This is a genomic window from Paraburkholderia sp. C35 (genome assembly GCF_003121405.1).
GTDB lineage: Bacteria > Pseudomonadota > Gammaproteobacteria > Burkholderiales > Burkholderiaceae > Paraburkholderia.
Window position 1 is genome coordinate 1 of the sequence record NZ_QBUY01000019.1, and the last position, 56,636, is coordinate 56,636.

57 protein-coding genes (1 of these 57 running past the window's edge) are annotated in these 56,636 nt (G+C 61.3%); 26 read left to right on the forward strand and 31 right to left on the reverse strand.

Features of this window, described 5'->3' with window-relative positions:
- Positions 1-189 precede the first annotated feature (189 nt).
- From DK391_RS14470 to DK391_RS14490, 5 genes are all read right to left on the reverse strand, one after another.
- Positions 190-1,605: a cytosine permease gene (locus DK391_RS14470; protein WP_204117364.1), complete on the reverse strand. Its 1,416-nt coding sequence runs from the start codon at positions 1,603-1,605 to the stop codon at positions 190-192.
- Between the two features lie 94 nt (positions 1,606-1,699).
- Complete coding sequence (gene argE, locus DK391_RS14475; protein ID WP_109478657.1) at positions 1,700-2,869, reverse strand: acetylornithine deacetylase; 1,170 nt, start codon at positions 2,867-2,869, stop codon at positions 1,700-1,702.
- On the reverse strand, positions 2,862-3,539 hold the full coding sequence (locus DK391_RS14480; RefSeq protein WP_109478658.1) for a DUF1028 domain-containing protein: 678 nt from the start codon (positions 3,537-3,539) through the stop codon (positions 2,862-2,864). Before DK391_RS14480 ends, argE begins: the two co-directional genes overlap by 8 nt.
- Positions 3,540-3,552: 13 nt before the next feature.
- The gene (locus tag DK391_RS14485) at positions 3,553-3,990 is read right to left on the reverse strand and encodes a RidA family protein (RefSeq protein WP_109478659.1); all 438 of its coding nucleotides are present in this window, start codon (positions 3,988-3,990) and stop codon (positions 3,553-3,555) included.
- A 61-nt stretch (positions 3,991-4,051) separates the two neighbouring features.
- Entirely contained in the window at positions 4,052-5,383 is a 1,332-nt protein-coding gene (locus tag DK391_RS14490) for an NAD(P)/FAD-dependent oxidoreductase (protein ID WP_109478660.1), read from the reverse strand.
- 243 nt (positions 5,384-5,626) lie between these two features.
- Between DK391_RS14490 and DK391_RS14495 the strand changes: the two genes are divergently transcribed.
- The 6 genes from DK391_RS14495 (at position 5,627) to DK391_RS14520 (ending at position 12,330) form a co-directional block, all read left to right on the forward strand.
- Positions 5,627-6,553: a LysR family transcriptional regulator gene (locus tag DK391_RS14495; protein ID WP_109478661.1), complete on the forward strand. Its 927-nt coding sequence runs from the start codon at positions 5,627-5,629 to the stop codon at positions 6,551-6,553.
- Between the two features lie 190 nt (positions 6,554-6,743).
- Positions 6,744-7,892, forward strand: a complete 1,149-nt coding sequence (locus tag DK391_RS14500; RefSeq protein ID WP_109478662.1) for an SRPBCC family protein — start codon at positions 6,744-6,746, stop codon at positions 7,890-7,892.
- A 32-nt stretch (positions 7,893-7,924) separates the two neighbouring features.
- Positions 7,925-9,112: an ABC transporter ATP-binding protein gene (locus tag DK391_RS14505; protein ID WP_109478740.1), complete on the forward strand. Its 1,188-nt coding sequence runs from the start codon at positions 7,925-7,927 to the stop codon at positions 9,110-9,112.
- Between the two features lies 1 nt (position 9,113).
- Positions 9,114-10,160 (forward strand): ABC transporter substrate-binding protein, encoded by a 1,047-nt coding sequence (locus tag DK391_RS14510; protein ID WP_109478663.1) that lies wholly within the window; start codon positions 9,114-9,116, stop codon positions 10,158-10,160.
- Positions 10,161-10,215: 55 nt separating this feature from the next.
- Entirely contained in the window at positions 10,216-11,472 is a 1,257-nt protein-coding gene (locus DK391_RS14515; protein WP_109478664.1) for an ABC transporter permease, read from the forward strand.
- A gap of 30 nt (positions 11,473-11,502) precedes the next feature.
- On the forward strand, positions 11,503-12,330 hold the full coding sequence (locus tag DK391_RS14520) for an ABC transporter permease (RefSeq protein ID WP_109478665.1): 828 nt from the start codon (positions 11,503-11,505) through the stop codon (positions 12,328-12,330).
- A gap of 24 nt (positions 12,331-12,354) precedes the next feature.
- On the opposite strand, the gene DK391_RS14525 is transcribed toward DK391_RS14520, so the two are convergent.
- The 3 genes from DK391_RS14525 to DK391_RS14535 are packed head-to-tail and all read right to left on the reverse strand — an operon-like array spanning position 12,355 to position 15,393.
- Complete coding sequence (locus tag DK391_RS14525; protein WP_109478666.1) at positions 12,355-13,476, reverse strand: DUF2817 domain-containing protein; 1,122 nt, start codon at positions 13,474-13,476, stop codon at positions 12,355-12,357.
- A gap of 23 nt (positions 13,477-13,499) precedes the next feature.
- Positions 13,500-14,354, reverse strand: coding sequence for a phytanoyl-CoA dioxygenase family protein (locus tag DK391_RS14530; protein WP_109478667.1), 855 nt, complete (start codon positions 14,352-14,354; stop codon positions 13,500-13,502).
- Positions 14,355-14,403: 49 nt separating this feature from the next.
- Positions 14,404-15,393, reverse strand: coding sequence for a LysR family transcriptional regulator (locus DK391_RS14535; protein WP_239482820.1), 990 nt, complete (start codon positions 15,391-15,393; stop codon positions 14,404-14,406).
- Positions 15,394-15,430: 37 nt separating this feature from the next.
- Between DK391_RS14535 and DK391_RS14540 the strand changes: the two genes are divergently transcribed.
- Complete coding sequence (locus DK391_RS14540) at positions 15,431-16,090, forward strand: peroxiredoxin-like family protein (protein WP_109478669.1); 660 nt, start codon at positions 15,431-15,433, stop codon at positions 16,088-16,090.
- 49 nt (positions 16,091-16,139) lie between these two features.
- Here DK391_RS14540 and DK391_RS14545 read toward each other — a convergent pair whose 3' ends face one another.
- Positions 16,140-16,493, reverse strand: coding sequence for a BON domain-containing protein (locus DK391_RS14545; RefSeq protein ID WP_109478670.1), 354 nt, complete (start codon positions 16,491-16,493; stop codon positions 16,140-16,142).
- 346 nt (positions 16,494-16,839) lie between these two features.
- On the opposite strand from DK391_RS14545, the gene DK391_RS14550 reads away from it, so the two are divergent.
- Positions 16,840-17,781, forward strand: coding sequence for a LysR substrate-binding domain-containing protein (locus DK391_RS14550; RefSeq protein ID WP_109478671.1), 942 nt, complete (start codon positions 16,840-16,842; stop codon positions 17,779-17,781).
- A gap of 192 nt (positions 17,782-17,973) precedes the next feature.
- Here the strand turns inward: DK391_RS14550 and DK391_RS14555 are convergent, their stop codons facing one another.
- The 3 genes from DK391_RS14555 to DK391_RS14565 are packed head-to-tail and all read right to left on the reverse strand — an operon-like array spanning position 17,974 to position 20,399.
- Positions 17,974-19,155, reverse strand: coding sequence for an FAD-dependent oxidoreductase (locus DK391_RS14555; RefSeq protein ID WP_109478672.1), 1,182 nt, complete (start codon positions 19,153-19,155; stop codon positions 17,974-17,976).
- Positions 19,152-19,322 (reverse strand): rubredoxin, encoded by a 171-nt coding sequence (locus tag DK391_RS14560; protein ID WP_109478673.1) that lies wholly within the window; start codon positions 19,320-19,322, stop codon positions 19,152-19,154. Before DK391_RS14560 ends, DK391_RS14555 begins: the two co-directional genes overlap by 4 nt.
- 21 nt (positions 19,323-19,343) lie before the next feature.
- On the reverse strand, positions 19,344-20,399 hold the full coding sequence (locus DK391_RS14565) for an aromatic ring-hydroxylating dioxygenase subunit alpha (RefSeq protein ID WP_109478674.1): 1,056 nt from the start codon (positions 20,397-20,399) through the stop codon (positions 19,344-19,346).
- Between the two features lie 465 nt (positions 20,400-20,864).
- On the opposite strand from DK391_RS14565, the gene gcvA reads away from it, so the two are divergent.
- Both gcvA and DK391_RS14575 read left to right on the forward strand, forming a co-directional pair.
- The gene (gene gcvA / locus DK391_RS14570) at positions 20,865-21,791 is read left to right on the forward strand and encodes a transcriptional regulator GcvA (RefSeq protein ID WP_109478675.1); all 927 of its coding nucleotides are present in this window, start codon (positions 20,865-20,867) and stop codon (positions 21,789-21,791) included.
- 117 nt (positions 21,792-21,908) lie between these two features.
- Positions 21,909-22,202, forward strand: a complete 294-nt coding sequence (locus DK391_RS14575; RefSeq protein ID WP_109478676.1) for a hypothetical protein — start codon at positions 21,909-21,911, stop codon at positions 22,200-22,202.
- Positions 22,203-22,250: 48 nt separating this feature from the next.
- Here the strand turns inward: DK391_RS14575 and DK391_RS14580 are convergent, their stop codons facing one another.
- On the reverse strand, positions 22,251-23,270 hold the full coding sequence (locus tag DK391_RS14580; protein WP_109478677.1) for a helix-turn-helix domain-containing protein: 1,020 nt from the start codon (positions 23,268-23,270) through the stop codon (positions 22,251-22,253).
- Between the two features lie 119 nt (positions 23,271-23,389).
- Between DK391_RS14580 and DK391_RS14585 the strand changes: the two genes are divergently transcribed.
- The 3 genes from DK391_RS14585 to DK391_RS14595 all read left to right on the forward strand — a co-directional run bounded on the left by DK391_RS14585 (position 23,390) and on the right by DK391_RS14595 (position 25,722).
- Complete coding sequence (locus DK391_RS14585) at positions 23,390-24,031, forward strand: HD domain-containing protein (RefSeq protein WP_109478678.1); 642 nt, start codon at positions 23,390-23,392, stop codon at positions 24,029-24,031.
- A gap of 87 nt (positions 24,032-24,118) precedes the next feature.
- A complete protein-coding gene (locus DK391_RS14590; RefSeq protein ID WP_109478679.1) occupies positions 24,119-24,688 on the forward strand; it encodes a TetR/AcrR family transcriptional regulator in 570 nt (189 codons plus the stop codon).
- Between the two features lie 152 nt (positions 24,689-24,840).
- Complete coding sequence (locus tag DK391_RS14595; protein ID WP_109478680.1) at positions 24,841-25,722, forward strand: NmrA family NAD(P)-binding protein; 882 nt, start codon at positions 24,841-24,843, stop codon at positions 25,720-25,722.
- Here the strand turns inward: DK391_RS14595 and DK391_RS14600 are convergent.
- The 3 genes from DK391_RS14600 to DK391_RS14610 form a co-directional block, all read right to left on the reverse strand.
- Entirely contained in the window at positions 25,691-26,560 is an 870-nt protein-coding gene (locus DK391_RS14600) for a helix-turn-helix transcriptional regulator (RefSeq protein WP_109478681.1), read from the reverse strand. The genes DK391_RS14595 and DK391_RS14600 overlap by 32 nt on opposite strands.
- 38 nt (positions 26,561-26,598) lie before the next feature.
- Complete coding sequence (locus DK391_RS14605) at positions 26,599-27,156, reverse strand: carboxymuconolactone decarboxylase family protein (RefSeq protein WP_109478682.1); 558 nt, start codon at positions 27,154-27,156, stop codon at positions 26,599-26,601.
- A gap of 120 nt (positions 27,157-27,276) precedes the next feature.
- The gene (locus DK391_RS14610; protein WP_109478683.1) at positions 27,277-27,510 is read right to left on the reverse strand and encodes a hypothetical protein; all 234 of its coding nucleotides are present in this window, start codon (positions 27,508-27,510) and stop codon (positions 27,277-27,279) included.
- A gap of 352 nt (positions 27,511-27,862) precedes the next feature.
- Between DK391_RS14610 and DK391_RS14615 the strand changes: the two genes are divergently transcribed.
- The gene (locus DK391_RS14615) at positions 27,863-28,072 is read left to right on the forward strand and encodes a hypothetical protein (RefSeq protein WP_239482821.1); all 210 of its coding nucleotides are present in this window, start codon (positions 27,863-27,865) and stop codon (positions 28,070-28,072) included.
- Between the two features lie 318 nt (positions 28,073-28,390).
- Positions 28,391-29,491: a hypothetical protein gene (locus tag DK391_RS14620; RefSeq protein ID WP_109478684.1), complete on the forward strand. Its 1,101-nt coding sequence runs from the start codon at positions 28,391-28,393 to the stop codon at positions 29,489-29,491.
- 81 nt (positions 29,492-29,572) lie between these two features.
- On the opposite strand, the gene DK391_RS14625 is transcribed toward DK391_RS14620, so the two are convergent.
- On the reverse strand, positions 29,573-30,457 hold the full coding sequence (locus DK391_RS14625) for a LysR family transcriptional regulator (RefSeq protein ID WP_109478685.1): 885 nt from the start codon (positions 30,455-30,457) through the stop codon (positions 29,573-29,575).
- 172 nt (positions 30,458-30,629) lie between these two features.
- Between DK391_RS14625 and DK391_RS14630 the strand changes: the two genes are divergently transcribed.
- From DK391_RS14630 to DK391_RS14640, 3 genes are read left to right on the forward strand one after another with little or no spacing between them, the layout of a single operon-like run.
- Positions 30,630-31,376, forward strand: coding sequence for an SDR family oxidoreductase (locus DK391_RS14630; RefSeq protein ID WP_109478686.1), 747 nt, complete (start codon positions 30,630-30,632; stop codon positions 31,374-31,376).
- A 56-nt stretch (positions 31,377-31,432) separates the two neighbouring features.
- Complete coding sequence (locus DK391_RS14635; protein ID WP_109478687.1) at positions 31,433-32,578, forward strand: alkene reductase; 1,146 nt, start codon at positions 31,433-31,435, stop codon at positions 32,576-32,578.
- 16 nt (positions 32,579-32,594) lie between these two features.
- The gene (locus DK391_RS14640) at positions 32,595-32,993 is read left to right on the forward strand and encodes a DUF427 domain-containing protein (RefSeq protein ID WP_109478688.1); all 399 of its coding nucleotides are present in this window, start codon (positions 32,595-32,597) and stop codon (positions 32,991-32,993) included.
- Between the two features lie 3 nt (positions 32,994-32,996).
- On the opposite strand, the gene DK391_RS14645 is transcribed toward DK391_RS14640, so the two are convergent.
- Positions 32,997-34,016 (reverse strand): SGNH/GDSL hydrolase family protein, encoded by a 1,020-nt coding sequence (locus DK391_RS14645; protein WP_109478689.1) that lies wholly within the window; start codon positions 34,014-34,016, stop codon positions 32,997-32,999.
- A 402-nt stretch (positions 34,017-34,418) separates the two neighbouring features.
- On the opposite strand from DK391_RS14645, the gene serC reads away from it, so the two are divergent.
- Together serC and DK391_RS14655 are read left to right on the forward strand one after the other, a co-directional pair.
- Positions 34,419-35,513, forward strand: coding sequence for a 3-phosphoserine/phosphohydroxythreonine transaminase (gene serC, locus DK391_RS14650; RefSeq protein ID WP_109478690.1), 1,095 nt, complete (start codon positions 34,419-34,421; stop codon positions 35,511-35,513).
- Between the two features lie 12 nt (positions 35,514-35,525).
- Positions 35,526-36,917, forward strand: a complete 1,392-nt coding sequence (locus DK391_RS14655; RefSeq protein ID WP_109478691.1) for a tetratricopeptide repeat protein — start codon at positions 35,526-35,528, stop codon at positions 36,915-36,917.
- Positions 36,918-36,930: 13 nt separating this feature from the next.
- On the opposite strand, the gene DK391_RS14660 is transcribed toward DK391_RS14655, so the two are convergent.
- Complete coding sequence (locus tag DK391_RS14660) at positions 36,931-38,043, reverse strand: hypothetical protein (protein WP_239482822.1); 1,113 nt, start codon at positions 38,041-38,043, stop codon at positions 36,931-36,933.
- A gap of 198 nt (positions 38,044-38,241) precedes the next feature.
- Between DK391_RS14660 and DK391_RS14665 the strand changes: the two genes are divergently transcribed.
- On the forward strand, positions 38,242-39,207 hold the full coding sequence (locus DK391_RS14665; RefSeq protein ID WP_239482823.1) for a helix-turn-helix domain-containing protein: 966 nt from the start codon (positions 38,242-38,244) through the stop codon (positions 39,205-39,207).
- Between the two features lie 82 nt (positions 39,208-39,289).
- Here DK391_RS14665 and DK391_RS14670 read toward each other — a convergent pair whose 3' ends face one another.
- The 7 genes from DK391_RS14670 to DK391_RS14700 all read right to left on the reverse strand — a co-directional run bounded on the left by DK391_RS14670 (position 39,290) and on the right by DK391_RS14700 (position 45,999).
- Entirely contained in the window at positions 39,290-40,087 is a 798-nt protein-coding gene (locus tag DK391_RS14670; protein ID WP_109478742.1) for an SDR family oxidoreductase, read from the reverse strand.
- A 96-nt stretch (positions 40,088-40,183) separates the two neighbouring features.
- Positions 40,184-40,537, reverse strand: coding sequence for a nuclear transport factor 2 family protein (locus DK391_RS14675; protein WP_109478694.1), 354 nt, complete (start codon positions 40,535-40,537; stop codon positions 40,184-40,186).
- A gap of 86 nt (positions 40,538-40,623) precedes the next feature.
- Positions 40,624-41,085 carry an acetylacetone-cleaving protein gene (locus DK391_RS14680; protein ID WP_239482824.1) on the reverse strand — a complete coding sequence of 154 codons (462 nt, stop codon included), beginning with the start codon at positions 41,083-41,085 and terminating at the stop codon, positions 40,624-40,626.
- Between the two features lie 239 nt (positions 41,086-41,324).
- Entirely contained in the window at positions 41,325-42,428 is a 1,104-nt protein-coding gene (locus DK391_RS14685) for an FUSC family protein (RefSeq protein ID WP_109478695.1), read from the reverse strand.
- Positions 42,429-42,597: 169 nt separating this feature from the next.
- Positions 42,598-44,043, reverse strand: a complete 1,446-nt coding sequence (locus tag DK391_RS14690; RefSeq protein ID WP_109478696.1) for a DEAD/DEAH box helicase — start codon at positions 44,041-44,043, stop codon at positions 42,598-42,600.
- 137 nt (positions 44,044-44,180) lie between these two features.
- Positions 44,181-45,155: a 2OG-Fe(II) oxygenase family protein gene (locus DK391_RS14695; protein ID WP_109478697.1), complete on the reverse strand. Its 975-nt coding sequence runs from the start codon at positions 45,153-45,155 to the stop codon at positions 44,181-44,183.
- Positions 45,156-45,303: 148 nt separating this feature from the next.
- On the reverse strand, positions 45,304-45,999 hold the full coding sequence (locus DK391_RS14700) for a CerR family C-terminal domain-containing protein (protein ID WP_239482825.1): 696 nt from the start codon (positions 45,997-45,999) through the stop codon (positions 45,304-45,306).
- A 179-nt stretch (positions 46,000-46,178) separates the two neighbouring features.
- On the opposite strand from DK391_RS14700, the gene DK391_RS14705 reads away from it, so the two are divergent.
- A complete protein-coding gene (locus tag DK391_RS14705) occupies positions 46,179-47,657 on the forward strand; it encodes an FAD-dependent monooxygenase (RefSeq protein ID WP_109478699.1) in 1,479 nt (492 codons plus the stop codon).
- 139 nt (positions 47,658-47,796) lie between these two features.
- On the opposite strand, the gene DK391_RS14710 is transcribed toward DK391_RS14705, so the two are convergent.
- The 5 genes from DK391_RS14710 to DK391_RS14730 form a co-directional block, all read right to left on the reverse strand.
- Positions 47,797-49,353, reverse strand: a complete 1,557-nt coding sequence (locus DK391_RS14710; RefSeq protein WP_239482826.1) for a DUF1254 domain-containing protein — start codon at positions 49,351-49,353, stop codon at positions 47,797-47,799.
- Positions 49,350-49,730: a DUF1214 domain-containing protein gene (locus DK391_RS14715; protein ID WP_239482827.1), complete on the reverse strand. Its 381-nt coding sequence runs from the start codon at positions 49,728-49,730 to the stop codon at positions 49,350-49,352. Before DK391_RS14715 ends, DK391_RS14710 begins: the two co-directional genes overlap by 4 nt.
- A gap of 265 nt (positions 49,731-49,995) precedes the next feature.
- The gene (locus DK391_RS14720; protein ID WP_109478700.1) at positions 49,996-51,618 is read right to left on the reverse strand and encodes a GMC family oxidoreductase N-terminal domain-containing protein; all 1,623 of its coding nucleotides are present in this window, start codon (positions 51,616-51,618) and stop codon (positions 49,996-49,998) included.
- An 11-nt stretch (positions 51,619-51,629) separates the two neighbouring features.
- On the reverse strand, positions 51,630-52,226 hold the full coding sequence (locus DK391_RS14725; protein ID WP_109478701.1) for a thiamine pyrophosphate-dependent enzyme: 597 nt from the start codon (positions 52,224-52,226) through the stop codon (positions 51,630-51,632).
- 8 nt (positions 52,227-52,234) lie between these two features.
- Complete coding sequence (locus DK391_RS14730; RefSeq protein ID WP_109478702.1) at positions 52,235-52,762, reverse strand: thiamine pyrophosphate-binding protein; 528 nt, start codon at positions 52,760-52,762, stop codon at positions 52,235-52,237.
- A gap of 70 nt (positions 52,763-52,832) precedes the next feature.
- Here DK391_RS14730 and DK391_RS14735 point away from each other — a divergent pair, with 70 nt between their 5' ends.
- The 4 genes from DK391_RS14735 to DK391_RS14750 form a co-directional block, all read left to right on the forward strand.
- Entirely contained in the window at positions 52,833-53,549 is a 717-nt protein-coding gene (locus DK391_RS14735; RefSeq protein ID WP_109478703.1) for a Crp/Fnr family transcriptional regulator, read from the forward strand.
- A gap of 229 nt (positions 53,550-53,778) precedes the next feature.
- Complete coding sequence (locus tag DK391_RS14740; RefSeq protein ID WP_109478704.1) at positions 53,779-55,095, forward strand: MFS transporter; 1,317 nt, start codon at positions 53,779-53,781, stop codon at positions 55,093-55,095.
- Positions 55,096-55,261: 166 nt separating this feature from the next.
- Positions 55,262-56,389, forward strand: a complete 1,128-nt coding sequence (locus DK391_RS14745) for a porin (RefSeq protein ID WP_109478705.1) — start codon at positions 55,262-55,264, stop codon at positions 56,387-56,389.
- Positions 56,390-56,508: 119 nt separating this feature from the next.
- A protein-coding gene (locus DK391_RS14750) for a long-chain-fatty-acid--CoA ligase (protein WP_204117365.1) crosses the window boundary here: on the forward strand, positions 56,509-56,636 show its start. Its footprint extends 1,519 nt past the window's final position; 128 of the gene's 1,647 nt are visible here — the first part of the coding sequence; it begins with the start codon at positions 56,509-56,511; its stop codon lies beyond the right edge, outside the window.

The following is a 56,636-nucleotide window of genomic DNA, read 5'->3' on the forward strand; positions in this document are numbered from 1 at the left end:
GGACCCGCAAACAAGTACAAGGGCTGGCGGTGTTCAGCGGCTTTCTTTTGCCTACTTTTCTTTGCCGCGGCAAAGAATAGTAGGTGCTGCCCCGCACAGGGGCGACGCATGAAGCCCAAACATCAAATCGCGGATGCCAGCAAAAGCAAAAACAACGGCAACAGCAACAGCAACAGCAACAGCAAAAACCTACCGAACGATCCCCCTCATCCCCGAACTAATCCTCCGCCGATACTCCGAATCCCGCGTAGCGAGCCAATAATAGAGTGGCGAGGTCAAAACGAGCCCAATAACCCATGAAAGATCAGCACCATCGAGATACCCCGGCACAGGCCCGGCATACATCGGCGTATTCATAAACGGAATCTGCACAGCAATCCCAATCGCATACGCAATCAAGGCCTGCGGATTAAAGCGCCCATAAATACCGCCATCGGCCTGAAAGATCGAATCGATATCGTACTTGCCCTTATGAATCACATAGAAGTCGATCAGATTGATCGCGGTCCACGGCACGAGCACGACCAGCAACGCGAGCACCAGATCCACCAGATTGCCAACGAAATTCGTCGAAGCACCAATCGCCGCATAACAGCACGCAGCAAGAATAACGACAGAGAACACCGCACGCGTCTTCGCAGTAGGAATCCACCGATAAGCAAACGTCTGCACAGACGTAATCGAAGCCAGCACCGCGCCATACAGATTCAACGCGTTATGGCTGATCACGCTAAGCAGAAACAGCACGAGCATGGGCAATCCAAGCGGTCCCGTCGCCTGCTTGACGGCGTCCATTGCATCGACGCCCGGCGGCACCGCCAGCACGGCCACCGCACCGAACACAAATGCCAGCGTCGAGCCAATCGTGCAGCCCAGATACGTCGCCCAGAACGTCGATGCAACGCTCACATTCGCGGGCAAATAGCGGGAATAGTCGGAAACATAAGGCGCAAACGCAATCTGCCACAGCGCAGACAACGAAACCGTCGCAAGCCATCCAGCGATATTGAAGCCGCCGCGCGTCAGAAAGTCCGCCGTCGATACATGCGTCAGGATGTACCCGAAGCCAACAGCAATCCCAATCCCAAGCACCCACGTACCGATGCGATTCAGAATGTGAATGAACCGGTAACCGATGATGCCGATCAGCCCCGACCCCAGCGCGCCCACCACGATGCCCGTGGGAATCGATACCGTCGATTCGATGCCGTGCAGCGATTTCCCCGCCAGCACGATGTTCGATGCGAAGAAGCCGACATACATCACGCCTGCAATCACCGTGACCAGCAACGCGCCCCACGAGCCGAACTGGGCGCGGCTCTGGATCATCTGCGGTATGCCCATCTGCGGGCCCTGCGCCGAATGCAACGCCATCAGCACGCCACCCACCGCCTGCCCGACGATGATCGCGACAATGCCCCACATCAGGTTCAGATGGAACAGCTGCACGCCCAGCGCGCCCGTCACGATCGGCAACGGCGCAATGTTGCCGCCAAACCAGAGCGTGAACAGATCGCGCACCTTGCCGTGCCGGTCTTCGGGTGGCACATAGCCAATGGTGTGTTTCTCGATCAATTGCGAAGCCTTGCTATCCGTGGTCGCCACGTTGCTGTCTCCTGTCTCGCGCAGCTGTGCTGCCGAATTGAGCGGCTCGGGTTTCATCCCGAACGCGCGCGTTGCTTGCGTCCACGCATTCGAATCACGCAGCGGACGTCGTTGAAAGGTAATCCGCCAGTCGCGCCAACATCGCATCGCAGCGTTCCAGCTGCTCGACGGTGACGAATTCGTCTGGCTTATGACCCTGATCCATGCTGCCGGGTCCGCAGACCACTGCAGGAATGCCAGCCTGATTGAACAGCCCGCCTTCCGTGCCGAATGCAACCGTGCCGAAGTCGCTCGATCCGCATAGCTGTGCGAGCAGACGCGCCGCATCGCTTTCGGGTGATGTCGCGAGACCCGGATACGCCGACAACGACTCGAAGCGGATATCGGTCTCCGCATTCACGGCATGCATTTTCGGCAGCAACTGGTGTTGCGCGAACGTGTGCAATTGGTCGGCGACCTGCGTTGCGTCGTAGCCCGGCAGCGCGCGCACTTCGAAATCGAACTCGCATTCGGCAGGCACAATGTTCAGCGCGCGGCCGCCTTTGATCACACCTGTCTGCACGGTCGAATAAGGTGGATCGAATCGATCGTCATGATGATCAGGCGCCGACAGCTGCTCGCCAATGTCTTCCAGATGACTGATCAGACGCGCCGCATATTGAATCGCGTTGACGCCATAAGGCGCATACGCCGAATGACACGGTGCGCCTTTCACCTGGCAGCGCATCGCCAGCTTGCCTTTGTGCCCGAGTACCGGCTTCAGTTCGGTCGGCTCGCCGATCAGGCACAGCGCGGGCTTGTGCGGCCGCTTATCGAGTTCGGCCAGCATCGGACGCACGCCCAGACAGCCCACTTCTTCGTCGTACGAGAACGCGAGATGGACAGGCACCTTAAGATCGCGCGCGACGAATAAAGGCACTGCTGCCAGCACCGAGGCGATAAAGCCCTTCATATCGGCCGCACCGCGCCCATACAGGCGCCCTTCGCTTTCGCTCAGGCGGAATGGTTCGACCGTCCACGGCTGGCCATCGACAGGCACCACATCGGTGTGGCCCGACAGCACGATGCCGCCGCTCGTGTCAGGCCCGATCGTCGCGAACAGATTTGCCTTGGTACGCGGCTCGTTGTAGAACAGTTCGCTGCGCACACCACAATCGCCGAGATAGTGCCGGATGAACTCGATCATCTCCAGATTGGAGTCGCGGCTCACGGTGGGAAACGCAATCAGCCGTTCGAGCAGCGCGCGGCTCGATCTGTCATTCATCGCCGGGCACTCCGTAGCTCGGCGCAGCCGTCGGGTTCAATGCGCGCGTCACGTAGTCCTGCATTTGCGGCTTGTACGCCTGCCACAGGCCGTCGAGCTTGCCGATAGGATCGTCATCGGCCCAATCCATGCGCAGATCGACGATCGGCCAGCTCAGGTCGCTGACCACCTTCAACGCCGCCGAATGCACCGGGCCCGCTTCGCCGCCCGCCGCCATCGCCGCATGCATCGCTGCAAGCAGGCGGTCGGCGAGCATGCCTTTGGTGTTCTCGAAGGCGGGCGTCATCGCTTCGATCACGTGCACGCCCGCGAGCATGTTGCCCGCTGCCACGCATTGATTGCCCGCCACCGCGTGATAGGTGCCCAGCGCTTCCTTGCCGCTGAAGAACGCGGTACGTCCGCGCGCATCGATCACCGTCACCTGCCGGTACTCGCTCCAGTCGTTTGCGCCGAGCGCACGATCGAGCGCCGCTGCAGGATCGAGCAAGGTGTTCTGCAGCAGATCGAGAATCTGCGGACCGAGCGCAGGCAGCGTCACGTTCTGCGTCGCCACCGCGCCCACACCTGCGCGCAGCCACGGGCAACGCGCGCCGACTGCAATGCTCGAAGAACTGATTGCGATGCCGAGCTGCCCCGTTTGCGCGCAGCGTCCGACGATAGAAAATGTCATGCTCTGCTCCTTTTCAAGCCTGAGCCGGCGTCCATCCTTCCGGAATCACGGCGATCACGTCGATCTCCATCAGCCACGTCGGCTGCCCCAATGCGACCACCGTGAGACCCGTCGAAATCGGGAACACACCCTTCAGCCATTTGCCGACTTCCTGATACACCGGCTCGCGATGACGCACGTCGGTCAGGAACGTGGTTGTCTTGACGATATGCGACAGATCGCTGCCCGCTTCTTCGAGCAACTGCTTGACGTTCTTCATCGCCTGCTCGGCTTGCGCACGCGGATCGCCGAGTCCGACCAGCTTGCCGTCGAAGTCGGTTCCGACCTGGCCGCGCACATAGACGGTATTACCCGCGCGCACGGCCTGACACAGATCGTTGTCGAGTGTCTGGTTCGGATACGTGTCCTTCGTGTTGAACATGCGGATGCGAGTGTGCGTAGGTTGGCTCATCGATATACCTTGATACGGAAGAATTGGAGAATGCGGTGCGGGGTCGGGCAGTGCTGTCGCTTTAGCTCAGATTCATTTCGCTGACCTTGCTCGCGTCTGCTGCGTTGTCGCTGTGCGGCTCTTGTGCGTGCGTTGCCGGCGCATCGTAGTAAGCGAGATATTTGCGCTGCGTCGCGATGTGATCGGCAACATGCTTCGCGTCGTGCCACACGCCCCAGATGAACGCGGACCCGCGGCGCGACAGCCACGGCAGCCCCAGAAAATAGACACCCGGTTCTTTCGACACACCGCGCTGATGTTTGGGCTTGCCCTTCTCGTCGAATGCATCGACTTGCAGCCAGCGGAAATCGACGGCATAGCCGGTCGCCCAGATGATCGACGTGACACCGGCTTCCGCCAGATCGAGTTCGAGGATCGGATTCGTCAGGCAATCGGGATCGGCGGGAATGTGGCGCGCTTCCGGTTCTTCCGGCAGATCGAGGCCGTTGCGTGCCGCGTAGGCATCTGCTGCGTCGAGTAGCGACAGATAGTTCTCGTCGCCGCGTGCGATGTTGTCGGCGAGATCGGTATCGAAGATGACACGCGTATCGTCGAACGATTTCGTCAGGCCGACCAGGTTCACGCCCTGATGCGCGAGCCGACGGAAATCCACCGTATGGCCGCCGCGCGCGCCGCTGACTGCAATGGTCACGTGCTCCTTGCCGGGGCGCATCACTTCGGCATCCCACTCGCCGAGCACGCCGCGCCACCAGCAGAAGTCGCGCCCACGATAGCCGCGCGGCGGACGATCATGCGGCCCCACTGACAGATAGACCTGCCGTCCCGCGCGCTGCAGTTCGTCTGCAATCTGCACGCCAGACGAACCCGCGCCCACCACCAGCACGCCGCCTGCGGGCAGCTGCTGAGGGTTGTGATAATCGGCGGAATGAATCTGTGTCAGGCGCTCCGACTTCGGCGCGATAGCGGGAATCAACGGACGCTGGAACGGCCCCGTCGCGACCACCACACGGTTCGCCTCATATGTGCCATCGGACGTCTCCACCGTGAAACCCTGGCGGCCTGCATTGCGCACCACTTTCTTCACTTCGACGCCCGTGCGGATCGGCGCATCGAATTTCTGCGCGTAGGCAACGAAGTAATCCGCCACCTGATCTTTCGACGCAAAACCATCGGGATCGACCTCGGCGAATTCCAGATTCGGAAAACGATCGTGCCAGGCGGGACCGTTCGCGACCAGCGAATCCCAGCGCCCCGTGCGCCAGCGCTCGGCGATGCGCGCACGCTCCAGCACCACGTGCGGCACGCCGCTCCTGCTCAAATGTTCGCTCATCGCGACGCCGGCCTGGCGGGCGCCGACCACGAGCGTATCGATTGACGTTGTTTTCACTGCCATGGCTAAGTCCTTCTCAAAGGCGGTTTGATCCGAGCCGTCATGGCTTCGCGTTTCGTTGGCGCGAAGCGGCTTGTCGATCGGCGCGCTGCGCCGTGAATCTGCTGTCTCGAAGCAGAATCTACGCGCGCCATCCGAATCTGAAAAATATATTTAAAAAATGCATTGCATCCGGTTTACCTATGCAGCGTTTTTTGACTGCATCAAAATGGTGCTCAACGAACGCCCAGACATGGAGCATTGCCGATGGAAAACCATCCCCTGCGTTACTCGCTGCGTCAGTTGCGGTATTTCGTGGTGACGGCGGAAACGCTGTCGTTCACGGCGGCAGCAAAGCGCCTGCATATCTCGCAGCCGTCGATCTCGACGGCGCTCGCGGAACTGGAATCGTCGTTTGGCGTGCAGCTCTTCATCCGTCATCACGCGAGCGGCCTGTCGCTCACGCAAGCGGGGCGCGACCTGCTCGGTCAGGCGCGCAATCTTCTGAAGATCGCCGAGGAATTGCAGACTTCGGCCAAAGAGATGGACGGCGGCATGACCGGCTCGATTGCGCTCGGCTGCCTTGTTTCGCTTGCGCCGCCGTTGATGCCGAGGCTGATCGCCCGGTTCGCCGGCGAGCACGCGGGCATTTCGTTTCGCACTGTCGAAGCGCATCAGGACGGTCTGTTGCGCGGTCTGCACGACGGTTCGCTCGACATAGCCTTGACCTATAGCCTCGACCTGACCGAGGACATCGCCTTCACGCCGCTGCTATCGCTGCCGCCGTATGTGATCCTGCCCGCGTCGCACCGGCTGTCGCGCGCGCGCAAGGTTTCGCTGGCGGATCTGCTGCACGAGCCTTATGTGATGCTCGATCTGCCGCATAGCCGCGAGTATTTCGCGGCCCTGTTCGATGCCGTCGGCAGCCGTCCGGTGCCCGCCTTCCGCTCGTCACAGCCGGAAGTCGTGCGCGGCATGGTGGCAAACGGACTGGGCTACAGCATCCTCAATTTCCCGCTCAAATCGAACCGCACGGTGGACGGCGGCGACTTCGTCGTGAAGCGCTTCAAGGACAACGTCAACGCCACCACGCTCGGCATCGCGCAATCGCGCACCATGCGGCCGCGTCAGGTGGTGCAACGCTTCGCGTCGTACTGCGAGACTTATATCCGGCGGCTGCATCTGGACTCCTGAAGCCGTTTCAAACGTGCGTCTAAAGCCACTCGAATCGCGATCCGCGCTGCATAGAAAAAACCTTTGCTTTGCATCTAAAAACAATATTTTGGCTTGGAATTTGGCTTGATAGATTGATGTCCATGTCGAGCGCAACACCGCGTAATCCAGCGCGGACGCGCTCTCGCAAGCTCGAAACCAGGAGGGCGGCATGGCAAACCCGGCAAGGACGATCGCAGTGCAGGCGCTGGTCGACACATTGCAAACCGGTTGCGAACGGCCCTTCAGCGATGCACGCTCGATGCCGCCCGGCGTCTACACATCCCCCGAGTTTCTTGCGCTCGAAGAGCGCAACATCTTTGCGCGTGAATGGCAATGCGTGGGCCGCGCGAGTTCGCTGAAAGCAGCGGGCGACTATCTGACTGCACGCATCGGCGATCAGCCTATCGTCGTGCTGCGCGACGAGCAGATGCAACTGAAGGCGATGTCGAATGTGTGCCTGCATCGTATGTCCGTGCTGCTGGAAGGACGCGGCAATGTGCGCAGGATCGTGTGCCCGTACCACGCGTGGAATTATTCGCTGGATGGCGCATTAAAGGGCGCGCCGCTGATGGACCGGCAAGAAGGCTTCTGCAAGGAAAGCTACCGGCTGCCCGCGATTCGATGTGAAGAATGGCAGGGATGGATCTACGTCACGCTCGATGAAAACGCCTTGCCCGTGCACCAGCGTCTTGCAGAATTGAGCGATCTGGTCGGCGCATACGGCATGTCCGACTACATCGAAACTTTCCATGAAGAACACGTGTGGGACACGAACTGGAAGATCCTCGCGGAGAACTTCATGGAGAGCTATCACCTGCCGATGCTGCATCGCGCGACGGTAGGCCCGCATTCACGGCTCGAAGAAATGGAATGCCCGCCGGGTCTTCCTGCTTTCAACTATCACTGGATCACGAAGGAAGCGTCGCTGCCGATCGGCAATGCGCACCCTGACAACACACGTCTGACGGGACACTGGCGCAAGACCACTGCGCTGCTCGCGATCTACCCGACACACCTCGTCACGCTCACGCCCGGCTACTTCTGGTATCTGGTGCTGCAACCCGAAGGCGTGGGCCGCGTGCATATCCGCTTCGGCGGCGGACTCGCACCCGAGTTCATCGCCGATCCGCAAGCGCATGAATACATGGCGACGCTGAAAAAGCTGCTCGATGAAGTGAACGCCGAAGACAAACGCGGCGTGGAAGCCGTATTTCGCGGTGTGCATGCGCCGCTCGCCAAGCCCGGTCACCTGAGCCACCTCGAACGACCGAACTACGACTTCGCGCGCTATCTCGCGGCGAAGATCGGCACGCATTGATGACGACGCAACACCGACAGGACGCAAGCACGATGTCGAACCCTTCTTTCATTTCATTCTCAGGCGTGAGCAAATCGTATGACGGCGCGCATTACGTCGTCGACGATCTGAATCTCGATGTTCGCAAGGGCGAATTCCTGTCGCTGCTCGGGCCGTCCGGCTCCGGAAAAACCACCACGCTGATGATGCTCGCCGGTTTCGAAACGCCGACGCAAGGCGAGATTCGCCTCGACGGACGGCGTCTCGACGACAAGCCGCCACATCAGCGCGACATCGGCATGGTGTTCCAGAACTACGCGCTGTTTCCGCATCTGACGATTGCGGAGAACGTCGCGTTTCCACTTTCCGTGCGTCATGTGAGCCGTTCCGAGCAGAAAGCCCGCGTGAAGCGCGCGCTCGAGATGATCGAGTTGCCGCATCTGGCGAACCGTCGTCCCTCGCAGCTTTCGGGTGGACAGCAGCAACGCGTCGCGCTGGCGCGTGCGCTCGTGTTCGAACCGAGCGTCGTGTTGATGGACGAGCCGCTAGGCGCACTCGACAAGCGACTGCGCGAAACGATGCAATACGAAATCATGCGGCTGCATCGCGAACTGTCGCTCACCATCGTCTACGTGACGCACGATCAGGCAGAAGCGCTGACCATGTCGGACCGCGTTGCCGTGTTCTCGGATGGCCGCATTCAACAGGCGGCGACGCCTAGCGAACTCTATGAAAACGCGCAGAACGCATTCGTCGCGAACTTCGTCGGCGAGAACAATGGGCTGACGGGACGCGTAGTCGAGGTGACCGATGAGAGCGCGACGCTCACGCTATCGGATGGCAGCCTCATTCGCGGCCGCTGCGAAAGCGGCCTGCGCGAAGGCGACGACGCGATGCTCGCGCTGCGCCCCGAACGCGCGCATATCCCCAGCGCAGAGGGCACGCACATCGATGCGCACAGCAACGTGGTGCGGGCGCGCGTCGAAGAACTCGTGTATTGCGGCGATCATCATCGCGTGCATCTGAAGCTCGGCGCGCGCGACAGCATCGTCGTGAAAGTGCCCAACACGCAGCGCCATGCACTGCCTGTATCGGGCGATATGGTCGAAGTCGCCTGGCGTCACGACGACTGCAAGATCCTCGCAATGAGCGCCAGCGCACAGCGCGATACACCCGCCAATTACTCACCGCCGTCACCATTACCTTCAATCATTACGACCGCACCCGCAGGAGCCAACTGACATGCGCACTCATCTGAAGGCACAACTTGCCGCCCTCTCCGTCTTTGCTTTTGCCACTGGCAGTACGTGGGCAGCCGAGACGCTTTCCGTCGTGACCTTTGGCGGCGCGTATGAAGCCGCTGCAAAAAAGGCCTATTTCGAGCCGTTCACGCAGGCAACGGGCGTGGGCTTCTCGACGGAATCGTATGACGGCGGGCTCGCCAAACTCTCCGCAATGGAGCAGGCGAAGAACACGACCTGGGATCTGATCGACCTCGAAACCAACGATGCCATCACTGCATGCGACGAAGGTCTGCTGCAGAAGTTCGACAAGAAAACCTTGGGCAAGACGAGCGACTTCATTCCCGGCTCGATCAGCGATTGCGCGGTGGCGAGCATGGTGTGGTCCACGGTCTTCGCCTACGATGCCAGCAAGCTGAAGACAGCACCGACCACCGTCGCCGATTTCTTCGACTTGCAGAAATTCCCCGGCAAGCGTGGTCTGCGCAAATCGCCGAAGGTGTCGATGGAATGGGCGCTGATCGCCGACGGCGTCGATCCGAAAGACGTGTACAAGGTGCTCGCCACGCCTGCCGGTGTCGATCGCGCGTTCAAGAAACTCGATACGATCAAGAAGAACATCGTCTGGTGGGAATCGGGCGCACAGGCACCGCAGTTGCTCGCAGACGGCGCAGTGGTCATGACGCAGGCCTACAACGGCCGCATCGACGATGCCGCGAAGAAGGACAACAAGCCGTTCAAGGCCGTGTGGGACGCGCAGGTCTACGACTTCGACTGGTGGGGCATTCCGACGGGCGCAAAGCACGCGGACGAAGCCGCGAAGTTCATCGTCTCCGCTTCGCAGCCGAAAGCCTATGCAGATCTTTCGAAGTACATCGCCTATGCGCCGCCGCGCAAGGACGCGATCGCACTGGTCGACAAGCAGCGTCTGAGCGATCTGCCGACTTCGCCGCAGAACTTCAAGCGCGCATTGCAGATCAACGCGAACTTCTGGGCCGACAACGCCGACCAGATCAACAAGCGTTTCCAGACGTGGCTGACGCAATAAGCCCGCTGCTTTAACAGAGCACTACGAGTCGAGAGAGTCCGACGTGAATACCAGCATGCCCGTATCGGCCCACACCGCCACATCGGACTCTCCGACGAGAGCTCATGGTCGCGCCTCGTTCCAGAAGGCGCGCCGCCGCGCATCCGCTCAGGCGCTGCTGCTTGCGCTGCCGTTGATCGTGTTTCTGCTGTCGACGTTCATCGCGCCGATTGCGCTACTGCTCGCGCGCAGCGTGCAGAACCACGAAATGCCCGACGCCATGCCCGCGCTCACGCGGGCGCTCGATGCATGGGACGGGCAAGGCGTTCCCGACGAGCACATGTTCGCGCTGCTCGCATCGGGCCTGAAGCAGGCGCAGGAAAGCGGGCACCTCGGCACGGTCGCACGGCGTCTGAACTTCGCGCAACCGGAGTTCCGCAGCCTGCTGATGCGCACCGCACGCAACATCTCCACCGATACACCGCCGCCCGCGTGGAAGCCCGCCTTCGCCGAACTCGACCAACGCTGGAATGCACCTGAAACATGGCGCGTGATGAAGCGCGCCGCTGCCTCGCCCACACCGGACTATCTGCTCGCTGCCGTCGATGCACAGGTCTCGCCGCAAGGCTCGGTCGCATTCGTGCCGGACAACGCATCGGTGTATCGGCAGGCATTCTTGCGCACGATTTCGATCAGCGCGACGGTCACGTTGCTGTGTCTGCTGCTCGGCTATCCCGTTGCGTGGATGCTCGCCAAGCTGCCCGAGAAAAGCAGCAACCGCCTGATGCTGCTCGTGATCGTGCCGTTCTGGACCTCGCTGCTGGTGCGCACGACGGCCTGGTACGTGCTGTTGCAGCCGGGCGGCGTGATCAACAGTCTGCTGATGAGCCTTGGTCTCGCGACACATCCGCTGCCACTCATCTTCAACCGCGCGGGCGTGCTGATCGGCATGACGCATGTGCTGCTGCCGTACATGATTCTCGCGATCTACTCGGTGATGAAGGGCGTGTCGCCTATCTACGTGCGCGCGGCGCAATCGCTCGGCGCGCATCCGTTCACGGCATTCGTGCGCGTGTATGTGCCGCAAACGCTGCCGGGCGTGGGCGCGGGCTGCTTCCTCGTGTTCGTGCTCGCGCTCGGTTACTACATCACGCCCGCGCTGCTCGGCGGCGCCGGCGATGAAATGATCAGCCAGCTCATCGCGATGCAGACCAACACGCAGCTCAACTGGGGACTCGCAGGCGCTCTGTCGGCGTATCTGGTGATCTTCACCGCGATCTTCTATTTCCTGTTCAACCGCATCGTCGGCATCGACCGTTTGCGTTTCGGTTGATGCACGCCCGCACGACGACAAGGAACCGACATGCAAAACCAACGCAAGAGAGTGCTGACAGAGCGCATCGCGGCGCACTGGGTGCGCGCGCATACGGCCATCGTGCTGTTCTTTCTGATCGCGCCGATTCTCGCCATCATTCCGCTCTCGTTCAATTCGGGTTCGTATTTTTCGTACCCGTTGCAGGGTTTTTCGCTGCGCTGGTATGAGCAGGCGCTCACCAGTGCGGACTGGCAACGCGCGTTGCTGAACAGCCTTGGCATTGGCGCGGCGTCGACGTTGATCTCCACGTGCCTCGGCACGCTCGCCGCGCTCGGCTTGAGCCGCTCGCAGTTTCCGCTGCGCTCGCTGATCATGCCGATCATCATCTCGCCGATGATCGTACCTATCGTCGTGGTGGCGGCGGGTTTCTATCTGATCTTTGCGCCGCTCGGCCTCGTCAACTCGTATCCGGGTGTCGTGCTGGCGCACGCGGCGCTCGGCACGCCCTTCGTGGTGATCACGGTGACGGCTTCGCTGCTGTCGTTCGATCAGAGCCTGTTGCGCGCAGCGTCGGGGCTCGGGGCAAAACCGTGGGTGGCGTTCAGGCGCGTGACGTTGCCGCTTATCACGCCCGCCGTGGCGACGGGCAGCGTGTTCGCATTCGCGACTTCATTCGATGAAGTGATCGTAATCCTGTTCATCGGCGGGCCGGATCAGACGACGGTGCCGCGCCAGATGTGGAGCGGCATCCGCGATTCGATCGATCCATCGATTCTCGCCGTGGCGACGATGCTGATTGTTTTCGCCGTGCTGCTGTTCGCCAGCATCAACTGGCTGCGCAGCCGCGCGGCGGCTGCGAGCCGGGCGCTCGTGTGAGCGCCGTGGCGTGAGCGTTTACGTTTAACGTCGCTGCGGCGTGATGCCGGGCAACGCCTCCAGTGCGCGAGTCCAGATTTGCCGTGTACGCGTCCAGACCAGATCGCGCCAGTCTTCATCGGCGGGCATGAACGATTCGAACAGCGCGCGGCTGATCGCGCGGCCACGCGCATCGTGTGGATCGCCGTACAGATGCAGCCAGTGGTCGTCGCGCAGCGCCGTATGCATCGGTGCTTCAGGATACGTGCCGCATTCGATCACAAGCTGCATCAGATGCGTATCGGGCAGCGCGTCCAGCATCGCTTGCGACGTGTAGCCCGTTGCGCGTGCAACTACGCCCGTTTCGCTCACTTCCGCCTCCGCGTGCGTATGCAGCGTGTAGAGCCACGGTCCATACAAACGCTGCGCATCGGCGAGTCCAGGATAGGCCGATTGCGTGATCGACATCAGCATCGGATGGCCGAACGGACCCGCGCCCGTGTGCAGGTCGAACGCAAACGCGACCTGAGCGGGCTTGAGGAAACGCGCTGCGATGGCGCGCAGCGTGCGGTTCGACCAGCTCGGCTGCTGGCCGCCATAGAACAGACCGTCCACATGCACATACTGGCCCGCGCCGACGATAGCCTGCACACCCGACCAGCCGAGTGCCTCCACCTGCTTCGCGAGCAACGCATCGGCGTGCTGGCGCTGCGGCCCGTCGATATCGCGGCAGGTATAGATTTCGTGCAGTTCTTCGTAACGCGGATTGGCAGGCACGCCGGCTTCGAAGTCGACATAGTTGCGGTTCAGATCGGCGTTGTCTTCGTTCACGCGCCTGACCCACGCTGTGCCCCACGGGTTGATCAGATGCACCATCATCACCGCGACATCGTCAGGCAACGGACGCGCGGCAAGTTCGTGCAGCCATTCCGACTGGCACGTCGAGCCATAGTAGCCTTCGACGCCATGCGTGCCCGACAGCGTCATGAGCACGCGCGATGCATCGGGATTGCCGAGCCACGCGACGTCGGTCGCCAGCGCTTCGCCCTTCGGTCCTTTCAAGGGATGATCGTAGGTCGTGACGATTGCGCCCGCCGCTTTGGCGGCATCGAGAAACTGGTGGCGTAGCGTGTCGAAGCCGGGTTCGACGGGAAAGCGGATCTTCATAAAGCCTCAGGTGCTCTGGGGGGTCAAATGTCTTTTTGCGTCTTCGGAAGGCGCCACAATACGGGAAACAGTGGATGATCCATCGGTGCGCCTTCGGGCAGCTGTGAATCGAGTCCGGGAAAATCCGGCGACGTGCGCCAACGGCGCGGCGCATGCCGCACGTCGTCACCGATAAAGCGGACCGAGAACGCGCGCCGCCTCGTCGTGCCGCCAACACCGCCCGACGCATGCAAGGTCAGCATATTGAAGCACACCATATCGCCCGGTTCGAGCGCCCAGCCGAGAATGGGATACGCGCTGCGGTCCGCCTCGATATCGGGCAGATCGGCGAGCGAGCCTTCGGGAAACCACTTCGCCTGATTGTCCATGAACGTGCGCGGCATCAGCCACGGTCCGAGATGCGAGCCCGCCACGAATTCAAGTGTCGATTCGCGCGCGACGGGATCGACGGGAATCCACATGCTCACGTTCTGCGAACCCGTGATGTTGTAGTACGGCTGGTCCTGATGCCACGGCGTGCGCTGCCGCGTATTCGGCTCCTTGACGAGCAGATGATCGTGATAGAGCCGCGCGCTCTCGCCGCCCATCAATGCACCCGCCGCGGCAGGCGCCGCCGACTCGTGAATGAAACGGCGGTACGCGTCGTTCTCCTGCCAGTTGCAGAAGTCTTCGAAGAACCAGCCTGGATCGTCGGGACGGCTCGCGACCTTCGCGCGCGGACTCGGCTGCGCAAGATTGCGTTCGATACCTTCGCGCAGCAGCGCAATCTCATCGTCCGTGAAGATGTTGCGAATACACACCGCGCCATCGCGGCGAAAATCGGCAATCCGGTCCGGCGTCACGGCGCGTTTAATGCGCGCGTCGATATCTTCCAGCATGGTGTCTCCGTTCAAGGTGCAATCTCGTACCCATTGTGTGCGCGAACGTCTAGCGCCCTCGCATTCTCGCATCGACACCGAGCGAAATCGGTTCGAGCTCTGCCGCCAGAAAGTTGATCAACGCGCGCGCAGCCGGGCGTGCCGCGCGGCCTGTCGGAAACACCGCGTGGACTTCAACCGGTTCGAGTTGCCAGCCGCCGAGAATCGGCACGAGGCGGCCATCCTCGATCTCGCTGCGGCATCCCCACAAGCCGATCACGAGGATGCCCAGCCCCGCCACAGCCGCCGCTGTCGCACCTTCGTTCACACTCGATGTGATGCGCCCATCGCCACGGAAGACGGCCTCCCGGCCATCCTTGCGCAGCGTCCAACCTAACGACGCGGCGCTGGACGGTCCGGTGACGAATGCATGCTGGCTCAGTTCATCCGGCTCGCTGGGGCGGCCCGCTCGCGCCAGATAGGCAGGCGCCGCCACCAGCATGCGGGGCGAGCGCCCCAGCAGCCTCGATGTCGCGCTCGAATCAGGCAACGCGCCGAAACGGATCGCCACATCGACGCCTTCCGTAATCAGATCCTGCCGGCCATCCGACATCAGCAGATCGACATGCAACGCCGGATGCGCCTGCATGAAACGGTCGATACGCGGAATCACCTCGCGGATGCCGAAGCTCGTCGACAGGCCCACGCGCAATCGTCCACGCAATTCCGTCGATCCGCGCGCCGCGTGATCCGCTTCTTCGAGCGCCGCCAGTATCGCTTCGACGCGCGTCAGGTAATCGGCGCCCGTATCCGTGAGCTTGACCGCGCGCGTGCTTCTGACGAACAGCGCCGCGCCCACTTCGGCCTCCAGTTCGGAGATCTGCCGCGACACGGACGGCTGGCTGATGCCGAGTTCACGCCCCGCTTTCGTGAAGCTCGACGTACGCGCGACGCGTGTGAACAGCCGCAACACGGATAGCTTGTCATTCATCTGCCGGGCGAATAACTGAAAGTCATCCAGCCATTCTACCCGTCTCCAGTCGAATGAATCATGATTCATTCACGCCACCGACGGCGAGCAAACACTGGAGTCAGAAATGAACCTGCAACAGAAACTGGATGCCTTCAAGTTGAACTTCGAGACCAAGGTCGCGCCGCCTGAAGTCGTCGACATCATCCACCGGACCACGGCGGAACTGATCGCCACGGGCCAGGCGGGGCGCGCGCTCAAGGTTGGCGATCTCGCGCCGACCTTCACGCTGACCAATGCGGAGGGAGAAGTGGTGTCGTCGGCCGACCTGCTTGCGCAAGGGCCGCTCGTGGTGACGTTCTATCGCGGGGTGTGGTGTCCGTACTGCAACATCGATCTGCAGGCCATCGAAGAAGTCGCGGACGAAATCCGCGCGCTCGGCGCACACCTCGTGTCGATCTCGATGCAGACTGCGGCAAACAGCCTGAAATCGCAGCGGCAAAACAGGTTGAGCTATCCGATCCTCGCCGACGAAGGCGGCAAGACGGCGGACGGTTTCGGTATCCGCTTCCGGCTGCAGGACGAACTGATCGACGCCTACAAGGGATTCAACGTCGATCTGCCCGCCCTCAACGGCGAGCCAAGCTGGACCCTGCCGATGCCGGCACGCTACGTCATCGCACAGGACGGAACGATCGCGTATGCGGAAGTCAGCCCGGATTACACGCAGCGCCCCGATCCGAAGGAACTGGTAACGGCGCTGCAAGACCTGAAAAGTCTCGCGTGATCATCCGTGCGGATCTCGCTCGCGAGGCGCGAGCGAGATCCGCGACGCATTAGTTGCCGCCTTCGCGGATCGTCAGTGCGTTCTTCACGGACTTGACGCCCGACACGCCCTTCGCGATCGACGTCGCCTTGTCGACCTGAGTAGGATCGGTGACGCCGCCCGCGAGCGTCACCGCGCCGCCCGGCTTCACCAGTACGTTGATGCCCGATGTATCGACTCCGCCTTTCGACAGCGCCGATTGCACCTTCCTGCTCAATGCGCGATCGGCTTTTCTGACCGCTTTCTTCGAGGTCGTTTGCGGCGCGCTCGCTGCATCGGCGCCGCTGTCCTGCGCCCACACGGTAACGGACGTGACAACCATCATTGCAGCACCGGCCAGCTTAAGTGTTCTGAGTACGTTCATTGTGACTCCAGTGTTTGAAGCTATCGGGGGACAAAGTGAGGCCGCCCTATGATGCCAGCCATTGCGTACGCGTGCATGACAGGTCCGCGTGATTCGCCATGCCGATTCATTAACCTGAACATTACAATCGGCTGGCAGTGTCCGCTGATGTTTCAGCCGACGTTCTCTTCCCGCACCGTCATCGGCGTCGGGACCGCATGAAGGCGCGAACATAGACACAATATCCGATCCGTTATAACGCCCGATCTGCAAGGCTAACGGCACAAAGCAGACCGCTCGTTCGATTGACGCGCGAAATATCGGCACGTATACATCGTTAAACGACCCAGCAACGATGGCGGCCTGCATGTCCAAACGTATCATCGACTCACATCTTCTGAAAATTCTTCACACGCTGATCACGGAATCGAGCGTGTCGCGCACGGCCATTCTTCTCGGGCAATCGCAGCCGACCATCAGCGTCGCGCTGCGCAAACTGCGCGCCATCACGGGCGATCCACTGCTGGTCAGAAGCGGCAGCCGGATGGTGCCGACCACGCATGCGATGACACTCGTCGAACCGCTCAGCCAGGCGCTCGCAGGCATCACTGCCGTACTCAATCCCGCCAGTACATTCGATCCCGCCACGACGCACCGCACGTTCCGCATCGGCTCGCCTGACTATCTCGACGTGTTCTTTCTTCCGGCTATTGTCGATGCGTTCAAGAACGAAGCGCCCGGCGCGCGCATCGAGTTCCAGCATCTGATGACAGTCGATGGCGGCTACGAACACGCGCTGGAAAGCGGCACGCTCGATCTCGCGGTCGGCAACTGGAGCAAGCCGCCCGAGCAGCTTCATTTGCAGCCTTTGTGCAAGGACGATCTGGTCTGCCTGATGCGTGCGCAGCATCCCGTCAAACCCGGCAAGCTGACGCGCGACGTGTATCAGGAAGCGGATCATCTCGGCGTGACGACGCATCTCGCTACAGGCCTCGGCACCATCGACATCGAGCTCGCGCGCGGCGGCCTGTCACGCACCGTCACGACGACGATGCCCTACTTCGGCATGGCGCCCTATGTGCTGATGCGTTCGAACCTGCTCTTCACGACCACGCGCGCACTTGCTACGCACTTTTGCAGCCTGCTGCCGCTGCGTATCGAACCCATTCCCTGCGAGCCGCAAGCGCTGACCTACTATCAGCTGTGGCACGACCGCACGCATCGCAGTGCGGCCGCCGCGTGGTTGCGTCGGCTCGTTGCGGGTGTGGCAAAGAGTCTTGGGCCGGAAAGCTCGCAACGCATGCATTGAACGACAAAAAGCCGCGAGTGGATGCTCGCGGCAATAAACGGCCTTCGCCCAGCAATCGACGACAGGATCACATCGTGAGCGAATGAGCCGCAACAGGGGTCGGTCAGCGGGAAAGCTGCCTGTTGAAGGTGCGAGTCCAGGCGCACCCGTTTATGGCCCACGGAATCAGGCGACGCTACGCGCCGCTTGTCATCACCCGCTTGTCATCGCCTTGAGCAGCGCGGCCTTTTCCGCCGTCGCTGCGTCGAGCAACGCAAAGCCCTTTACGTGGCCCGTGTCGGCATCTTCGAACAACGCGCGCGTTGCGTGCGGTGCATCGCCTATGCCCGTTTCCGTCTTCCAGCGTCCCAGCCCGTCCGGCGTCACGACCACGGCGGGGACAGCCGGCGTCTTGATGACGACGGGCATCACAGGGAAATCCACGCGCGTGGGATTGCCGCTCAGACATTGCGCCAGCGCGCGCGCCGCGTGCATGATCGCCAGCACGTAGGGCCGCACGCGGCCTTCGATCGCCGCGCAATCGCCCAATGCGTAGATGTCCGGCGCGCTGGTTCGGCACCATGCGTCCGTCACAATACCGTCCGCGACATTGAGGCCCGCATCGCGTGCCAGCGCCGTTCTTGGCGCAAGACCGATGGCCGACACGACGACGTCGGCATCGAGTTGCGCACCATCCGACAACTGCAGCCGATAACCGCGCTCGCCATGCGTGATGGAACGCAGGCTCACGCCGAGTCGCAGATCGATCGTGGCGGCCTTCAGCGCGCGCCCAAACACCTTGCCGGCTTCCGGTGGCAACAGTCGCGACAGCGGTACTTCTGCCGGATCGATCAGGCTCACGGCATGCCCCGCGCTGACGAGATCGTTGGCGAACTCGCAGCCGATCAATCCCGCGCCCAGAATCGCAACCGACCGGCAATCGCGCAGCTTGTCGCGAAAGCGTTCGTAGTCGGTGAGATCGTTGACGGAGAGCACATCGTTCGCCGCATCGCCATCGATAGGCACGCGCCGCGCATCGGCGCCCGTTGCCAGCACCAGCGCGCGATAACGCAGTGTTTCGCCATCGTCGAGAACGAGCGCGTGCTCGTCCGGCACGATCCGCTGCACATGGCGCTGCGTCCAGACGCTCGCGCGCAACTGTGCGGCCATTGCCTGCGCATCGAAACTCGCCAGCTGGCTCGGCGCCTTCTTCAATGCCAATGCATTCGACAATGCGGGCTTCGAATAGAAACGCCCATCGTCGCGGCTGATGATAATGAGCGGCGTGTCGGCGTCGAGCTTGCGCCATTCGCGCGCTACCGTATAACCCGCCAAACCCGTACCAACGATCACAACGGGCGCGTCGGCGTGTTGCAATGTTTCAGTCGTATTCATGCCGGCACCACCTGCATGTCGAAATCGTGCTTGCCCGTCGCGCAATCCGGGCACACCCAGTCCTCGGGCACATCTTCCCAGCGCGTGCCGGGCGCAATGCCTTCATGCGGCAAGCCCTCGGCCTCGTTGTAGCGGAACCCGCAAATCACGCATTCCCAGATCTTCATCGCGTCTCTCCCGCTGCGTGCTCAACGAACATACTTCTGGCCGAGTCCAATCTCGCCCAACGCTCGCCGGTATGCGCCGGACGAACGATCGGCAAGAATCGGCGCTTCCAGCGAGCGGTCGATCGGCAATTCCTCGGGACACTGCAATTCGACGATTGCGCGATCTTCCTCGAACACCTGGCGGTTGAATTCATAGACGTCTTCGAGCGGAAGATCGTGATCGAAGTTGCGCGCAATCGGCACGAACAGACGCGTCAGTTTGGCGGAAACCGGGCTTGCGGCGTTGAGAATCGCGAGACGATCGTTGTCGGGAAAATGCACGGTGAGACGCGCGAAGAACGGCACGTCGACTTCGAATACACGGCGCCACAGAAAACCTTCCGGCGCGCGATGCCGCATTACCTTTGGGAAGTTGCTGACCGAGCTCACGTATTCAGCGCGCAATCCATTCGGACGACGCTCCACCGAATACTGCGGCACAACGGGATTGTGACGGTCCGCAAAACTGTCGTGATGGATCCACGCGAAATGCGCGACGTCGATAAAGCCTTCCGTCTGCCGCCCCGCCGATGCATGAATGTCGATCGACGGCGGCAGGATCTGTTGAAACCCTTCCGTGTTCCACGCGGGAAAATCGGGCAACGGCAACTCGCCGCCACCGAGCGACACCCACACCAATCCATAGGCTTCCTGCGCTGCGTACGTCGTCAGGCACAGACGCTCGGGAATCGGCCCCTCAGGTTGCGACGGAATATGCACGCACTTTCCGCCCGCTTCATATTCGAGTCCGTGATACGGACACACGAGATGATCGTTCTCGACCCAGCCACGGCTCAACGGCGCGCCACGATGCGGACACACGTCGCGAGCCGCGACCACCTTGCCATTCGAGCGGAAAATCACTAGCGATTCGTCGAGCAAGGTCACGCCGAGCGGTTTGTCCTTCAATTCATGTGCGAATGCAACCGGGTGCCAGTAGCGGCTGAGGATTTCCCAGTCGTGGCTATCGAAGGTGCAGTTGCGCGGCATCACAGGCGGCTGCAGCGAACGGATGGGCGTAATGTGGGTGGAAGGCATGCGTGTCTCCAGGGAACATATGGTTTCGTCGACGCGGCGCTGCATGCTGCATGCGCCCGCCGCGTGAAACCAACGATATAGCGTCGCGAGCGGCCTTCCTATCGCCCGGTCGCCATGAAGTCTATGTTCGTACTGGCATGGGATGCATTAGGCCTCGCCAGCAACGGCGGGTTGATCGTTGCTTCCAGACCGGTGAAACGCGTTGAACGACGACGAGGTCTGGCGGATCTGATCGTCCGTCATTGAAGGTGCTTTATATGGGCGTTTCCGCGACGCCAGGCGCCATCACGTTGATGCAGATATAGAAGAAAAACTATCCATGATCCAGCTCCATGGGCTAAACGTTGCAGTGTGGACCGGGCGTTCAGATGCCTATAGTACGCTTGATTGGCAGATTATCCGATCACCACACGCACGGCACAAATCAGATATTCTGTGCCGTGTTAGAAGGAAATCTTTATACCCATGACTGCTCCGATTCTTCTGAATGCGTTGCGCGCGTTTGAAGCCAGTGCGCGCCATCAAAGCTTCTCCGCTGCGGCCGTCGAACTGAACGTCACGCCTGCCGCTGTCGGTCAACTCGTGCGCAGCCTGGAGGAATGGCTCGGCACCGGGTTGTTTCATCGGGGTGCCGGCGGGCGCGCCCGGCTCATACTCACCGACACCGCCGCGCGAGCGCTGCCCGACATTCAGGCTGGCTTCGACCGCCTCAATCTCGGCTTCGAGCGCCTCAAGGAAGGGTCCACAGTCGGCGTGTTGACGGTCACCGTGAGTCCGGCGTTCGCAGCCAAGTGGTTATTGCCGCGACTCGATCGCTTTCAGAGCGCGTGGCCCGACACCGACGTCCGTCTCGACACGAGCCTCAAACTCGCCGACTTCTCGACGCAGGGCATCGACATCGGCGTGCGTTACGGCGCGGGGCATTGGCCGGGGCTCGATGCGGAACTGTTGATGGAAGAAGACGTGTTTCCCGTGTGCTCGCCGGGCTTTATCGAACAGCATGCGCGCTTGCGCAAGCCCGATGACCTGAGCGGCCTCACGCTGATCGACGATCTCTCCGTCGACCGGCAAGCGGGCTTCATCACGTGGGATACGTGGTTCGAACAGGCCGGCGCGAAGCCCAGGAAAACGCGCGCGAACCTGAAGATCAACAACTCGGCCGCCGTGCTGCAGGCCGCTATCGACGGTCACGGCGTCGCGCTGGCGCGCAGTGTGCTCGCGCGTGACGACCTCGCTGCGGGCCGGCTGGTTCGCCTGTTTCCGAAGCTCACGACGCCGTCGCAACTGGCGTACTACATCGTGTATCGCAGCGAGTGTGCGGACCTGCCGCGGCTCGTCGCCTTCCGCGACTGGCTGCGTGAAGAGGCCACGGACAACGCCGCGACGCAATGAAATCAGTGTGGCGCAAATGCCTCTAATCTTGTCGTTTGCGACAGTACCATCAGAGCAGCGCCAACACTAGACTCGTCTCCGTTGTACGTCACACGACCCTTCATCGGAGAAGTCTTCATGAAAGTTTTTGCCATTGGTTCGATTCGCGAACCGCTCACGCCGGAACATCGCCAGCGCATCATGCCGAAAGAAGTGCCCGATACGCTCAGGCTCTACCTCGATGGCACCATCGAGCAGTTCTGGTTCCGCGACAACGGCAGCACGCCCGGCGTCATCTTCCTGATGAACGTGGAAACGGTCGAGCACGCCAAGGCCGCCGTCGATGCGTTGCCGCTCACTGCCGAAGGTCTGATGACCTTCGAGCTGATGCCCGTTGGGCCGCTGGCGCCGCTGCGCCTGCTGCTTCAATAACCACGCGCGCGCCGCCGTCGGACGCACGCATGCTATGGCGGCGCGACACTACACAGCCAGTTCACCGTGCGGCGCGAAGCGTCGCGCGTACTCTTTGGGGCTCACACCCATGCGCCGCGTGAATGCCTTTCTCAGCACGTCGCTGCTGCCGTAGCCGCAGCGGCGTGCAATCTCGTCCATCGAGCGCTCGCCGAGTTCGAGCGCACGGCGAACCGCTTCTAGCCGCGCATCCTCGACGTACTTCGCAGGCGTCGTTTTCAGTTCGCGCTGGAACATGCGTATCAGCGTTCTGACGCTCATCGACGCCCTGTCAGCGAGCATCGCGGCCGTCAGGTCCGCATGCAGATGCTCGCCGATCCACAGACACAATTCGTCGATGCCCGATCCCGACACACGCTGCGATTGCAGCGCAACGCTGAATTGCGCCTGCCCGCCGGGGCGCCGCAGGAAAAGCACCAGATTCCGCGCGATCTCCAGCGCAACATCATTGCCGAGGTCTTCGCTCACGAGTGCAAGCGCGAGATCGATGCCCGCCGATACACCCGCCGACGTGTACAGATTGCCGTCCTTGACCCAGATGGGAACAGGATCGACCTGCACCTGCGGATAACGCTCGGCAAGCCGTTGCGTCATGCGCCAATGCGTCGTCGCACGGCGGCCATCGAGCAGCCCCGCTTCAGCCAGCGCAAACGCACCGACGCAGATCGAGCAGACGCGGCGCACTGTCTGCGAGCGCTTGCGAAGCCACGCAATGGCCGCTTTGTCCATGCGATCGACTGAATGGAAGCCGGTTGTCACGATCAAGGTATCGATGTGTTTGCCAGCGCGGCGCTCGCTGTCGAGCGTGCGATGGCCTTTGAGCGCAATCCCTGTGTCGCTTTGCAGATCGAGTTCTGAGCCCGCGCACACCAGTTCGAGCGAATACGGCACAGTCGCGCTAGCGTGCAGTTGATTCGCCGCAGTGAACACTTCGGCGGGACCGATCACGTCGAGCGCGTCGACGGGTGGCAAGCCAAGAATCACGATGCGTTTGCGTGTCGCGCCCGATGCGTTGTCGGATTTTTTCATCGGCCACTCCTTGTGTTGCGTGTTTTCATTTTGGCACGAATCGTCCAAAAACAGTCATTCGTGACACAGCGTCATTCTCTACACTCGGCAGACAGTCAACCGGCATCTGCGGAGATCACATGAGCACTATCGTCACTATCGGAGGCATCAGCGCGCCCGACTCCGAATTCACCCGTCAGGCGAGTTCGCTCGTCGAACGTGTCCACTCGCGCGCGTTGTTGAACCACGTGCACCGTACGTGGTGGTTCGCCGAGTTTCTTGGCCGCAAGCGCGGCCTGAAATACGACCGCGAGGTGGTCTACCTCGCAGCCCTGCTCCACGATCTCGGCCTGACGGACGAATACGCCGCCGACCAGCGCTTCGAAGTGGACGGCGCCGATGCCGCCAGCCGCCTCCTGCTCGCACACGGCTACCCGGACAGCAAGGCGGAACTGGTGTGGGACGCCATCGCCCTGCATTCGAGCGCGGGCATCGCCGAGCGCAAACAGGCTGAAATCGCGCTGATCTACATGGGCGCTCACGTTGATGTGTTCGGACTGCGGCTGGACGAGATCACGCCCGCGCTCGTCGACGACGTACTCGCGCTCTATCCGCGCGTCGGCTTCAAGGCGGCGTTCACGGAAGCGATGGCGGAAGTCGTCAGAAAGAAGCCGCAGACGGCGCTCGGCACCGGACTGGTCGATATCGGCCACCGCCATGTGCACGGCTTCGACTGCGCGAATATCTGCGATCTGATCGACCACGCACCGTTCGAAAGCTGAAACGCAGTGTTGCAGCCAGCACCCGCTTGACTCTTTTTTAGATGATCACTATCATCCAAAACATCGAATCACGGAGTGCAGCAAGCCATGCGGAAATCCAGAGTTGAAGCAGCCGATACGCGCCGCCGCATTGTCGAGGTCGCCGCCCGGGAATTCCGGACTAACGGCATCCAGGCAACCGGATTGGCGGATCTGATGTCGGAGGCGGGGCTTTCGCATGGCGGGTTTTACCGGCATTTCGAATCGAAAGATCAACTGGTTGCCGAGGCGTGCGAAGCGGGCCTCAACGAGATCATCGGCAGGCTCGAGGCGGCTGCGGACGGATGCGAAGGCAACGACGGTTTCAAAGCCATCGTAGACGCGTATGTGTCTGCGTCGCATCGTGACGCGCCGGCTGACGGATGTCCGCTCGCCGCAATGGGCAGCGAACTGGCGCGGGCCGACGAGCAGACACGCGCGGCGGCATCGCGCGGTTTCGCCGATCTGGTCAGCGTGCTGGCAAAGCGTAGCGGCCGGCGGCGGCACGAAGCCGCACGCGCCGAAGCTGTCTTTGCATTGTCGGCGATGATCGGCGCTGTCACGATGGCCCGCATTGTCGGCGATGACGATGCAGCGGCGATCCTGCAGGACGTCAGGCATCACCTCAGTACCCTGTAGCGCGGTATCGCAACACACCTGTCGACGTTTATTGCACGTGAAAATGTGCATATGCACTTTTACGGTATCGAAGTGAGTTCCAGTCGCGGCGATATCGCGTTGTTCCCTGCACTCGGAATGAGTGTCCACATCGTTAGATTGGAGAGTTCATCATGCAACAGCACAAGTATCTGATTACGGGCGCCACCGGCAAAACGGGCGTCCATACCATTCGCCATCTGTTGAAGGACGGCCATGCCGTGCGCGCTTTCGTGCATCAGGAAGACGAGCGCAGCGCTGCGTTGCGCGCACAAGGCGCCGAAGTCGTGGTGGGCGATCTGCTCGAACACGACGACGTGATCCGCGCGATGGAAGGCGTGACGGGCGCCTATCTCTGCTATCCCGTGCGTCCCGGCTACATCCAGGCCACGGCGTATTTCGCCGATGCAGCGCAGCGCGCCGGTGTCGATGTAGTGGTGGAAATGTCGCAGATTTCTGCACGCGAAGATTCGAAGAGCCATGCGGCACGTGATCACTGGATCGCCGAGCGCGTGCTCGACTGGTCGGGCGTGCCTGGCGTGCATATCCGCCCGACGTTCTTCTCGGAATGGCTGACGTTTCCGTGGGTGCGCGATCAGATCGTGCAGGAAGGCAAGATCACGTTGCCGTATGGCGAAGGCCGCCACGCGCCTATCGCGGGCGAGGATCAGGCGCGGCTGATTGCTGCCGTGCTGACGAATCCGGCTGGACATATCGGCAAGACGTATCCGCTGTTCGGACCGGTAGAAATGAACCAGCATGAAATCGCCGATGAAATCAGCCAGGTGCTCGGCCGCAAGATCACCTACAACCCGTCGACGATCGAACAGTACCGCGCGCACCTCGAGCAATATCATCTGCCCGAGTTCCTGATCCAGCACTTCGCTGCTATTGCCATCGATTACCAGAACGGCATTTTCTCGGGCCACGACGGCGTGATCGCCGGGATCACCGGGCAGGCGCCGCAAACTGTCAGCGACTTCGTCATCGCGAATCGCGCGGCGTTCGAGCAGTAAAAGCGACTTCGAGCAATTGTCGATGACGCGCTTCCGTCGCGTCATCGACGGGAAACATGCATTCGAGCCGCAACTCCTGCGCCGCGATGTTTTGCGGCGTGCCTACGCTCGTGACCATCGAGAAGTAGCGAAGCACCGCTCCATCGTGGATGAATCCAATTGGAATCACAGGCATCGCGGAAGCCGAAGGAACCTGCGCGGCCTTCCAGTTGTGCGGCGGATCGGGATAGCTCAGCAGCTGATCGAGCAGACTGGCCGTATCGTCGTCGATCACGCGGCCCACGGTTTCACGACGCACCCGCTGCAGCAGGCTGCGCGCAACATTGTCCCAGTCGTCGATGAACGGGCGCATGCCGTGCGGATCGAACATCAGATGCAGCATGTTGCGCGGCGCCCTGCGTGCGGCCACTGCGGCCATATCGACGAAACAGTTGAAGAAGCGCGGCGCGGCGTCATTGGTCATCAACACATTCCAATGGCGGTCCATCACGATGGCGGGAAACGGTTCGTGCTGACGCACGACCCGCTCCAATGCGCGGATCACACCTTGCATCTCCTGCGCATTCCAGGGCGCCTCCGAATACACAGGCGCGTAGCCCGCGGCGAGCAGCAGCGCATTGCGCTCGCGCAATGGCACGTCGAGCGCCTGGGCCAGCGTCAGCAAGGTCTCGCGGCCCGGTACACTGCGCCCGCTTTCGATAAAGCTGATCTGACGCTGCGAAATGCCGGCATCCAGCGACAGATCCAGCTGACTCACGCCACGCACATCGCGCCAGTAACGAAGCAGATCGCCCAGTTCACCTGAAGGCGCCTTCGAATCGCGCTTGCTGAGGTTCATCGTGTTTCCTCTGATCGAGGCGGATCACTATAACGAACTCACGCGTGGCTCGCATGCCAGACGAACTGATCGAACGGTCTTTCGAGTTCCGGGCCTGTCACGCTGGCCGTGTAATTCGTGATCGTCGATGCAGCCACCACGGCGATAACTTCGAGCACCTGTTCCGCGCTGAATCCGGCTGCCAGAAAGCGCTGGACGTCGGTTTCCGTGAGACGGCCGCGCTGTTCGATCAGCGCGCGAGCGAGCGACGAAAGCGCCGCCAGTTGCGTATCCGCAGGCAGTTTGCCGTGACGGATCGCTTCGACATCGGCGGCAGATACGCCTTGCTTCAATGCAAGCGCGGTGTGAAACGCGACGGGCCATTCGCTCGCATTGACGACTGCGTTGGTCAGCAGCAAGGTCTGGATTTGCGGCTCCGTCAGGCTGCTCGCGTGCACGCGTTCGAACAGGCCGATGAACCCGTTGATGAGCACCGGCGACGCAGCCATTTTTGCCGCGATATTCGGAATCATGCCGAATGCCTGTTGCAATTGCTGCAGCACGGGTTGCGATTGGACAGGCGCGGTTTCGAGTGTGTGAACGGGATAGCGGGACATGGTATCTCCAGGGTCGTGAGCGTCACGGGATGTGTGACGCGACAGCCGAAGAGTAGAGCCCGCGATGTCGCCCGCCAATTACACGGCATGTAATCGCCGCCACGACATGTCACGCTTCGTTCATTGTGGCGGTCGCAGATTGCACGGTGGCAGCGGCAGCGGTTCATCGTCGACGAAGGCGGTGCCGCAGCGCACCGCGAATGCGAACGCCGACTCACGGTTCGCAAAATGGCCAAGATTGCCCAGTGAAGTCGCACCGCCGTCCTCTTCGAGGATCGACACGCGCGCGACGAAGGTGTTGCCGCTTCTCGAAACGGACGGTTGAATCGCTACACCGTGGTGATAGAAATGCATGACGTCTCCTCGAAGCCAGTGATAAACAACGCACGACTGACAGGAACGGACTTATGCCACCAGAATCACTTCCGACGCAGTGTAAGGTATTTGTTAGAAACAACCAACATCTTGTTCGCTCGCGCGGCCAGGCCCGATTGCCGCACCATTGCAGGTCTGAACATGCACCATTGTGGTCTGGCCTCAATTATTCCCACTATCCAGTACAAAAAATTGCTGCACCTGAAAAAATCTTGGGCGATACTAGGTGCGCCGCTTCGTCTCCTCGCGGTCTCTCCATCCTGGCCCACTACACGGGCTGTCTTTTCAATTGATGCCGGGCGCCCCCGTCCCCCATGAGGAAACTGATTGAATGGACAATCTGGACAATTGCACTGTGTGCACAAGCCTTCAGGGACGTCCCGCCGACGTCGTCCGCAGGGACGGCCTGACGCTGATCGGCGTTGGTGAATGCGAAGGCGTGACGGCAATCGAGCACTATCGCTGCGAGCATTGCGGCACGATCATGATGCGGCAATTGTGCGGCTGCTCGTCTGAACAGGTGTGGACAGCGCTCGCGTAGCCGAGGCATTGCACATATCGATTCAAGCTTCATGCCATCCGCATTCTATTGCGTGGCAGCACTCGACCCACATCCATAGCGGGCATCACCGCTCGCACTCCCACAAGCACGCAGGAATCGTCATGCGTATCTGCTTTGTGCAGCTACCAACATACGAATGCGTGACGATGCGGAAAAATAATTCAGTAAGCGCGCCGTCACATACGTACGCATAGAACCGACGGCATCGCGCATTGCGCCAGGGCGACGTCGATTGCCCGGCTGCAGACGAGAAAAACGCACAGTGCCTGCCTTGGCAGCCGTACGGGGAGACGGGATATGGACAACGATCGCAAGCCTCTGGTGACGTCGCGCGAGCCAGCGGACATGGCTTCAGGCGAGCAGGCGGAACAGGAAAGTGCCGAGCAGCCGCTCGATGAACGGGCCGAGTCGAAACCCGCTGCGTCCGGCACAGCGGAGGCACCCGGCAGGCGTTCGAAACGCTCGAAACGTTCTCCCGATGTCACGCGTCCGCTCTCAATCGTGCGATTGCAGACCAAGCCAAAGCAGCTCGAGTCCGTCAAGCCAGGCGGCGCACCCGACTGGAGTCTCAGGCCGGGTGTCGCGACCGTGCTGTTCGGTTTCGTGATCGCGTTTGGCACGTACGCCATCGTGACAGAACGGGATTCGGTACAAAGCCACCTGCGCCACTTTGTCGAGCCGGACAAGTCGACGAAGCTCGCGAAGCAGGATGTACCGCCATTGCCCGTTCCACCGCCTGCTGACGTTGCAGAGGCGCCGCGTCCGCCCGTCGAAGCGCCGCAAATTCCCATCGCAGCACGCGACAACGCGACGCCCGGCACGCCCGCCAGCAGCACCGTCTCCGCCAGTGCTGCGCTGGCTCAGAACGCTCCACCGTCAGCGCCCTCCGTTTCGTCGCTTTCGGCGCCTTCGCCCGTGACATCGGTCGCGGCCGCACCGGCGGCGCAGCCTGCTCCGTCAGCGCCGCCTGTGACGCGGCGTGACACACTTGCCGCCCGTCCGAATCCCATCGAGAAGAGGCCCGTTGCCAGCACCACGCCTCCTGCAGTGCGCGAAGCGCCCAAAGCGACGGCTCAGGCTCCCGCCACAAACACGGCACCGACCCGCACGGCTTCCGCCGCTCAAAAGGACCGGCGGACCAATCCGAAAACCGCCTGTGGTCCGCTCAAGGCATGCGATGAGTCGCTCGCTCGCGAAGAACGCGTGCCGCGCGACCCCATCACTGCGCGCGCGCCAGTGAAGACCCTGCCCGCGCCCGTGATCCGCGAGGCTGCCGTCACGTTTCCCGCCGCGTCGCCGGGCCAGCTCGCGCCGCCGCCCGTGCAGGTTGAAGCAAAGGCGGAACCGCCGGCGTCGGCTTCCCTCTCGGTGAACAAGGATCTTTTCCGGGCGCACTAGCCGCAGGTCGAAGACACGTTCAGAAGACGTCGTCAATCCCGCAAACGGTTCCGGTGAAGCGCCGCAGTGAAGATTCCGCTATCAGCTGTCAGCACTCAATTCATCGGCGCGCGACAGAAACAGCTTCAGCACAGGCGACGCATTCGCACGGCTGTAGCCGATCGCGAGATCGACGGTCGGCACCTCGCCTGCCAGTGGACGGCTCACGACCGACCATGGCAACAGGTTGTTCGCATACTCGGGCATCAACGACAGCCCCCGCGTCGACGCGACCAGCGACATGGCCATCGCCAGGTTGTCGACGCCATGCTCGTGCTTCGGATCCAGCCCGTTCTCCTGCAGATACTGCGCGACGATGTCATGCAGCACGCGCGCCTTGTTCGACGCCATCACGAAAGGCTCGCCTTCCAGATCGGAAGGACGGATCACTTTCTTTTGCGTCAACCGATGATCGCTGGGCATCAGCACCACCAGCTTCTCGCGATAAACGACGCGATACTCGAGATCGAGACCCGGCTCCCTGCGCACGAACGCGAGATCGAGCTTGCCGCGTGCGACGGCATCGGCGAGATCGGGTGAGTAGCCGCTCGATACCGTCACGTCGATGTTCGGCAACTCGTCGCGCAACACCTGCATTGCACGCGGCAACCACGTCATTTCCTGACCCGTCAGAAATCCGAGCGCGAATACCTGTTTGGCGGGGCGCGCGGCGCGCCGGGCGGCTTCAACAGCGGCATCGACCTGCGCGAGCGCGAGCCGTGCATGATCGAGAAAAGCCTTGCCGGATGCCGTCAACTCGACGCCGCGCGCACTGCGGATAAACAGTTCCGCGCCGACTTCGTCTTCGAGATCGCGAATCTGCCGGCTCAGCGACGGCTGCGACGTGAACAGCCGCTGCTCAGCCGCCACCGTGAGACTGCCCGTTTCCGCGACGGCAATGAAGTACCGCAAATGACGCAGTTCCATCTTTTCCCCATGTCTGTTGCCCGTTGGCGGGCCATGCCTGTGAGGCATGTCATCAAGCCTACAAAGTCTTTTCGCTTCATGCAAGCAAGGGCTAGATTACGTTCACGTGCTCGCGGTCATACCTGCCTGCTATCGCTGAATCGCCCTGACGGACAACTCGAGGAGCTTTGCCATGAACGGACTCGTTGGAAAAACTGCGCTTGTCACGGGCGCTTCACGCGGCATTGGCCGTGCGACCGCACTTGCACTCGGCCGCGCCGGCGCCCAGGTGCTCGTGCATTACAGCAGCAATGAAGCAGCAGCCGATTCGGTCGTCGCCGAGATTATCGCGGCGGGTGGTCAGGCGCAAAAGATTGCCGCCGATCTGCGCGCCGCCGATGGTCCACACTCGCTTGCAAGACGGGTACGCGCGATCGTGGGCGGACGGCTCGATGTGCTGGTCGCAAACGCGGGCATTGCCCACGCGGCGAGCCTCGAAGACACCACGGTAGAAAACTTCGACGATCTGTTTGCCGTCAACGTGCGGGCGCCCTTCTTCCTGGTCCAGCAACTCATGCCGATGCTTTGCAAGGGCAGCAGTGTCGTGCTGCTGTCGTCGCTGGCGGCACGCGCATCGGTGGGCGAACTGGCCGCATACGCCGCGACCAAGGGTGCCGTCGATACGCTCGTGCTGCATCTCGCGGCCGCGCTCGGCGAACGCGGTGTGCGCGTGAACGCCGTCGCGCCCGGCGTCGTCGCGACCGATATGTCGAGCTTCGCCACCACGGAAGCCGGTCGCGATTACACGCTCAGCCTGCAGGCGCTGAAGCGCGTTGCGCAACCGGACGATATCGCCAGCGCCGTCACTTTCCTCGCATCCGACAACGCCAACTGGATCACAGGCGACACGCTGCGCGTGGACGGCGGCTCGAAGCTATAAGCGCCGCACAACACACGTAACGCTTGAGATCTGAATCAATAAATAAGGCATCCGAAATGAAAAACGACCACATGAAGCTGTTTTCGCCGACGCATGTCGGCGCACTGGAACTGTCGCATCGCGTCGTGCACGCGCCAATGACGCGCCTTCGTTCCGATCCCGATGACAGCCCGAGCACGATGATGATCGAATACTACCGGCAGCGTGCGTCGCATGGCGGCCTGTTGATCACGGAAAGCGCGCATCCTTCTTACGACAGCCGCGGCTATCTCGGCGCGCCGGGCATCTACACGGACGCGCATGTCGAAGCCTGGAAGCCGATCACAGAAGCCGTCCACGCGAAAGGGGCGCGCATCTTCATGCAGATCGCGCACGACGGACGTCAATCGCATGTCGATCTGAGCTGGGGCAACGCGCCCATCGCGCCATCCGTCGTGCCGTACGAAACCACTGTGTTCACGCAAAACGGCTGGGTGCCGAACTCGCCGCATCGTGCGCTGGAAACCAGCGAGATTCCCGCCATCGTCGAGTCGTTCCGGCGTGCGGCGGAACGCGCGAAAGCAGCGGGCTTCGACGGCGTCGAATTGCACAACGCGAATGGCTATCTCGCCGACACGTTCCTGCAGGACGGCACCAACAAACGCACGGACGCCTATGGCGGCACAATCGAAAAACGCGCGCGTTTCTCGCTGGAACTGGTCGAGGCGTTTGCCTCCGTGTGGGGCGCGGATCGCGTCGGTGTGCGAGTGTCGCCGAGTGGCCGCTGGGGCGCGATCTCCGACAGCAATCCCGAAGCGACCTTCGGCTATCTGGCCGAGCGGCTGAATGCGTATGGCCTTGCCTATCTGCATGTGATCGAGCCGCGCGTAATGGGCACGGAAACACTGGTCGAAGGTCAGGCGCCCGTGGCCGCTTCGTTCCTGCGCAAGATTTTCAACGGCACGATCATCGCCGCGGGCGGCTTCGACCGCGCGGGTGCCGAGCAGATATTGCAACGTGGCGACGCGGATCTCATTGCCTTTGGCCGCTGGTTCTCGTCGAACCCGGATCTGCCCGAGCGCCTGCGTCGCGATTTGCCGCTTGCGCCTTATCAACGCGATGCGTTCTGGGGCGGCGACGCACGCGCATACATCGATTTTCCTGCCTACGACGAAGCACGCCGCGATGTCGACGTCACGGCGTCGAACGCAGAAACCATCTGATTCAAGGAGCACGACCATGTCCACTGGCAACACGCCGAACACGACTAAAACCGTGAAGATTCCTGGCCCCGATCATCCCATCACGATCGAACCGAACCCGTCGCGGGTCGTGGTCACGGTCGCGGGCCGGATCATCGCCGACACGCGCGCTGCATTGACGCTGCGTGAAGCGAAATACCCGCCCGTGTTCTATATCCCGAGAAAGGATGTCGATATGACGCAATTGCAACGCACTGCACATTCGACTTATTGCCCGTATAAAGGCGATGCTTCGTACTTCTCGATCCCGGCGGGCGGCGAACGCAGCGTCAACGCAATCTGGACGTATGAGTCGCCGTATCCTGCTGTCGAGCCAATTCGCGAGTACCTCGCGTTTTATACCGACCGCGTCGATTCGATCGAAGAGCGCGGTTGAGGCTCAATGCCCCAGACCACTGCTCGCAATCTGCTTCTCCACGTACTGCGCGAAGAGCGCATGCAGATGCGTCGTCGGATGAAGCTCGTCGGCGAACATATACGTCTGATCGGCATTAGCGGTCACGTAGGTAGCTGGCGAGCAAAGCAGGGCCGTGGCGTGAGGCGTCTTGTTCGGGTCGCACGCCACGCCCGTATTCGACACGGCAAAACCATTGGCCTGGAAGTTCGCGATGATCTGGTTCAACCAGGTGTAGGCATCGACCTGAATGACCTTGCTTTGCAGACCCGCCGTTTGTATGGCGGAGTTCAAGGTACTGTTGAAAAGCTGCGATAACTGGCTCAGGTTCGCGCCGCCATCCGACGCAGCGATACCTTCCGGCGATAGCCCGATGTTCGGCAGATTGACCACCACGACATGCGTGGCGCCGTTCTGGATGATCTGGCCAACCAGTTGGGCAAGCGTGTTAGCGGCCGTCTCAACGGTGGGCGCCGCGGCGGGCAGCGCCCCGGCGCGTAGCACATCGTTCGCACCGGCCCATACGAGTATCAGTTGATTGGCATTGAAGGTTTTGTGCGTGGCCAGATAGCTGGAGATCTGCTGATTGACGGGCATCTCGACATTGCCGATTACGTCTGTCAGGAAGTCGTTCTGGTTGGCCGGCGTCGCCACCGTGGAGCCACCTTCCGCGTAACCAAGGCCGCTTTGCGCGCTCAGTTCATGCGCGAGGTCGATCGTGTACGCCGCGCTCAGCGTGTCGCCGTAGTACTGCGCGACATCTTGGGTCCAGACCTGTCCCGGGTTGGTCGTGAAGCGCCCTCCACCCACTACGCTGGCAATCGGCGCATAGGTGCCAACGTCCGAAAGGCTGTCGCCGAACGAGACGATTTGCAGATTGACGCCACCTGCTGAAGTCGACGTGCTGCCACTTCCTGAACTGCCTCCGTTTCCACCGCATGCCGTCAGCACTGTGACTGCAATGAAAAAAATGACAGTGCGCACCTTGTAATTTAGTGCTCGCATGGCGGCTCCTTTCTGATCAAGTGAAGCGCAGCATGCATGTCAGTGGTTGATCTGACGCGCGGCGCTTCTATTTCTCCCTAGCGTGAAGCAAAAAATGTGCACCATAAAAGCACGCCAGATGCGAAACCTTCTGCCAACACTTTCATTACGCCCACACCTCATTTAGAAACCTAAAAGAAATCGATAAGAACCCTATAGAAAGGACGATTTCATCATCGTGAATGCGGCGATGCGTCGCGACGCAAAAAACCTCGATCGACACCGAAATAGCGGCTCTTCAATCCCTTCTTCTCCCGTTTGACGCGGAGATCCCGCTGCTAGCGTGAGTACATCCCGTGCCGCGCCTTGCGTGCACATCGCCCTGGTTTCCGGCGCATTACTCACACCTTTCGACTTCATTCGATGCCCAACGCGCTGAATTTCTCGGGCGGCCCCGGCGCCCTGCCCGACTCCGTCCTCGCCCAAACCCGCGATGCCATCGTCGCGCTACCGGAAACCGGTTTGTCCGTGCTCGGCATGAGCCACCGTTCAGCGTGGTTTCAATCGATCCTCGACGAAGCCGAACAGAACCTGCGTCATCTGCTTGGCCTTTCCAGCGACTACGCCGTGACGTTCCTGCAAGGCGGCAGCAGCCTGCAGTTCGCAATGATTCCGATGAACTTTGCCGCAGCGGGCGTGGCGCCGCCCGAGTACATCACCTCGGGGTACTGGAGCAATCGTGCGACGAGTGAAGCCGCAAAAGTTGTCGCCGCACGAAAGATCGCGTGGGACGGCAAGTCAGGCGGCTACCGGCAACTGCCTGCGCTCGACAGTCTCGACATTGCGCGTGATGCTGCGTATCTGCATTACGTGTCGAACGAAACCGTCGAAGGGCGTCAATTTCCGGCGATCGACCGCGCGCTTCCCGTTCCGCTCATTGCCGACATGTCGTCGGACTTCCTGTCGAAGCCGCTCGACACGACGCCCTACGCAATGCTCTACGCGCACGCACAAAAGAACCTTGGTCCAGCGGGCGTTACCGTTGCCGTCATCCGCCGCGATCTGCTCGAACGCATTCCCGATGGCCTGCCTGCCATTCTCGATTTCCGCACACATGTCACGCACGGCTCGAACTACAACACACCACCCGTGTTCGCGATCTACGTGCTTGCGCTCGTCACGCGCTGGATGCGCGCCGACATCGGCGGCCTCGCTGCGATGCAACGGATCAACGAACAGAAAGCGCGCCAACTCTACGCCACGCTCGACGAACTCGGCGGCGCGATTCATATCCACGCCCGGCAACAGTGGCGTTCGCAGATGAACGTTGCCTTCAGCTTCGGCGACGCACGTCTCGACGATGCGTTCATCGAATCGGCGCGTGAACGCGGGATCGTCGGTCTTGAAGGTCATCGTTCGATCGGCGGTTTGCGTGCGTCGTTGTACAACGCGGTCACGCCCGAAGCCGTCGATTCGCTCTGTGAAGCATTGCGAGCGTTCTCGCTAGAGCGCGTTTGAGGAGCGTCGACGATGGACACGCTTGCACACTCACTGACACAGGCAATCGAGGCCGATCCGCTCAATCGCGCGCTGCATGCCGAACTGGCCGATGCAATGGGCGTAGCGGGCGACGAGACGGCGATGATGGCGCATCGCATTGCCGTGGCGACCTTCGATGAAATTGTCGGGGCATCGAGAGACCCCGCGCTCGAAGCGCTGCCGCTCTACAACGTCGCGACTGTGTTTTACATGATTGGCCGCTACGAAGAGGCGTGCCGGTGGTATCGGCACGCGTTGAACGTGTATCCCGATCTGGCGATTGCGCATCAGAATCTCGCAGCCACGCTGGAGCAGTTGGGGCGTACCGACGAAGCCCGCGTTTATCGCTCGCGTGCCTACAGCCTTCAGCGCGTCTTCATCGAGCCTGTGCCGAAACCGCAACGCACGTTGCTGATTCTGTGCTCCGGCACAGCGCCAGGCAACATTCCGTACGACACGCTGCTCTCGTCGAACAGGGCCACACTCGTCAAGTACGCGATCGATTACGCGTCTGTCGAAGAAGATGCGCAGCTGCCGCCCTATGACCTCGTCTTCAACGCGATCGGCGAACCGGATGTCGCGTTGCCGATGATGTCGCGTATCGCGCAACTGACGCAACGGTGTGGCCGTCCGGTTTTGAATGCGCCGGAAAGCATTGCGAGCACGCCGCGGCATCGCATGGCGCAACTGCTCGGCGCACTCGACGATATCGTCGTGCCGCCGTGCATGCGTCTTGAAGTTGCGCCACGCGACACCGCCGAGTTAATGGCGCTGCTCGCCGCGCAAGGCATGACGTTCCCCGTGCTGATGCGACCGCTCGCCACGCACGGCGGCGAAGGTCTCATCTTGCACACGGAACCCGAGTCCTTACTCGCATCCATCCAGCAACTCGACGCACCGTGTTATGTCACGCAGTACCGGGATTTTCGCAGCGCTGACGGGTACTATCGCAAGTATCGGATCGTATTCGTCGATCGCGAGCCGTTCGCGTATCACCTCGCGATCTCGTCGCACTGGCTGGTGCACTACGTGAGCGCAGACATGCCCGCATGGCCGTGGAAGCTCGAAGAAGAAAAGCGCTTTCTTGAAGATGCGCGCAGCGCACTGGGCGAACGTGCAATGAATGCGATCGTCGCGATCGGGCAACGTCTGGGACTCGACTACGGCGGAATCGATTTCACCTTGCTGCCGGATGGCCGCGTGCTCGTGTTCGAAGCGAACGCCACCATGCTCGTGCATAAGGAATCCGCTGATGGCGTGCTGGCTCACAAAAACGCGTTCGTGCAGCGTATCGTCGATGCGTTCGAGCAGATGCAGATTGGAAGGATGTCTGCTGGCGGCGGCATAGCGAGTGGCGAGGCGTCCGCCACACGCACCCTTTAACCTGCTGTCCAATCTAGTCACGTTTCCAGTCGGCCGCTGGATACGCCGGAATACCAAGCGAGATTCCCGCCGCATTGAATCGCTCAGTCAGTTGGTCGCGGATCAAGTCAGCAGAATCGCCAATGGTCAGCGACGACTTCGAACCGTCCCAAGAGTGACTCCAGTCGATCATCTGGTTCATGCGCGGAATCAGCGGCAGTGGGCCGATCGTCTTTGCAGGCGGGTTGAGCACGAACGGCAGGACCTTGCCCTTTTTGCAGGTAAGCTGCGCATTGGGCGTGATGTCATCGGTCGCCTTGGCGATGACATAGTGCGTCGAAAGAATCTGGAATATCTCACGCACATAAATAGCATCGGATTTCTTGTCGACACCGCCAACCAGATTCTCGCGCGGATCATTAAGCAACACAAAGCTCACCCGCGCTCGCATGGCGCCCTGAATCCAGGCGGCGGTCTTCTCGATCGGCCACACTTCCTTGCGCTCCGGGCCAGCGACATCGACTTTCGCGCGCACCGAACTCGACAGCGTCTGCTTCTGCTCCTGTTCGCTTAGCGTGCGTTTGCCCGCGATCCGATACAGGATCACCGGCTTGTTTGCCTGGCGCAGCAGGATTGCCGTGTTGTACGCCATGATCGCAATTTCAAGCATGCGGTCTGCGCTGATCGCTGTGGTTTCGACGACGCTGTTTCTCTGCTGGTAGTGGGTAGCCGGCTTGTGAAAGCCCGATCCCACCTCTTTTTCGATAGCAAGGGGTCGCGTGCGCGTGGTCACACCACGCAGCCTGGCGAGTGTGTCGTCGTCGAATGTGTTGTTCTGCATGACGGCGGCCAGCAGATTTTCTCCCGTGTTCGCAGGCTGCGGGATGGCCGTCTCTTTGCGCAGGTCGCGATTCTTAGGCTTCATGTCTGTGAAGAGGAAAGGCTGACGACGTTGCCACTTCTCGCGGCACGGTTCCGAACACCACGGGTTCTGGTCCTTGCTGACAGGGACTTCTTTTGCGCAGACGACACACAACATGGCTATCTCCTCGCGAGTCGGCAGCTTTAATGCTAGGCGTTCGCGAAGAAGAAGTCGATTAAGATCGGACGAAATCGGCGGTCGTGTCTGGCATCCTCGGATCTTCAAGCGACACAATGATCGCATTGCGTCGACAAGATGAAACAAAGCGGTTCACGGCCAGCTGAATCATGACGCGAACGCTTCGCGGAATTTTGCCGTTCAGGGATGGTCCTACTGACTATCCCGAAGTATGCAGGGTAGATTTGACCATGCGATAGAAACGCCCGCGCGATGAGCAAACGGGCGACGTGAAGGAGACGCGCTGTGCCCAATCAATCAACCGGCACCCGTTGGTCATCCACCGAAGTCGCGATGGCCGACCGGACCGACGCCTGGCAGGAAGTGCTCAGCGGCAGCTATCGGGAATGGCAGGTGCCGCAGCGGCTCCCCGCCACCTTCTACGCGACGCTGAGCCGGCACGACTTTGCAGGGACAGAGCTTGTCGAGACGATCTGCGACCCCTGCGTCGGCGAACGGACCCGCAAGCAGGTCCATCGCGACGACGAGCTTTACATCGGTGTCCAGCTCACGACAGGCGGCCGCGAGCGGTTCGTCATCGGCGACAGCGGCGTGGAAGTGGCCTCTGGCGATCTCGTCGTCTGGACCACAGATCAAGTGGTGCAATTCGAAGTGATGGAGCGCCTGCACAAGGTCACGCTAATGATCCCCTGGGCGCTCATGCGCGAACGCCTTCCGGAACGCAAGCGACCGCCCTGCGGCGGGCGTATCGAAAGCCGGTCCGGTGTCGGCTCGCTGCTTGCCGTGCATCTGCTGGCCCTATCGAATGAGATCGCTACGCTCGACAGCAGCGTGCAGGGTTCGGTGAGCCGGTCGACGCTGGAATTATTGGGCATCGCCCTGTCGGGACAGCAGCAGAACGCCACATTCGATGCAAGCGCCGCGATGCTGCTCAAGGTGCAGGACTACATCCTCCAGCACATGCACGAAGATGATCTGACGCCGGCGCGTATCGCCGAGGCGAACGGCATCTCGTTGCGCTATCTTCACATGCTGTTCCAGCGGCGCGACATGACCGTATCGGGCTACGTGATGCATAGCCGGCTAACGGCGTGCATGAACGCACTCTCCGACCCGCCGTGGCATCGCTTTCAGCTCAGCGAGATTGCGTATCGGTGGGGATTCAATTCGACCAGCCATTTCTGCCGCGTGTTCAAGGAGAAATTCGGCCAGTCACCGAGCGACGCGCGGCGCGCGGCCACCGCGTCATAAATGATCGCCAGATACGCAGCGATACAGAGCGCGCGCGCGCCGGTTTTGGCCAGGCGTTAGCCCGGCCGATGTGAACCACCGTTCAGACCGAGAAGCGGCAAAGCGTTTCGCCACCATCGATCCGCACCAGATCGCCGTGTATGTAGCTCGACTCGTCCGACGCGAGAAACACGGCAAGATTTGCAATGTCTTCGACTTCTCCCCAACGTTTCAGCGGGATCACATCGGTGAAGGCCTTGTCGAAATCCTTGTCGTCGAAGAGTGCGCGCGTGAGCGAGGTCTTTGCGTAAGTCGGACAGATACCGTTCACCCGAATCCTGTCGCGACCATACTCGATGGCGAGACAGCGCGTCAGGTTCGCAGCGGCGCCCTTCGAGATGTTGTACACCGATTGTTTGGGATGACCCTGAAGACCCGCCGTCGAAACGATATTGACGATATTGCCGCCGCGCCCCTGCTTCAGAAAGACCTTGATGGCTTCCTGGCAACCGAACCACGTGCCGCGCACATTCACATCGAAGCAGGCGTCGAGATCCTCCACGCCAAATTCGTGAGCGAGTTTGCCCGCGCGATAGATGCCCGCGTTATTGACGATGACATCGAGTCCGCCATACACGCGCACTGCTTCCTGAACCATATTCGCGACTTCGGCATGATTCGTCACGTTGCAGGACACGTAGGTGGCTTCGCCTCCCGCTTCCCGGATGGCGCCGACGGTGGTGAGCTTCGCATCGCCTTCGAAGCCGCCCGCGTTCGGTTCTTCGTGAATGTCGCTGACAATGACCTTCGCACCTTCCGCCGCATATGACACGGCAATACCGCGTCCAAAACCAGAGCTTGCGCCGGTAACGATGGCGACTTTTCCTCTCAGCCTGTTCATCTGCATTCTCTCCTGTATGTACATAGAGCGAGCCAGTGGTATCTGCTGTTAGTGGTCCGTCAAGATGACGCGCTGCTCGAATGGCGCTACGACATCTCATGCAGGGAACGCTGTAAACGTCTGCACGGCAATCTTTCCGTTCTTGACGAACAGCGTATCGGTTGCCAACGGGACGAACGGTTTCGCTTCCCACGCGAGATAGGCGATTTCGCCTTCCGTGCTCTTGCTGGTGACCTTGAACGCTTCCCAGAACGCCGGCTCGGCGCCATCGAGAAATGCCTGAAAAAAGGCCCGAATTTCAGCGACGCCGCGATGCGACTTTTCAGGCGTCACGATCACGGAGCCATCGTCGTAGTCCTTCATCAGTTCATCGATACCTTTCGCGAACGCACTCAGGTGATGATCGAACACCTCGGTCGTTGCGTCGGCCTGCGCAGTGCTTGCTGTCATGTCTTGACTCCACTGTTTGAAGGCGAGGCCGCGACGGGATCGCCAGCGGCCTGGGTCATGCGGGGATGCCGGGATGCCGAAACGCTTCAGCTGATATAAGCGCGCTGGGCTTCATCCCACGTGACGACGACGATGGGTGTGCCGTCCTCCTTGATGAACTCGAGCGGACCGAGAAACGTCATATAGAACTGCGAGTCGACGGGGAAGTAAGTCTTGTCGTGGCGTGCATTCGCCGATTCATAGCCATACGCTGGCGCCACAACAGTATCGCCGCCCGCTTCTGCGCCGCCGCGAACGTCCATGCGCCCCTTGGTCAGCAGATACTCGCCGGGCCCGACATGAAAATGCGCGTTGAACGACGAACCGGCCGGACAATCGAAGATCGCCGTCCACGCGCCCATCTCGGGCGACGCGTGCAGGAACTTCCAGCGTATCCCGCCGATGGATAGCGCATCGGGAAACGGCTTCCAGGGAATATCGTCGAGTTGCACAGCCTCTTCCGCCACATGCGGCTTGACCTTCAGCGCTGTGCCAGTTGCCATTTGCATGGTTTGTCTCCTTGCGTTGTCCGGGCTGGGCGCCCGAGTGGGGTGTCGGTCTGGTTCAAGAATAGGCGGGGGGTGCCTGTTCCGGTTGCATGCGGGTGCATGGCCACTTGACCGCGAGCGCAATCAGACGGAATCGTTATCCCGCACTGCCGCAATGTGCAGTGCACAAGAAAAGACGCGTTCGGCCCACATCTTCGGGGCGGAGCCGCGCATTCGCGACGTATGCTTTAGCGCGCGGACTAGCGATCGACACGTCCAATCACGCCATCGTGTGTCGCCTGCACCGGACGCAATGGAATCACATACACGGCGATGAGCATCGCGATTGCACCGCCGAGCAGCGTCTCCCACGCGCGGGCGACAAGCACGGGAACCGAATGCTCCCCTGAGACGGCAAGCGTGATCATCAGGATGATCGAGAATGCGCCGCACGCGATGTCGTAACGATCAGGCAGTGCCATCACATACACGATCAGTGCGAGCGCGACCACAGCGCATACGATAAGAGGCGCGTGCGCGGCAAGGGGCAGGCACGCCAGCCCGAGCGGCACGCCGATGAGCGTGCCGATAATCCGTTGCTTCATGCGCGCGACCGTGCCCGCCGCCGTGACCGTCGTACCGCACACGCCGGCTGTAATCGCCCACACCGGCTCGACCAGCCCGAACGCGCTGTTCAATACGATGATGATCACCGCCGTGGCCGTCGCCTGCAGTCCCATGATGCATTCGGCTGAGAAGCGCGAATCCCGGTAGGCGGAATGCACTGGCGGCGGAGACGGTGTCGGCTTTTCGCCAGGACCGCTCAGAAGACGAGGTACGACGGAAGCGACAATCGCGATCAGCAATGCGATACCGATCTCGGGTGTGTCGACAGGCTTGAGTCCGGTGCCATAGGCAAGCAGACCGCCAATATAGAGTTGCAGGCCCACGCCCATGCCGAGCACGCCATATCGACGCAGGTAGCAGGCAAGAAACACGCTCGGCAGCAGAATCCATTCGCCGCCACTCAATCCGTATTGCTGCAGCAGTGGCAGATCCAGAAGAGGCGCTAGTACGGCAAAGAACCATGCGCCCGCCGCAGCTGCGGCGCACAGGAGCACGAGATCGCGCGTCGATTCATAGCGTGTGCCGCGTGCTTCGAACACGCTTGCCCACAACGCAAAGCCACCTGCGAGTATCGCGAGCGACGCGTGAATGGGATCGAGCGCCATCACGTCGTGCACACTGCCGAGCGCGATCGCGCCGCCGTAGGCCGTGCCGATCCGGAGTCCCTTTACACGCCGGTGCGCGCCTGGATCGACACGTTCGATCCAGGCCGCAATTCTCCCGATAGCTTCACGCACGCCACACTCCCCTGTCCCGATGCAAAGTCGAACGTTGCTACGGAGTGAAAGGGCCGTGACCTGTGGCCAGCTTCTCCGTTCGTCCAGATGGTGACGCGGCTGACTTAGCTCGAAATTACCGTGAAACGCTTTCTCACGCGGGAAAGCTGGCGTGACTCATTGCCACGGATCAGGGTTGGCGCTTGCCGCGCCCACCAGCCGGTTTGTCGGCCGGCTTGCGCGAACCCGCCGCCGGCTTGGCGGCCGGTTTGGCGCGTGGCTTTTGCACGCTGAACGGGCTGCCTTTCAAATAGCGGCTGTCGCTATCCGCGACTGCGGCACCCTGCACGGCGGGCTTGCGTTTGTTTTCACCGTTCTGCTGGCGCGGCTTGTTAGCGGGCACCGGCATCGCGCCTGATGCAGCTTGCGGCACCTTGGGTTTCTTCGGCTTTTTGGGTTTCTTGATGAGTTGACCCGTCGCGCTGGTTTCCGGCACGCGATGATCGGGCTCGAAACCCGGCTCTTCTTCACGGGACAGCGTTTGCCCGATCAGCGCTTCGATCGCGGCCAGTTGGGGCGCCTCATCGGCACATACGAGCGACACTGCCACGCCGCTTGCGCCCGCGCGGCCAGTTCGGCCGATACGATGCACATAATCTTGCGCCACGATGGGCAGATCGACGTTGATCACCAGCGGCAGATCGTCGATGTCCAGCCCGCGTGCGGCAACATCGGTGGCGACCAGCATACTGACTTCGCGCGCCTTGAAACGCTCCAGCGCACGCAGCCGGGCAGGTTGCGGCTTGTCGCCGTGGATAGTGTCGACCGCGTAGCCCGCTTCATCCAGCATGGCCGCCAGGTAATCGACGCCGTTGCGGGTTTTGACGAACACCAGCGCGTGCTGCCAGTTGTTCTCCGCGACCAGATGCATGAAAAGATCGGGCTTGTTGCGTTTATCGACGGGCACCACCCATTGCCTGATCTTGCTGGCCGTGGTGTTGGGCGGGCTGACGCTGATATTCACCGGGCTGCGCAGAATGCTTGCCGCCATCGCACGGATATCGTCAGTGAACGTGGCGGAGAACAGCAGGGTCTGGCGCTGAACGGGCAACGCAGCAAAGACGGCGTTGAGCTCGCGCGCAAAGCCCAGATCCAGCATGCGGTCGGCCTCGTCCAGCACGAGCGTTTGCACCTGATCGAACTGCACGGCGTTCTGTCGATTGAGATCCAGCAATCGGCCAGGCGTGGCAACCAGTACGTCCACGCCTTTGCGCAGCTTCATCATCTGCGGGTTGATGCTCACACCACCGTAGGCAGCCAGAAACCGCAGATCAAGGCCCTCGCCGTAAGCGACGAAGCTTTGCAGCACCTGCTCGGCCAGTTCTCGCGTCGGCACCAGCACCAGCACACGCGCACGGTTGCTCGACACCGCCGGGCCGTGCTGCACCAGCCGCTGCAGCAGCGGCAGCGCAAAACCTGCCGTTTTGCCCGTGCCCGTCTGCGCTGCCGCCATGACGTCCTTGCCACTGAGCACAGCAGGAATCGCCTTGGCCTGCACCGGCGTAGGCGCCTGGTAATTGAGGTGCTGCAGATTGCGCAGCAAGGGGTCAATCAGGCCGAGCGAGGCAAAAGACATGAGCGTATTCCGGGCTAAAACCGCAATTCTAGCGGTTGCGGCGCCGGTTGCATCGCACAGGGCGATGACCGTTGCGTGAGCTTCTCGCGACTCGCATGGCAAGCGCCCTCACTTCCGTATACCGGCGATGCCTTGCCCTATTGCGTCGCTCCCATCGAAAACCCGGCGGCCGCTTCGCGCGATTCGAACGCATAGTTGGTACGCAATATCTGTTCGAGGTGTTGGCCGTACGTCTCGCCGGCATGCGATGGACGCGGCACGGCAATGTCCAGCGGCGTTTCCAGGCCGCAGTCGAAAAAGAATGCAATCGAGTAACGGTCTCTTTCCCGATGATTCAGAACCCGATGCGGCGTCGCCTTGATCTTTCCGTCGCTCCATCCGGCCATGACCTGTCCCGTGTTCAAAACGAGCGAGCCCTCAATAGCAGGAACATCGGACCACGTTCCATCCGGGGACTGAACCTGCAAACCGCCGACATCGTCTTGCGCGACGAAGGTCAGGCATCCGTAGTCCGTGTGCGGTGCGGATCCGAACAGATTGGGTTCGGGATTGGGCAGTGCCGGATAGTGAAGCAGGCGCAAGATTGGATTCGGCCGCACGAAGTACTCGGCGAGTGCTTCGCGTGGCAGCCCCATCATGCTGGCGAAGCATGGCACGAGCTTCTGCCCGAGATCGACCATCGCGTGCCGGTAGCGTCGCGCAGCCTGTTCAAAGCCATCCACGGCGGGCCACGTTTGCGTGCCGCCCATCGCCGAATTCGACCATGTGGCGCGCAGTGACGCGTCAAGTTCGTCCAGCACAACAAATGAATCGCTGTGGTTAGGTCGCCGCGCCGATCCAAGCGTCGACGCGATCAGCACGGATGTGCTCAGCGGCAGATAGCCTCTTAGATGCATGCCGTATCGAATCGCCATTTTCTCGGCAAGAGAAAGCTGGTGAAATCGCTTCGACGCGTCGAACAGATCGCGAATGATTTCCGCAGCAACGCCGTGATTCACGAGCACGGAAAATCCAACGTTCTCGTGCGCATCCTGCAACTGTTGCGCGACTCTCTGCCATGCTCGGGGTTCTTCGCTCAAGAGCGGACTCACGTCGACAACCGGGATATTCACGATCTTTCACCTGGAAATGAGATTACTGCCACCAACGGCGGACCGCACGCTTTGAGCACGCGGACGTCATCTGATGTTTCCAGTCGAATCTAAACGCTGACAATTAGGTTTCCATTACGGTGGGCGACGCTGCATCGGCTGACCGCATCTAGCTGGCGCGGGCCTTTTTGGCGCCATGCGCAGCGGCAAGCGCTTCGAGGCCTGCCATCGCGAAACCTACGTAATCCCCGGCCAACCCAACGCTGTCTTTTCCCGCTGCGGGCAACACGGCCGTCTGTATCTGCTTCGGCGCAATCATCATCGCGATGCACGGCAAGACGATAAACATCACCGCGCGCTGCACGCCGGCATCGGTCGGCTTGAGGCCCATGGCGTCGGCGACCAGGCTCAACATGAAAGCGGCTTTTGGCCGCACTGCTTTCGTCACGAGCGCGGGAATAGCCGGTGACGGCGACAGCACTTCACGCAACATCAGCATGAAGCCCCAATGTCGTTTGCCATTCGTCGCCAGCTCGACGAGTTGCCCTAGCACCGCGCGCAGCCTGGCTTGCGGATCGCCAGCGGCTTCGGCCACCGAGGTCAGTTGCTCGAGCCCTACGATCTGCTGATGCGCCTCGACAAGCGCCGCCTCGTATAGCGCCTCCCTGCTGCCGAAGTGGTAATTGACCGACGCCATCGGCGTGCCTGCCCGCTCGGCTATTTCCTTGCTGGTGGCGTCCGCGAAGCCTCGTTCGGCGAATACCTGCCCGGCCACGTCGAGCAGATGCTGGCGCGTCGCCGCGCCATCGGATCGTGAGGCGCGCCTGGATGCGCTCGCGGAAGCATTCTTCGGGTTCGTCGGCATGATGGAAATCTCGGTGCTCAGGATTAGATTGAATTTGAATTTAAATTCACATATCATCGATTCTACTCCATCGCAGCGGTAGCGACGACCTGCTCGCGCCCTTTTGCGTTGCGGGCGCGGGACTTGCGCGCCCGTCAGCCTGACGGCAGCAGGATGGATCCATTACCACGGAGCTTTCCATGATCCGAAATTCCCTGAAGAAAGTGCTGATCATTGGCGCAGGCCCGGTCGGGTTGACGCTGGCCATCGAGCTCACGCGATTCGGCATCCCTGTGCGCATCATCGACAAGGCGGCCGAACGGACCGACAAGTCGAAGGCACTCGTCGTATGGAGCCGCACGCTCGAGCTTCTCGACCGGCAGCCGGGCGGCTCGGCTGCGTTCATCGAGGCGGGTTTCAAGGCGCATGCGTTCAGCTTCCTGTCCGGCGACAGGTTGATCGGACGCGTCACGATGGAATCGGTCGCCACGCCTTATCCGTATGCGCTGATGCTTCCACAGGCCGATACAGAGCGATTGCTGGAAGAACGGCTGGCGTCGCTCGGTGTGACGGTGCAAAGAAGTACGGAAGCCGTCAGCATTGCGTTGCGCGACGATGGCGCGGATGTCGTGTTGCGTCTGCCGGACGGACGCGAGGAAAACGAATCAGCCGATTGGCTGGTCGGTTGCGACGGCGCGCACAGTCTCGTGCGCCACACGGTTGGCGCAACATTCGACGGCAGCACCATGGACAGCGACTGGATTCTCGCGGACGTCCATATGCGCGGCTATCCCGTGCCCGATACGGAAGCCACGGTTTACTGGCATGAAGACGGCGCCTTTGTCGTCTTCCCGATCTCGCCGGGACGCTATCGACTTCTCGCCGACTTGCCGCCATCCGGTGAAGCGCATCCGCCGACACCCACGTTGGAACAGGTGCAGACCCTGATCGACCGGCGCGGCCCGCAAGGCATGACAGCCTTCGACCCGATCTGGCTGGCGGGCTTCCGCATCAATGGCCGCAAGGTCACGCGCTATCGCTGGGGACGTGCGTTTCTTTGCGGCGATGCCGCGCACGTTCACAGCCCGGCAGGCGGCCAGGGCATGAACACCGGCATGCAGGACGCCTTCAATCTCGCGTGGAAACTCGCGCTGGTCGCGCAGGGTCGCGCGACGGAAGCCTTGATCGACAGCTTCAGTCCGGAGCGCAGCGATGTCGGCGAGCAGGTTCTCAAGAACGCGGAGCGCCTGACGCTGGTGGGCACCACGAGAAACCCCGTTGCGCGCACGGTACGAGATGTCATGGGGCATCTGATGCTTGGTCTCGCGCCCGTCCAGAACCGCGTCGCGGACACGATGACAGAAATGACGATTGGGTATCCCGAGAGTCCACTCAATGCCGGCTCTGCGTCCGGTCTGAACGGTCCGGAACCCGGCCAGCGCGTGCTGGGAGACCGGCCGTTCGGCGCGGGCAGTGAAGCGCGCTACGCGCTGCTGGGTTCCGGCTCCGCTGCGGCTGAGTTGATCGGCCGGTATGCGAACGTACTCGAAGCGGAGCTTCGCACGCCGCCCGATCCCAACGGCGTGTGGCTGGTCCGGCCCGATGGCTACGTTGCGGCTGTCGCGCGACATGACGATCTCTCGGCGATCGAGAAGAGTCTGGCGCGGTTGATGGTGTAGTCGAAGCGCGACCGTCATGCGCACGCGAAGACCCGCGCGGGTCTGGCAGATCGCAGCCCCGCGTGCAGGTTTCCCGTGAATGGCTCACGAAGGCTCGCACGCAAGGCCAGTATCGTTTCGTTGCGGCTTCGCAATACTTCTACTGCGCAATCCGTTTGAGATCATCAGGCTTCCACGTTTTATCGAAGAACGCCTGCTTCGGACTGTAGAGCCGCAGAATCACGAAGTACCCTTTTTCAGGCACCGTACGTACCCAATTCGCTTCCTTGCCGGCGGGCGCAGCGGGACCGAAATAGAGATCGTACGAGCCGTCCGAGTTCTGAACCGGCTTGTCCATCGAGTTCAACGAAGGCAACGCCTGGCCATTCTCCAGGCCCGATGCCGTGATCGTGTCGTACACCGTCACCGACCAGAAGTTTGCGGCCGGAATATTGGGCGGCAGATGCAACTGATACGTCTTGCCACCCTCGAGGACCTGCCCGTCCGAGTCACGCCAGGCGGAAGGATACTTGGCGCCCTTCTCGACCACATCCACCACCATACCCGGGCTCGCCGCGTACGCCGAGGTGAAGTACGCATCGCGTTGAACCAGATTGGTGAACGTGCCGCTCGACTGGAACATCGGATTCTGGCCCGCGAAGACGTTCTCCCACTGTCGATCGGGATAGTATTTGCCGCCCGGCTGGTTGAGCAACTCGTTCCAGATTTCGACCTTACTCATCCGGAACGCGGTTTTCGCGGCCTTGTCCAGCAATTCGCGCTGATGCGCGGTCGGCTGGAACGGCTTGCCTTTCTCGATACCGATGGCGGCCATCATGCCGCGCCAGTCCATATCGGTGGGAGCGACGGTTTCGTCGTTGACGAAACGCGCCAGCATGTCGAAGTAGGCACCGTCCTGCGGGAAGAGCATGAACGCAGGATTGGACGAACCATCCGGGAAACTCATCGGGCGCGCCGTATCGCGCTTGCCGTATGGATAGATTCGCGCGCCTGCCACCAGTTGATTCGCGGGCACCAGGTTCTTTGGATCGCTGAAGAATGCCCTGAAGAACACGAACACATTGTCGGTGCGCGAGCGATACATGTAATAGCCCTTCGGAGCCGGCCCCTTGTAGTTCCATGGCACGATCAGATACTTGCCGCCTTTGCCCGCGTCAGGGCCGACAAAACCGAAATCGCCCATCCAGGTCTTGCCGTTCAGCGTCGGTCCCGTGAGCGGACGCTGGAAGAAGTCGTCGAGAATGCCCTGGTTCTTTGGCGGCACTTCCACGACGATCGGACCATCCTTTGCGATGTTGACGTAACTCATTGCGTACAGGCAGTCGGAATTCGGCGTGGTCACCTTGGTCTTCGCGTTCAGCCGCTCTTTCCAGACGGGCAGCACGTTATAGCCCGCGCCATAGGTCTTTTCCGATCCTTCCTTCATCGCATACATGTTGACGGCAGGAAGCGCCCACAGATAAACCTGCACTGCGCGCTGGAAATACAGTTCGTCTTTCAGCAGGTCTGCTGACTCCTGGGTCGGGAAGTCGCCCACGAATGGCGCGTTGGCAAGCGCATCGCGGCTGGCAGCGACAGTCTGCGCGGGTGAAGTCTGCGCCTGCGCATACACGGCCCATGAGGCAAGACATGCCATGGCCATGGTGACGAGCGGGCGTTTCGAGAGCAGGACCGGCTTCTGTTTATCGTGACTCATGCGTTCACCTCTTCGAAGTCAGGCATAACGAATGTCTTGTGATTTAACGCATCGGTCGCGCCGTAGTAGCGGAAAGTCGGCATCGGGCGCTTGCCGCGCGTTGGAATCCAGTTCGCTTCCAGACCGGCGGGCGGATTCGGGCCGACGTAAAGCGTGACGCCACCGTCGGCGTTTCTTTTCATCTTGTCGAGATCGTAGGACGACAGGGTTGTGCGGCCGGAATCCGTATAGATGAAAGAAAACGTCGCGCGGTCATACACCGTCAGTGCCGATGCGCCCGCAGGCAAGGCTGGGGAAGAATCGGCGGCGATTGCTTCGCCGGATGAAGACAGCACACTGGCGGCGGCTGTCGTTATCAGGAACTGTCGTCTGTCCATCGGCACCCTCGACGCAAGCGTTGTTGTTGCCCGGTAGCGGTTTGCGACACACTACTCGACACCCACGACATCTCACCATCGCACAGCCGCTGTATGGGATTGGACCGATAACACGTCTGCCTCGTCAGCTTCGGCCCGAAAACAGTCTGCGAAACCATCATAGCAACAAATTTTTGCGTCATGACGCCGTTTTTGCCGACACGCCGCCGCACGTATGCCGCATGTGGCACGTGTGCGGCGGCGACCTGCAATCCGGCAAACGCCGTCATTGCGCCAGCAGCAAATCGGCGGCCTTTTCGCCGATCATGATCGACGCGGCATTCGTATTCGGCGAACACATGGTCGGCATAATGGATGAATCCGCTACACGCAGACCCGGCACGCCGCGCACACGCAGCTGCGGATCGACGACGGCCATGTCGTCGATACCCATCTTGCACGTGCCGATGGGATGCCAGCTAGTTTGCCCTGACTCGCGGATGTACTGCAGCAATGCTCCCTCGTCCTGCACATCGATGCCCGGCCGCGTCTCGCGTTCGACGAGCGGCGCAATGCCCGGCTGCTGCATCACGCGGCGCGCCAGTTGCAGCGCCTCCAGCATCGTCTGCTGATCTGAGGAAGTGCTCATATAGCGCGGTTCGATCAGCGGCTCGACGTGCGGGTCGGGACTACGCACATGCAGGTGTCCACGCGACTCCGGTCTCAACTGGAAAAAGCCCACACCAAAGCCCGGAAAGCGGTCGAGACCGAATCCCTTGCCGGCATAACGATCCGCGCCGCTGATGTGATGCATCTGGATCTTGACGCTCGGCCGCGTGTGCTGCGGTCCCGAGCGCGCCAGTGCATGCACGCTGGCCGATGGCGTGGCCATGATGCCGCGGCGCGTGGTCAGGTAGCGCATGCCCATCCATGCCTGGCGCAACGGACTGTGCATGATCTCGTTGAGTGTAATTGGCTGCGTGCACGCGTAGGTGATGCGCGACTGCAAGTGATCGATCAGGTTTTCACCGACGCCGGGCAGATGCTGTTTCACCTGAATGCCGAGCGCCTGCAGTCGCTGCGCGTCGCCAATGCCCGAGAGTTCGAGAATCTGTGGCGACTTGATCGGCCCAGCGCTCAGTACCACCTCGCGCGAAGCGCGCGCCGTGCGGGTTTCGCCATTGTGCAGATATTCGACGCCCGTTACCCCACTGCCATCGAACAGTAGACGCGTGACCAATGCACCCATGATCATCTGCAGGTTGCGCTGTCGAAGTCCGTGCAGATAGCCGATCGCAGTGCTGCAACGGCGGCCATCTCCGACCGACAGTTGCAGATAGCTCACGCCTTCATAGCGCGCACCGTTGTAATCGTCCGTACGCGGAATGCCGGCTTCTTCGCATGCTGTCGCAAACGCATCGCTCAAGCGGTTCGGATGGATTTTCGCCACCGACGAAACTTGAATCGGACCGTCCCTGCCGCGCAAAGCCGCATCGCCAAACGCAGCGGCTTCCATACGCTTGAAGTACGGCAGCAGCGATCTGAAATCCCATCCGGTATTGCCGAGTTGCGCCCAATGATCGAATTCGGCCGGTTCGCCGCGCACATAAATCATGCCGTTGACGGAGCTCGAACCACCCGGCATCTTGCCGCGCGGCCAGTAGATGCGTTGCCCTGCCAGTTGATGCTGTGGCTCGGTCGAAAACTGCCAGACATAGTTCGGGTTCAGCAGGAGTTTCGCCACACCGATCGGCGTGCGCACCCAGAAGTCGCGCTCACGCGCATCGCCCGCTTCGAGTAACAGGACGTTGTGCCTGCCGCGTTCGGCGAGACGCGTGGCCAGCGTCGCGCCGGACGATCCTGCGCCGACCACGATGTAGTCGAATGTCTGCGTAGCCTGGTTTTGCATCGTGCACCCGTTCAGTGAGTGGCGTACCAGACGCCAAGCTGTTCGGCTTCGAGGCCCATGCGCTGGAACTGGCGATCCGGCATTTCGGGTTGCGGCATGGCAGGTCCGAAGCGTGACGGTTCCGGCTCCACGGCAAGCGCGATGAACACCGGGCCGCGTGTCTCCAGCAGGCCGGGCAACGCGTCCGCGAAAGCAGCCACGTTGTCGAAGCGTTGTGCGCTTGCGTAACCCGCCGCACGCGCCATCGCGGGCACGTCCACTTGCCCCGCGCCCGGTGTCGGCAGGTTGGATGCGCCCGCAAACTGCACGCCGTTCTCGATGACGATATGCACGTATCGCTCGGGCTTCGCTTCTGCCACCGTGACAAGGCCGCCAAGCTGCATCAGCAGGCTCGCATCGCCATCGACGACGATCACGCCCGTGTCGGGCCGCGCCAGCGCGAGACCCAGTCCCAGACTCGCCGCGCCGCCCATCAATGGCACGGAACTCAGACGGCGTTCAGTCACGTTCAATGCGTCGAACGCGAACATGGCGCCCATCGTCGCGACGATCACCCGGTCGCCGCGCGCCTGCGCGACGACATGACAAGCTTCTCCAATACGCATCATGTGTCTCCTCAGTGCCACGCTATCGGGCGGCCTACGATCAGCGCCGCGGGGCCGCGACGGCTCATGGCGACTTCGAACGCCTGCTGCACGTTCGCCAGATCGTCCTGCGACTCGAGCCGCCAGGATGGCACACACAGCGTATCGAGCAAGGGTTCGAGCAGCGACACGACGCGCCGCGTGGATTGTGTTGCAGGCTTGTCGAAGTTGCTGGTTTCGCGGCCGAACTGGCCGATCAGCATGACGGTGGGCACGCGCGCGTCGAGCGCGACGGCGCGCACCGTGTTGACACACGCATACAGCCCCTGGTTCTGGATCACGACAAGCGGGCGCTTGCCCGCAATCGTCAGTCCAGCCGCCACACATACCGCCTGGTCTTCGTTGCATGTCCGAACCAGTTGCAGACCGTGCGGGTCCTGCTCGACGGCCTGGTGCAAGGCGAGTTGCACGAAATCAGGCACTGTCACAAAATGGCTCACCTCCGCGCGAACCAGCGTCGTCACGAACGCCGATGCACCGATGCCTTGTTCTGCCGACATGGATTGTCTCCTTGTTGATCATGCGTGTCGGCCATTCTAGGAATTTGTCTTCTCACGATCTGTAAATAAGATGACAGAACGCGAACGCTCTTCATATTCCGCCCTCGCGGCCACCATTCTCAAACGGTGCGCCTGGTTCGGCGACTGCAGCCCGGAATCGCGCAAGGCGATTGTTGAGGGCGCACATATCCGGGTTCTCAAACGTGGAACGGTCCTGTCGCGTCGCGGGGATTCCATCAGCGAACTCGCGATGGTGATCGACGGCGTGCTAGAAGTGAGCGTGACGGCACAGTCAGGCAAGCGGCGCGTGCTGCGCTATCTGGAGCCAGGCCAGATGATGAACCTGATCCCGTTCATCGACGAACAGGGCGCGATTCATGATGCCGCGGCGCATACGGACTTGGTGTTGCTGCTGATCGGCAAACCGGTGTTTTCGCAAGTCATGCGCATGGAGCCGGAACTTGTGCACCGGCTGCTGCGCTTGCTGTGTCTGCGCTCGCGCATGCTGTACAACGATGTCGCCGATACATCGTTCATGACGCTCAGGCAGCGTTGCGCGAACGCGCTGCTGCAACTCGTCGAGCCATATGGCGAGACGGGAAAGGAAGGCGTGTCGATCTCGCTGAAGCTCTCGCAGGAAGAACTCGCCGACATGGTCGGCTGCTCGCGCCCGATGATCAACCGCGAGCTGAAACAGCTGGAGCAGGACGGCGCGATCAGGACCACGTATTCGCACTATGTCGTTACCGATCTCAAACTATTGCAGGCGATCGCGTCCGCCGACTGATTTCCGGTTCAGTCTTTGCCTGACGGGCGCTTTCTCACCTCTCGCGTCAATTCGTCCCACGTCGCCCTTCTGTTTTTTTTCTTACAGATTTTCGCCTGACGCCTCCCTAGAATCGGTCGCAAACAGACAACCATAAGTCTGAGTTCACACGTGATAGACGCATGGCCTGGGCCGCACGTCTGGTTGCACCCCGCGCCCGCGTGGTATCACGGATTCAACCGGAGACAGCATGAGCAACACACATCCGCCCCGGCGAGCCTGGGGCATCGCAACACTGCTTTTTCTGTTCATGGCCGTCAATTTCGCCGACAAGATCGCCGTCGGCCTGCTGGCCGTGCCGATGATGGACGAACTGAAGTTGTCGCCCGCGCAGTTCGGTCTGATCGGCAGCAGCTTTTTCTGGCTATTTGCCGTGGCTGGCATTGTCGGCGGCTTCACTGCGAACCGTGTCGCGACGACGGGCTTGCTGCTCGCGATGGGCGTCGTCTGGTCGCTGTTGCAGGTTCCGATGGCGTTGTCATCGAGTCTGATCATTCTGATTGCCGCGCGCATCCTGCTTGGCGTGGCAGAAGGCCCAGCGTTTCCCGTCGCCATTCACGCCTGCTACAAATGGTTTCCCGACAACCGGCGTGACATGCCCGCTGCGCTGATCGCGCAGGGAAGCACCATCGGACTGCTGGCAGCCGGCATGCTGATGCCGCTCATCACACTGCACTGGGGTTGGCGCGCCAACTTCCTGGTGATGGGCGCAGCAACGGCCATATGGGTCGTAATCTGGAAATTGCTGGGCCGCGAAGGCCGGCTCGACGCGCATGCCGCTACCGCAGCGTCAGCGCTGCCGCAGCCACGCATTTCCTATGCACGCCTGCTCAGGGAGCCGACTATTGTTGCCTGCTTCGTGTTGCACTTCGTTGCCTATTGGGCGCTTGCGCTGACGTTGACGTGGCTGCCTGCGTTCCTCCAACGCGCGCTCGGTTACGGAAACGTCGAGTCGGGCCGGCTGTATGCGCTGATCGTCGCGCTCAGCGTGCCTGTCAGCATGGGATCGACGTGGCTTGCGCGCCGCATGCTCGCGCACGGTGTATCGTCTCGCCACGCACGCGGCACGCTGTCGTCTATCCTGCTCGTGCTCGCAGGTGCCGCGTTCGTCGCGCCAATCGTATTCGACGTGACGCATGTTACGCGTATCGTGCTGATCGCCGTGGCTGTCGGGATGGCGCCCGTTATCTATGCACTCGTGCCTTCGGTGCTCGCCGAAATCGTTCCGGCTGCACAGCGGGGCGCAATCCTTGCCATCGACAACTCGATTGCTTCTATCGCCGGTGCACTCGCACCACTGATCACGGGATTCCTCGTGCAAGGCATGACGGGAAACACGGGATACGACGTGGGATTCGCGCTTGGCGGCGGCATCATGCTCGTCGGCGCGATGGCAGGCGTGCTGTTCGTCGATCCAGAGAAGGCAAGGCACTCGCTCGGCCTTGCCGCCACCGCCGGACGCGTCGGCAGCGCGAGCGCCGACAGCCGGTCACCCGTTGGCAACTAGACAGTTGCATCCATAGCGCGTTGATCACCTGATCCTGAAGTCACACTTTGGCTAGGTGACTACGGAATTTATTTCGGATGCCTATGTTATATGCAACTTCAAACTGAATCGTTGAATTCATACCACGCCATTCTGAAAGAGCAGTTCAAAACAACACGGAGACTACATGAAGATGAAAGCAGTTGTCGGGGCGTGTCTGGTTGCCATGTCGGGCATTGCGCAGGCGCAATCGTCGGTGACGTTGTACGGTATCGTCGATGGCAGCATGATGTGGCAGACCACATCGGCCGCTTCATACAGCACGAAGGCGAAGAATGCCGGCAGTCTCGTCCGCTACAAGGACGGCGGCGTGTATGCGAGCTTCTGGGGCATGCGTGCGGTCGAGGATCTCGGCGGCGGCTATCAGGTGATCGCCCAGTTGCAAGGTACCTTCGATAGCGGCACGGGCAAGCTCGGGCTCGGCGACTCCAGCGCCCCGAGTTCCACGCTCTTCACGCAGATTTCGACAATCGGTGTTTCAGGCGGCTTTGGCACGATCAAGGTAGGTCGCCAGTACGCGCCGATGATCCTCGCGCTGACCGACACCGATGTGCGTCATGCCGAGTACTTCGGCAGCATCCTGACCGGTCTGATCGGGCTGAATTCGGCCGCTGGCTGGGTGGGTGCGAGCACGAACGGCGCGATTGGCGCCGTGTACGACAGCAACGCGATCGTCTATACGTCGCCGGTGCTCGGCGGTCTGTCGGCGATACTCGAATATGCGCCCGGCGGCGTGTCAGGCAGCCTGCAGGGGAACACGCGCGAATCCGCAGTGCTTCGCTACGACGGCTATGGGCTGAAGGTCGCTGCGATCTACTACAACGGCCACGATACCAACCCCGGCGCCGCCACAATCGCAAATGGCCTGAACAACAACCGCTTTGTTTCCGTGAGCGCGCTGTACTCGCGATCCGGCTTCTCGGTGAGCGGCTCGTATTCCAATGGACGCAATCCGTCCAGTTCGAACACGGTCGATCTCGACATGATATCGGGTGGCCTGGCGTACCAGTTCACCCCTGCGTTCTCGATGTCGTCGGCGGTCTATTTTCTGAAGGACAGAAACAACAGCGCGAACGAGTCCACAGCGTACTCGCTCAGCGCCGACTACAGCCTCTCGAAGGCCACGATGGTCTATGCCAACGTCGGCCACGTCAGTAACCGCGGAACCATGAACCAGAGCCTCGTGTACGGTCAGCCCGTCGCGCCCGGCACGGGCACCACGGCGGCGATGATCGGCCTGCGGCATCGTTTCTGATCTGTGTATCGCCGGTGCGGGCGCGACAGTTCATACCGACTTCGCGCCTCAGCCAGTCAGGGGCCGTGCGCCCGAATCAATGCAAGCGCGTCACCGGGACGCCTGGAGGAGAGCAGAGGATGCAGGGAATGATGATGGACCGGCCGTTGCTGATTTCGGCCATTTTGCAGCATGCGGTCCGGTCCTATGGTGAGGTCGAGGTGGTATCGCGGGACGGGGACCGTCCGCTGTTTCGCTACACCTATGG

Coding starts and splice junctions, on each gene's coding strand:
- DK391_RS14740 (WP_109478704.1), top strand. CDS start 53,779: ATGAGCAACACACATCCGCCCCGGCGAGCCTGGGGCATCGCAACACTG.
- DK391_RS14505 (WP_109478740.1), top strand. CDS start 7,925: ATGTCGAACCCTTCTTTCATTTCATTCTCAGGCGTGAGCAAATCGTAT.
- DK391_RS14575 (WP_109478676.1), top strand. CDS start 21,909: ATGAAAGTTTTTGCCATTGGTTCGATTCGCGAACCGCTCACGCCGGAA.
- argE (WP_109478657.1), bottom strand. CDS start 2,869: ATGAATGACAGATCGAGCCGCGCGCTGCTCGAACGGCTGATTGCGTTT.
- DK391_RS14700 (WP_239482825.1), bottom strand. CDS start 45,999: ATGCCGACGAACCCGAAGAATGCTTCCGCGAGCGCATCCAGGCGCGCC.
- DK391_RS14545 (WP_109478670.1), bottom strand. CDS start 16,493: ATGAACGTACTCAGAACACTTAAGCTGGCCGGTGCTGCAATGATGGTT.
- DK391_RS14745 (WP_109478705.1), top strand. CDS start 55,262: ATGAAGATGAAAGCAGTTGTCGGGGCGTGTCTGGTTGCCATGTCGGGC.
- DK391_RS14510 (WP_109478663.1), top strand. CDS start 9,114: ATGCGCACTCATCTGAAGGCACAACTTGCCGCCCTCTCCGTCTTTGCT.
- DK391_RS14730 (WP_109478702.1), bottom strand. CDS start 52,762: ATGTCGGCAGAACAAGGCATCGGTGCATCGGCGTTCGTGACGACGCTG.
- DK391_RS14600 (WP_109478681.1), bottom strand. CDS start 26,560: ATGAACCTCAGCAAGCGCGATTCGAAGGCGCCTTCAGGTGAACTGGGC.
- DK391_RS14515 (WP_109478664.1), top strand. CDS start 10,216: ATGCCCGTATCGGCCCACACCGCCACATCGGACTCTCCGACGAGAGCT.
- DK391_RS14725 (WP_109478701.1), bottom strand. CDS start 52,226: ATGATGCGTATTGGAGAAGCTTGTCATGTCGTCGCGCAGGCGCGCGGC.
- DK391_RS14500 (WP_109478662.1), top strand. CDS start 6,744: ATGGCAAACCCGGCAAGGACGATCGCAGTGCAGGCGCTGGTCGACACA.
- DK391_RS14690 (WP_109478696.1), bottom strand. CDS start 44,043: ATGTCTTTTGCCTCGCTCGGCCTGATTGACCCCTTGCTGCGCAATCTG.
- DK391_RS14595 (WP_109478680.1), top strand. CDS start 24,841: ATGCAACAGCACAAGTATCTGATTACGGGCGCCACCGGCAAAACGGGC.
- DK391_RS14480 (WP_109478658.1), bottom strand. CDS start 3,539: ATGACATTTTCTATCGTCGGACGCTGCGCGCAAACGGGGCAGCTCGGC.
- DK391_RS14490 (WP_109478660.1), bottom strand. CDS start 5,383: ATGGCAGTGAAAACAACGTCAATCGATACGCTCGTGGTCGGCGCCCGC.
- DK391_RS14530 (WP_109478667.1), bottom strand. CDS start 14,354: ATGCTGGAAGATATCGACGCGCGCATTAAACGCGCCGTGACGCCGGAC.
- DK391_RS14485 (WP_109478659.1), bottom strand. CDS start 3,990: ATGAGCCAACCTACGCACACTCGCATCCGCATGTTCAACACGAAGGAC.
- DK391_RS14540 (WP_109478669.1), top strand. CDS start 15,431: ATGAACCTGCAACAGAAACTGGATGCCTTCAAGTTGAACTTCGAGACC.
- DK391_RS14590 (WP_109478679.1), top strand. CDS start 24,119: ATGCGGAAATCCAGAGTTGAAGCAGCCGATACGCGCCGCCGCATTGTC.
- DK391_RS14710 (WP_239482826.1), bottom strand. CDS start 49,353: ATGAGTCACGATAAACAGAAGCCGGTCCTGCTCTCGAAACGCCCGCTC.
- DK391_RS14580 (WP_109478677.1), bottom strand. CDS start 23,270: ATGAAAAAATCCGACAACGCATCGGGCGCGACACGCAAACGCATCGTG.
- DK391_RS14625 (WP_109478685.1), bottom strand. CDS start 30,457: ATGGAACTGCGTCATTTGCGGTACTTCATTGCCGTCGCGGAAACGGGC.
- gcvA (WP_109478675.1), top strand. CDS start 20,865: ATGACTGCTCCGATTCTTCTGAATGCGTTGCGCGCGTTTGAAGCCAGT.
- DK391_RS14535 (WP_239482820.1), bottom strand. CDS start 15,393: ATGAATCATGATTCATTCGACTGGAGACGGGTAGAATGGCTGGATGAC.
- DK391_RS14630 (WP_109478686.1), top strand. CDS start 30,630: ATGAACGGACTCGTTGGAAAAACTGCGCTTGTCACGGGCGCTTCACGC.
- DK391_RS14495 (WP_109478661.1), top strand. CDS start 5,627: ATGGAAAACCATCCCCTGCGTTACTCGCTGCGTCAGTTGCGGTATTTC.
- DK391_RS14705 (WP_109478699.1), top strand. CDS start 46,179: ATGATCCGAAATTCCCTGAAGAAAGTGCTGATCATTGGCGCAGGCCCG.
- DK391_RS14655 (WP_109478691.1), top strand. CDS start 35,526: ATGGACACGCTTGCACACTCACTGACACAGGCAATCGAGGCCGATCCG.
- DK391_RS14520 (WP_109478665.1), top strand. CDS start 11,503: ATGCAAAACCAACGCAAGAGAGTGCTGACAGAGCGCATCGCGGCGCAC.
- DK391_RS14715 (WP_239482827.1), bottom strand. CDS start 49,730: ATGGACAGACGACAGTTCCTGATAACGACAGCCGCCGCCAGTGTGCTG.
- DK391_RS14550 (WP_109478671.1), top strand. CDS start 16,840: ATGTCCAAACGTATCATCGACTCACATCTTCTGAAAATTCTTCACACG.
- DK391_RS14640 (WP_109478688.1), top strand. CDS start 32,595: ATGTCCACTGGCAACACGCCGAACACGACTAAAACCGTGAAGATTCCT.
- DK391_RS14610 (WP_109478683.1), bottom strand. CDS start 27,510: ATGCATTTCTATCACCACGGTGTAGCGATTCAACCGTCCGTTTCGAGA.
- DK391_RS14555 (WP_109478672.1), bottom strand. CDS start 19,155: ATGAATACGACTGAAACATTGCAACACGCCGACGCGCCCGTTGTGATC.
- DK391_RS14720 (WP_109478700.1), bottom strand. CDS start 51,618: ATGCAAAACCAGGCTACGCAGACATTCGACTACATCGTGGTCGGCGCA.
- DK391_RS14735 (WP_109478703.1), top strand. CDS start 52,833: ATGACAGAACGCGAACGCTCTTCATATTCCGCCCTCGCGGCCACCATT.
- DK391_RS14680 (WP_239482824.1), bottom strand. CDS start 41,085: ATGCAAATGGCAACTGGCACAGCGCTGAAGGTCAAGCCGCATGTGGCG.
- DK391_RS14620 (WP_109478684.1), top strand. CDS start 28,391: ATGGACAACGATCGCAAGCCTCTGGTGACGTCGCGCGAGCCAGCGGAC.
- DK391_RS14605 (WP_109478682.1), bottom strand. CDS start 27,156: ATGTCCCGCTATCCCGTTCACACACTCGAAACCGCGCCTGTCCAATCG.
- DK391_RS14635 (WP_109478687.1), top strand. CDS start 31,433: ATGAAAAACGACCACATGAAGCTGTTTTCGCCGACGCATGTCGGCGCA.
- DK391_RS14615 (WP_239482821.1), top strand. CDS start 27,863: ATGGACAATCTGGACAATTGCACTGTGTGCACAAGCCTTCAGGGACGT.
- DK391_RS14675 (WP_109478694.1), bottom strand. CDS start 40,537: ATGACAGCAAGCACTGCGCAGGCCGACGCAACGACCGAGGTGTTCGAT.
- DK391_RS14565 (WP_109478674.1), bottom strand. CDS start 20,399: ATGCCTTCCACCCACATTACGCCCATCCGTTCGCTGCAGCCGCCTGTG.
- DK391_RS14525 (WP_109478666.1), bottom strand. CDS start 13,476: ATGAAGATCCGCTTTCCCGTCGAACCCGGCTTCGACACGCTACGCCAC.
- DK391_RS14645 (WP_109478689.1), bottom strand. CDS start 34,016: ATGCGAGCACTAAATTACAAGGTGCGCACTGTCATTTTTTTCATTGCA.
- DK391_RS14585 (WP_109478678.1), top strand. CDS start 23,390: ATGAGCACTATCGTCACTATCGGAGGCATCAGCGCGCCCGACTCCGAA.
- serC (WP_109478690.1), top strand. CDS start 34,419: ATGCCCAACGCGCTGAATTTCTCGGGCGGCCCCGGCGCCCTGCCCGAC.
- DK391_RS14560 (WP_109478673.1), bottom strand. CDS start 19,322: ATGAAGATCTGGGAATGCGTGATTTGCGGGTTCCGCTACAACGAGGCC.
- DK391_RS14670 (WP_109478742.1), bottom strand. CDS start 40,087: ATGAACAGGCTGAGAGGAAAAGTCGCCATCGTTACCGGCGCAAGCTCT.